Annotated in this window: 52 protein-coding genes (2 of these 52 only partly in view); 35 read left to right on the plus strand and 17 right to left on the minus strand. The window is 66.0% G+C overall.

The window, feature by feature from the left end; translation table 11 throughout:
* Positions 1 to 1,130: the 5' portion of an N-acetylmuramoyl-L-alanine amidase gene (locus O0880_RS02865; protein ID WP_289884921.1), read on the minus strand. Its footprint begins 265 nt before the window's first position; 1,130 of the gene's 1,395 nt are visible here — the first part of the coding sequence; its start codon is at positions 1,128 to 1,130; its stop codon lies off the left edge, out of view.
* Positions 1,094 to 1,582, minus strand: coding sequence for a tRNA (adenosine(37)-N6)-threonylcarbamoyltransferase complex ATPase subunit type 1 TsaE (gene tsaE / locus O0880_RS02870; RefSeq protein ID WP_289884922.1), 489 nt, complete (start codon positions 1,580 to 1,582; stop codon positions 1,094 to 1,096). The genes O0880_RS02865 and tsaE overlap by 37 nt, the downstream gene beginning before the upstream one ends.
* A 78-nt stretch (positions 1,583 to 1,660) precedes the next feature.
* Here tsaE and queG point away from each other — a divergent pair, with 78 nt between their 5' ends.
* A complete protein-coding gene (queG, locus tag O0880_RS02875) occupies positions 1,661 to 2,752 on the plus strand; it encodes a tRNA epoxyqueuosine(34) reductase QueG (RefSeq protein WP_289884923.1) in 1,092 nt (363 codons plus the stop codon).
* A gap of 116 nt (positions 2,753 to 2,868) precedes the next feature.
* On the opposite strand, the gene O0880_RS02880 is transcribed toward queG, so the two are convergent.
* Both O0880_RS02880 and O0880_RS02885 read right to left on the minus strand, forming a co-directional pair.
* Positions 2,869 to 3,246, minus strand: a complete 378-nt coding sequence (locus O0880_RS02880) for a DUF3052 family protein (RefSeq protein WP_289884924.1) — start codon at positions 3,244 to 3,246, stop codon at positions 2,869 to 2,871.
* A gap of 145 nt (positions 3,247 to 3,391) precedes the next feature.
* Positions 3,392 to 3,565, minus strand: a complete 174-nt coding sequence (locus tag O0880_RS02885; protein WP_289884925.1) for a hypothetical protein — start codon at positions 3,563 to 3,565, stop codon at positions 3,392 to 3,394.
* Between O0880_RS02885 and O0880_RS02890 the strand changes: the two genes are divergently transcribed.
* On the plus strand, positions 3,557 to 4,063 hold the full coding sequence (locus O0880_RS02890) for a PadR family transcriptional regulator (protein WP_198043942.1): 507 nt from the start codon (positions 3,557 to 3,559) through the stop codon (positions 4,061 to 4,063). The genes O0880_RS02885 and O0880_RS02890 overlap by 9 nt on opposite strands.
* Before the next feature lie 24 nt (positions 4,064 to 4,087).
* Positions 4,088 to 4,924, plus strand: coding sequence for a siderophore-interacting protein (locus O0880_RS02895; RefSeq protein WP_289884926.1), 837 nt, complete (start codon positions 4,088 to 4,090; stop codon positions 4,922 to 4,924).
* A 114-nt stretch (positions 4,925 to 5,038) separates the two neighbouring features.
* Here the strand turns inward: O0880_RS02895 and O0880_RS02900 are convergent, their stop codons facing one another.
* Positions 5,039 to 5,623 (minus strand): response regulator, encoded by a 585-nt coding sequence (locus O0880_RS02900; protein ID WP_289884927.1) that lies wholly within the window; start codon positions 5,621 to 5,623, stop codon positions 5,039 to 5,041.
* Positions 5,624 to 5,657: 34 nt separating this feature from the next.
* Positions 5,658 to 7,670, minus strand: coding sequence for a PAS domain S-box protein (locus tag O0880_RS02905; RefSeq protein ID WP_289884928.1), 2,013 nt, complete (start codon positions 7,668 to 7,670; stop codon positions 5,658 to 5,660).
* Between the two features lie 130 nt (positions 7,671 to 7,800).
* Between O0880_RS02905 and O0880_RS02910 the strand changes: the two genes are divergently transcribed.
* The 6 genes from O0880_RS02910 (at position 7,801) to O0880_RS02935 (ending at position 12,901) form a co-directional block, all read left to right on the plus strand.
* Complete coding sequence (locus tag O0880_RS02910; RefSeq protein ID WP_071322105.1) at positions 7,801 to 8,799, plus strand: TRAP transporter substrate-binding protein; 999 nt, start codon at positions 7,801 to 7,803, stop codon at positions 8,797 to 8,799.
* A 125-nt stretch (positions 8,800 to 8,924) separates the two neighbouring features.
* On the plus strand, positions 8,925 to 9,497 hold the full coding sequence (locus tag O0880_RS02915; RefSeq protein WP_071322106.1) for a TRAP transporter small permease: 573 nt from the start codon (positions 8,925 to 8,927) through the stop codon (positions 9,495 to 9,497).
* Complete coding sequence (locus O0880_RS02920) at positions 9,494 to 10,774, plus strand: TRAP transporter large permease subunit (RefSeq protein ID WP_071322107.1); 1,281 nt, start codon at positions 9,494 to 9,496, stop codon at positions 10,772 to 10,774. Before O0880_RS02915 ends, O0880_RS02920 begins: the two co-directional genes overlap by 4 nt.
* Before the next feature lie 425 nt (positions 10,775 to 11,199).
* Positions 11,200 to 11,700 (plus strand): methylated-DNA--[protein]-cysteine S-methyltransferase, encoded by a 501-nt coding sequence (locus tag O0880_RS02925; protein WP_289884932.1) that lies wholly within the window; start codon positions 11,200 to 11,202, stop codon positions 11,698 to 11,700.
* Positions 11,700 to 12,614: a site-specific tyrosine recombinase XerD gene (gene xerD, locus O0880_RS02930; protein WP_198043943.1), complete on the plus strand. Its 915-nt coding sequence runs from the start codon at positions 11,700 to 11,702 to the stop codon at positions 12,612 to 12,614. The genes O0880_RS02925 and xerD overlap by 1 nt, the downstream gene beginning before the upstream one ends.
* Positions 12,615 to 12,694: 80 nt before the next feature.
* A complete protein-coding gene (locus tag O0880_RS02935) occupies positions 12,695 to 12,901 on the plus strand; it encodes a hypothetical protein (RefSeq protein ID WP_289884933.1) in 207 nt (68 codons plus the stop codon).
* 69 nt (positions 12,902 to 12,970) lie between these two features.
* Here the strand turns inward: O0880_RS02935 and O0880_RS02940 are convergent, their stop codons facing one another.
* The 3 genes from O0880_RS02940 to O0880_RS02950 are packed head-to-tail and all read right to left on the minus strand — an operon-like array spanning position 12,971 to position 18,462.
* A complete protein-coding gene (locus O0880_RS02940; protein ID WP_289884934.1) occupies positions 12,971 to 14,248 on the minus strand; it encodes a TolC family protein in 1,278 nt (425 codons plus the stop codon).
* A complete protein-coding gene (locus tag O0880_RS02945; protein WP_289884936.1) occupies positions 14,235 to 17,339 on the minus strand; it encodes a CusA/CzcA family heavy metal efflux RND transporter in 3,105 nt (1,034 codons plus the stop codon). Before O0880_RS02945 ends, O0880_RS02940 begins: the two co-directional genes overlap by 14 nt.
* Positions 17,332 to 18,462 (minus strand): efflux RND transporter periplasmic adaptor subunit, encoded by a 1,131-nt coding sequence (locus O0880_RS02950; RefSeq protein ID WP_289884937.1) that lies wholly within the window; start codon positions 18,460 to 18,462, stop codon positions 17,332 to 17,334. The genes O0880_RS02945 and O0880_RS02950 overlap by 8 nt, the downstream gene beginning before the upstream one ends.
* A 260-nt stretch (positions 18,463 to 18,722) precedes the next feature.
* Between O0880_RS02950 and O0880_RS02955 the strand changes: the two genes are divergently transcribed.
* Positions 18,723 to 19,403, plus strand: a complete 681-nt coding sequence (locus O0880_RS02955) for a response regulator transcription factor (protein ID WP_071326223.1) — start codon at positions 18,723 to 18,725, stop codon at positions 19,401 to 19,403.
* A complete protein-coding gene (locus O0880_RS02960) occupies positions 19,396 to 20,793 on the plus strand; it encodes an ATP-binding protein (protein WP_071322113.1) in 1,398 nt (465 codons plus the stop codon). The genes O0880_RS02955 and O0880_RS02960 overlap by 8 nt, the downstream gene beginning before the upstream one ends.
* On the opposite strand, the gene O0880_RS02965 is transcribed toward O0880_RS02960, so the two are convergent.
* From O0880_RS02965 to O0880_RS02980, 4 genes are all read right to left on the minus strand, one after another.
* On the minus strand, positions 20,785 to 21,096 hold the full coding sequence (locus O0880_RS02965) for a hypothetical protein (protein WP_289884940.1): 312 nt from the start codon (positions 21,094 to 21,096) through the stop codon (positions 20,785 to 20,787). The two genes, O0880_RS02960 and O0880_RS02965, sit on opposite strands and share 9 nt — an antisense overlap.
* The gene (locus tag O0880_RS02970) at positions 21,096 to 21,818 is read right to left on the minus strand and encodes an MgtC/SapB family protein (RefSeq protein WP_354669878.1); all 723 of its coding nucleotides are present in this window, start codon (positions 21,816 to 21,818) and stop codon (positions 21,096 to 21,098) included. The genes O0880_RS02965 and O0880_RS02970 overlap by 1 nt, the downstream gene beginning before the upstream one ends.
* A gap of 364 nt (positions 21,819 to 22,182) precedes the next feature.
* Positions 22,183 to 25,317: an efflux RND transporter permease subunit gene (locus O0880_RS02975; protein WP_071322116.1), complete on the minus strand. Its 3,135-nt coding sequence runs from the start codon at positions 25,315 to 25,317 to the stop codon at positions 22,183 to 22,185.
* Positions 25,318 to 25,320: 3 nt separating this feature from the next.
* On the minus strand, positions 25,321 to 26,553 hold the full coding sequence (locus tag O0880_RS02980; RefSeq protein ID WP_289884941.1) for an efflux RND transporter periplasmic adaptor subunit: 1,233 nt from the start codon (positions 26,551 to 26,553) through the stop codon (positions 25,321 to 25,323).
* Positions 26,554 to 26,953: 400 nt separating this feature from the next.
* Between O0880_RS02980 and O0880_RS02985 the strand changes: the two genes are divergently transcribed.
* Entirely contained in the window at positions 26,954 to 29,485 is a 2,532-nt protein-coding gene (locus O0880_RS02985; protein WP_289884942.1) for an EAL domain-containing protein, read from the plus strand.
* Positions 29,486 to 29,493: 8 nt separating this feature from the next.
* Here O0880_RS02985 and O0880_RS02990 read toward each other — a convergent pair whose 3' ends face one another.
* On the minus strand, positions 29,494 to 30,480 hold the full coding sequence (locus O0880_RS02990; protein ID WP_289884943.1) for an endonuclease/exonuclease/phosphatase family protein: 987 nt from the start codon (positions 30,478 to 30,480) through the stop codon (positions 29,494 to 29,496).
* A gap of 37 nt (positions 30,481 to 30,517) precedes the next feature.
* Here O0880_RS02990 and ybaK point away from each other — a divergent pair, with 37 nt between their 5' ends.
* From ybaK to eutC, 21 genes are all read left to right on the plus strand, one after another.
* A complete protein-coding gene (gene ybaK, locus O0880_RS02995; protein ID WP_071322119.1) occupies positions 30,518 to 31,009 on the plus strand; it encodes a Cys-tRNA(Pro) deacylase in 492 nt (163 codons plus the stop codon).
* A gap of 256 nt (positions 31,010 to 31,265) precedes the next feature.
* Positions 31,266 to 31,910: a glycerol-3-phosphate 1-O-acyltransferase PlsY gene (gene plsY, locus O0880_RS03000; protein ID WP_289884944.1), complete on the plus strand. Its 645-nt coding sequence runs from the start codon at positions 31,266 to 31,268 to the stop codon at positions 31,908 to 31,910.
* 90 nt (positions 31,911 to 32,000) lie between these two features.
* Positions 32,001 to 32,666, plus strand: coding sequence for a DsbA family oxidoreductase (locus O0880_RS03005; protein ID WP_289884945.1), 666 nt, complete (start codon positions 32,001 to 32,003; stop codon positions 32,664 to 32,666).
* A 70-nt stretch (positions 32,667 to 32,736) separates the two neighbouring features.
* Positions 32,737 to 33,027, plus strand: coding sequence for a DUF427 domain-containing protein (locus tag O0880_RS03010; protein WP_071322122.1), 291 nt, complete (start codon positions 32,737 to 32,739; stop codon positions 33,025 to 33,027).
* A 41-nt stretch (positions 33,028 to 33,068) separates the two neighbouring features.
* On the plus strand, positions 33,069 to 34,028 hold the full coding sequence (locus O0880_RS03015; RefSeq protein ID WP_289884946.1) for a DUF2157 domain-containing protein: 960 nt from the start codon (positions 33,069 to 33,071) through the stop codon (positions 34,026 to 34,028).
* Positions 34,025 to 35,686 carry a GDYXXLXY domain-containing protein gene (locus O0880_RS03020; protein ID WP_289884947.1) on the plus strand — a complete coding sequence of 554 codons (1,662 nt, stop codon included), beginning with the start codon at positions 34,025 to 34,027 and terminating at the stop codon, positions 35,684 to 35,686. The genes O0880_RS03015 and O0880_RS03020 overlap by 4 nt, the downstream gene beginning before the upstream one ends.
* A gap of 41 nt (positions 35,687 to 35,727) precedes the next feature.
* Positions 35,728 to 36,972: a metal-dependent hydrolase gene (locus O0880_RS03025; RefSeq protein WP_289884949.1), complete on the plus strand. Its 1,245-nt coding sequence runs from the start codon at positions 35,728 to 35,730 to the stop codon at positions 36,970 to 36,972.
* Between the two features lie 108 nt (positions 36,973 to 37,080).
* Positions 37,081 to 38,832, plus strand: a complete 1,752-nt coding sequence (locus O0880_RS03030; protein WP_289884950.1) for a cation:proton antiporter — start codon at positions 37,081 to 37,083, stop codon at positions 38,830 to 38,832.
* Positions 38,833 to 38,913: 81 nt separating this feature from the next.
* Positions 38,914 to 39,822: an ion transporter gene (locus tag O0880_RS03035; protein WP_071322126.1), complete on the plus strand. Its 909-nt coding sequence runs from the start codon at positions 38,914 to 38,916 to the stop codon at positions 39,820 to 39,822.
* A gap of 40 nt (positions 39,823 to 39,862) precedes the next feature.
* Positions 39,863 to 40,843: a 3-oxoacyl-[acyl-carrier-protein] synthase III C-terminal domain-containing protein gene (locus O0880_RS03040; RefSeq protein WP_071322127.1), complete on the plus strand. Its 981-nt coding sequence runs from the start codon at positions 39,863 to 39,865 to the stop codon at positions 40,841 to 40,843.
* A gap of 10 nt (positions 40,844 to 40,853) precedes the next feature.
* Complete coding sequence (locus tag O0880_RS03045; protein ID WP_071322128.1) at positions 40,854 to 41,891, plus strand: NAD(P)-dependent oxidoreductase; 1,038 nt, start codon at positions 40,854 to 40,856, stop codon at positions 41,889 to 41,891.
* Entirely contained in the window at positions 41,884 to 42,714 is an 831-nt protein-coding gene (locus tag O0880_RS03050) for an MBL fold metallo-hydrolase (protein ID WP_289884954.1), read from the plus strand. The genes O0880_RS03045 and O0880_RS03050 overlap by 8 nt, the downstream gene beginning before the upstream one ends.
* Positions 42,714 to 44,018 (plus strand): F390 synthetase-related protein, encoded by a 1,305-nt coding sequence (locus tag O0880_RS03055; RefSeq protein ID WP_289887280.1) that lies wholly within the window; start codon positions 42,714 to 42,716, stop codon positions 44,016 to 44,018. The genes O0880_RS03050 and O0880_RS03055 overlap by 1 nt, the downstream gene beginning before the upstream one ends.
* A gap of 11 nt (positions 44,019 to 44,029) precedes the next feature.
* Complete coding sequence (locus O0880_RS03060) at positions 44,030 to 44,653, plus strand: phosphatase PAP2 family protein (protein ID WP_289884956.1); 624 nt, start codon at positions 44,030 to 44,032, stop codon at positions 44,651 to 44,653.
* Positions 44,650 to 45,765 (plus strand): sterol desaturase family protein, encoded by a 1,116-nt coding sequence (locus O0880_RS03065; protein WP_289884958.1) that lies wholly within the window; start codon positions 44,650 to 44,652, stop codon positions 45,763 to 45,765. The genes O0880_RS03060 and O0880_RS03065 overlap by 4 nt, the downstream gene beginning before the upstream one ends.
* Positions 45,762 to 46,877, plus strand: a complete 1,116-nt coding sequence (locus tag O0880_RS03070) for an acyl-CoA desaturase (protein WP_289884959.1) — start codon at positions 45,762 to 45,764, stop codon at positions 46,875 to 46,877. The genes O0880_RS03065 and O0880_RS03070 overlap by 4 nt, the downstream gene beginning before the upstream one ends.
* Before the next feature lie 67 nt (positions 46,878 to 46,944).
* Positions 46,945 to 47,499, plus strand: coding sequence for a GbsR/MarR family transcriptional regulator (locus O0880_RS03075; protein ID WP_070281486.1), 555 nt, complete (start codon positions 46,945 to 46,947; stop codon positions 47,497 to 47,499).
* Positions 47,496 to 48,140, plus strand: a complete 645-nt coding sequence (locus O0880_RS03080; RefSeq protein WP_289884961.1) for a DUF4166 domain-containing protein — start codon at positions 47,496 to 47,498, stop codon at positions 48,138 to 48,140. The genes O0880_RS03075 and O0880_RS03080 overlap by 4 nt, the downstream gene beginning before the upstream one ends.
* Positions 48,137 to 49,600, plus strand: a complete 1,464-nt coding sequence (locus O0880_RS03085) for a TIGR01777 family oxidoreductase (protein ID WP_289884962.1) — start codon at positions 48,137 to 48,139, stop codon at positions 49,598 to 49,600. The genes O0880_RS03080 and O0880_RS03085 overlap by 4 nt, the downstream gene beginning before the upstream one ends.
* A gap of 42 nt (positions 49,601 to 49,642) precedes the next feature.
* Positions 49,643 to 51,031 carry an ethanolamine ammonia-lyase subunit EutB gene (locus O0880_RS03090; protein ID WP_289884964.1) on the plus strand — a complete coding sequence of 463 codons (1,389 nt, stop codon included), beginning with the start codon at positions 49,643 to 49,645 and terminating at the stop codon, positions 51,029 to 51,031.
* Positions 51,032 to 51,039: 8 nt separating this feature from the next.
* A complete protein-coding gene (gene eutC / locus O0880_RS03095) occupies positions 51,040 to 51,813 on the plus strand; it encodes an ethanolamine ammonia-lyase subunit EutC (RefSeq protein ID WP_289884965.1) in 774 nt (257 codons plus the stop codon).
* Positions 51,814 to 51,822: 9 nt separating this feature from the next.
* Here the strand turns inward: eutC and tsaD are convergent, their stop codons facing one another.
* Positions 51,823 to 52,863, minus strand: a complete 1,041-nt coding sequence (tsaD, locus tag O0880_RS03100; protein WP_071322136.1) for a tRNA (adenosine(37)-N6)-threonylcarbamoyltransferase complex transferase subunit TsaD — start codon at positions 52,861 to 52,863, stop codon at positions 51,823 to 51,825.
* A 209-nt stretch (positions 52,864 to 53,072) separates the two neighbouring features.
* On the opposite strand from tsaD, the gene O0880_RS03105 reads away from it, so the two are divergent.
* Positions 53,073 to 53,480: a nitrite reductase (NAD(P)H) small subunit gene (locus tag O0880_RS03105; RefSeq protein ID WP_289884966.1), complete on the plus strand. Its 408-nt coding sequence runs from the start codon at positions 53,073 to 53,075 to the stop codon at positions 53,478 to 53,480.
* 126 nt (positions 53,481 to 53,606) lie between these two features.
* On the opposite strand, the gene O0880_RS03110 is transcribed toward O0880_RS03105, so the two are convergent.
* A complete protein-coding gene (locus tag O0880_RS03110) occupies positions 53,607 to 54,668 on the minus strand; it encodes a 3-deoxy-7-phosphoheptulonate synthase (RefSeq protein ID WP_070254320.1) in 1,062 nt (353 codons plus the stop codon).
* Between the two features lie 151 nt (positions 54,669 to 54,819).
* Positions 54,820 to 55,497, minus strand: coding sequence for a hypothetical protein (locus tag O0880_RS03115; protein ID WP_289884967.1), 678 nt, complete (start codon positions 55,495 to 55,497; stop codon positions 54,820 to 54,822).
* Positions 55,498 to 55,657: 160 nt separating this feature from the next.
* Here O0880_RS03115 and ybiB point away from each other — a divergent pair, with 160 nt between their 5' ends.
* A protein-coding gene (gene ybiB / locus O0880_RS03120) for a DNA-binding protein YbiB (RefSeq protein WP_289884968.1) crosses the window boundary here: on the plus strand, positions 55,658 to 56,133 show its 5' portion. Its footprint extends 517 nt past the window's final position; only the first 476 of its 993 coding nucleotides appear in the window; the start codon lies at positions 55,658 to 55,660; the stop codon falls past the right edge of the window.

Here is a 56,133-nt window from a genome sequence, read left to right on the forward strand (position 1 = left end):
CTGTCGTTGATCTGCGCCGTCGTCGACAGGTCGAGCAGCACGCTGGCCAGCTGCTTGTCGTGGTTCTTCACGTTGACGCCGCCGATCAAATCGGCCTGGTTTTCCTTGTTGGCCAGCCAGCGCGCCGCCGTCGAGGTGGCGCCTTTTTCCGACAGCACGAAGACGGACGAACCGCGCGCCGTCGGCTGGATGAACGCATCGGCGTGGATCGAGACGAACAGGTCGGCCTGCACCTTGCGCGCCTTTTCCACGCGCATGCCCAGCGGGACGAAGAAATCGGCGTCGCGCGTGAGCATGACGCGCATGTTCGGCTGCAGCTCCAGCTTGGTTTTCAGGCGCTTGGCGATGGCCAGCACGACATCCTTTTCGCGGCTGCCCTTGCTGCCCATGGCACCAGGATCCTCGCCGCCGTGGCCGGGGTCGAGCGCGATGGTAATCATGCGCACCACTTTCTGGCCCGGCAAGGGGCGCGCTTCGGGGCGCTGTTCGGGACGGATATCGGGGACCGGCGGCACGATGGGGGCCACGGGCGCGACGGCGACGGGCGGCTTGCCGCTGTCGGGCAGCGGCAATGCGGGCGGCGGCGTGTGCGTGCCGGCCATCGGCGGCTTGGCCGGATCGCTGGACCAGTCGCCTTTTTCGATCATCTGCGCGATCAGGTCCGGCTCGTGCACGGGGTACAGGTCGAAGATCAGGCGGTGATTGTACGAACCTGCCGGTGGCAGGGTAAACAGCTGCGGCGTGACTTCCTCTTTCAGGTCGAACACCAGGCGCACCACGTTGGGCCGGTTCTGGCCCACGCGCACCTGCTTGATATATGGATCGTTCGACTGGATCTTCGCCACCAGGCCCTTCAGCGTGGGATTGAGCTCCAGGCCTTCGATGTCGACCACCAGGCGTTCCGGGTCCTTGACGATGAAGTGGGTCGCTTTCAGGATGCTGTCGTTTTCCAGCGTGACGCGGGTGTAATCCTCGGCAGGCCAGACGCGCACGGCGAGAATTTGCGCCGCCATCGCCGACATCGGCGCGAAGACGGATAACAGCAGGGTGCCGCCGGCCTTGAGCACCGTACGCCGGGTGATGGGCGAGGATATCAAAGGTTCGGGGCGAATTTGAGACGGTGAAGGCATGACAGACCCAATTCAGAAGACGCTTGCAATTCTACATCACGTCCTGTACCCGCAACGCTCAAATAAACATTCAGGTCCGCCGGCGGCAGGACCGGTTCGGCTTTCTCCGGCCATTCGACGATGCAGATATTGTGGCCATTGAAGTCTTCGCGAAAGCCCGCGTCGAGGAATTCCTCGGCGCTGCCCATGCGGTACAGGTCGAAATGAATGACGTTGACGGCCTGGCCGTCGAGTTGCACCGTGTACGGTTCGGACAGGGTATACGTGGGGCTTTTCACGTGGCCCGTGTGGCCGGCAGCATGCAGCAGCGCGCGCGTGAGGGCCGTCTTGCCGGCGCCCAGGTCGCCGTGCAGGTAGATCGCCAGGCCTGGGGCCAGCGCGCGCGCCAGCGCGGCGCCCAGAGCGGCGGTGCCGGCTTCGTCGTGGAGGTGGGCTTTGAAGTGTTCGGTCATTATCTTCGGTATCGCATAAAATGGAGGCTGCTCCCATTGTAACCGCCCGCGCCGCCGCTGTTTTCCGTAAAGTCCCCTATGTCCGCCACCGTCACCGATCTCGCCGCCCTGGCGCGCACCATCAAGCAATGGGGGCGCGAGCTGGGTTTTGCCGAGGTGCGCATCGCCGATGTGGACCTGTCGCACATGGAAGCGGGGCTGCAGGCCTGGCTCGATGCAGGGTATCACGGCGAAATGGAATACATGGCCAGCCACGGCATGAAGCGTGCGCGCCCGGCCGAACTGGTGCCAGGCACGGTGCGCGCCATCAGCGCCCGCATGAACTACCTGCCGCCGGCGCTGGGCCCCGACTGGCGCGAGCGCGAGGCGGCGCGCGACGCCGATCCCGCGGCGGCCGTGATCTCCGTGTATGCACGCGGCCGCGATTATCACAAGGTGATGCGCTCGCGTCTGCAGCAGCTGGCCGAACGCATCAAGGGCGAAATCGGCGACTTCGGCTACCGCGTCTTCAGCGACTCGGCCCCCGTGATGGAAGTGGAACTGGCGCAAAAGGGCGGGTTGGGCTGGCGCGGCAAGCACACCTTGCTGATCAACCGCCAGGGCGGTTCCTTCTTTTTCCTCGGCGAGATCCTCATCGACGTGCCGCTGCCGGTGGATGCGCCTGAAACGCCGCACTGCGGCCAGTGCTCGGCGTGCATCACGGTGTGCCCGACGCAAGCGATCCTGGGGCCGCACCAGCTCGACGCGCGCCGCTGCATCTCGTACCTGACCATCGAATTGAAGGGCGCCATTCCCGTCGAAATGCGGCCCCTGATCGGCAACAAGGTATATGGCTGCGACGATTGCCAGACCGTCTGCCCGTGGAACAAGTTCGCCCAGCGCGCCGTGGTGCCTGATTTCGACGAGCGCCATAGCCTGGGCAGCGCCGGCATGGTGGAGCTGTTCGCCTGGACGGAAGAAGAATTCAACCGCCGCATGGAAGGCAGCGCCATCCGTCGCATCGGCCATGAACGCTGGCTGCGCAACCTGGCCGTCGGCATGGGCAATGCGGCCGCCAAGGTGCGGGGACAGGCCGACATCGTCGCGGCCCTGCTGTCGCGCCGCGCACACCCGTCGGCCATCGTGCGCGAACACGTCGAATGGGCGCTGGCGCTGCACGGCGTCGTCTGAGCTGCGTTCAAGAACGCCTGACAAAACCGTAGCGGGCGGCAGTGATCTGTGGCTGGGAGGCGCAGCGAGCATCGCAGGCCGCAAGGCGCGACGCGCAGCAGGTTTGCCGAGGTGTGCTAAACCTGCTTCAGGCGCAGCGCCGACCAGTCGGCGTCGATGGCGATCATGGCCACGCTGTCGAGTCCCAGTGCCTGCGCGTAGGCGCGGATGTCGTCGCGCTGGATATCGCTGCCCGCCTTGATTCCCCCTTTGCGGTACGCCAGCCACAGCGCGCCGCCGGGCGCCAGGCGCGCCTGCGCCGCCGGCAGGTGGCGTTCCAGTTCCGCGCGGCTGCGCGCAAACAGCAAGATCCAGTCGGCGTTATCACCCGCCTTGGCCATGCGCTCGGGCGGCAGCTGCGCCAGCAAGGCCGCCTGTTCGCCGCCATCATTGAGCACGGCCAGCGCCTGCGCATTCTTCACATACATCTTTTCCGGGACGGTTTTTTCAGGCATGGCGATGGCTTGTTGGTGGCGGAGAGCCCAGCATAGCAAACGCCGGTACGCCCGCGCCATGAATTTTTCCTTGACTTATCGATATATCGTTATAAAATGACGATACCTACTAACGATATATCTTTAAAGAGAAAACATGAGAAACTCACACCACGCAGAACACGGCCACGGCGGCCATCACCATCATCATGCCCATTGCGGCCAGCACCACCATGGCGAACACCATCGCGGCGAGCATCGTCACGAACATCGCCACGAATACTACCTGCATGGCCGCGGCCCGCGCGGCTTCGACGAGCGCGGCGATGGCATGGGTCATGGCGGCCCCGGTGGCCGGGGCGGGCGCGGCGAACGGGCCGAGCGCGTCTTCGGCCGCGGCGACCTGCCGCTGATCGTGCTGGCGCTGATCGAGATCAGCCCGCGCCACGGCTATGAAATCATCAAGGCCATCGAAGAGCGTTGCGGCGGCGCCTATGCGCCCAGCCCGGGCGCCATCTACCCGACCCTGACCCTGCTCGAAGAACAGGACCACGTCACGTCCAGTGAAAGCGCCAGCGGCAAGAAGCTTTACACCATCACGGACCTGGGCCGCGCCTATATCGAGGAAAACCGCGCCCAGGTGGACGGCATCCTGGCCCGCCTCGACATGTTCGCCCGCATCCAGGCGAAACACGCCTTGCCCGAGCGCGTGCGCCAGGGCATGCACACCCTCAAGCATGCGCTGCTGCTGAACAAGACCAACTGGACGGACGCGGAAGCCGAACGCGTGGCCGCCGTGCTGGAGCAGGCGGCGAATGCCATCGTCGATGGTCAATGAATCCACTTTGACAAGGAACCGAACATGACGAATACCTCATCGGCAACACCCGCACCGCAACGCCTGCGGACCACGGAACGCGTGCGGCACGACTTGAAACTGCGCGTGCTCACCGTCGTGCGCACCGAGCAGCTGACGCCGCACATGCGCCGCATCACCCTGGCCGGCGACGATCTTGACGGCTTTGTCTCGCCCGCGCACGACGACCACGTGAAACTGTTCTTCCCCGCCCCGGGCGAAGCAGCGCCCGTGTTTCCCGTGCTGGGCAATGGCCCGAATCCCGTCCAGTACGCGGAAGGGGCGCGTCCCATCGCCCGCAACTACACGCCGCGCCGCTATGACGCCGCGCGGCGCGAGCTGGAGATCGACTTCGTGCTGCATGGCGACGGCCCCGCAGCCACCTGGGCGGCACAAGCCGTGCCCGGGCAGACCCTGGGCGTGGGCGGACCGCGCGGCTCGATGCTGGTGCCGCTCGATTTCGACTGGTATGTGCTGGTGGGCGACCAGACGGCCTTGCCGGCCATCGCCCGCCGCCTCGAGCAGTTGCCAGCCACGGCGCGCGCGATTGCCGTGATCGAAATCGTCGAAGACGGCGAGCAGATCGCGCTCGACAGCGCCGCGCAGCTGGACGTGCGCTGGGTGCCGCGCAATGGCCGCAGCGGTGCCTTGCTGCTGGCGGAACTGGCGAAAGTGGTCTTGCCGCAGGACGGCGACGGCTACGTGTGGGTGGCGTGCGAGCATGCACAGGTACAGGGCTTGCGCGGGCATTTCATTGAAGCCGGCGTGCCGAAGCAGCATCTGCATGCGGCCAGCTACTGGAAGCATGGGGCGGCGGAGCACCATGAACATCACGACGAGTAACGCTGGTGGTGCTGTCGGGTTACGCGCTGCGCGCTAACCCGACCTACCCGACCTACATTGCAATGTAGGTTGGATTGGCGGCGCGCCAGCGCCGCGTACTCCAACATTGCTGCATTACTTCAACAACCCCGCCAGCTCCACCGCCGTCTTGACCTGCATCTTGTCGAAGATATGCGCGCGGTGGACTTCCACGGTGCGCATGCTGATGCCCAGCTTGTCGGCCACCACCTTGTTCATCTTGCCCGCCAAAATCAGGTCCAGCACTTCGCGTTCGCGCGTCGACAGGGTGGCCAGGCGCGCGTGCACGGCGGCCAGTTCGCCGGCCTGGCGCGAGTTGGCCAGGCCTTGCTGCACGCGGTCCATCAGGTCGTTGTCGTTGAACGGTTTTTCAAAGAAATCGAAGGCGCCGCGTTTCAGGCTGTCGACGGCCATCGGCACGTCGCCGTGGCCGGTGAGGAAAATCACGGGCAGGCGCGCCGTCAGGTCGCGCTTGACCAGCTGGTCGAACAGGGCGATGCCGTTCATGTCGGGCATGCGCACGTCGAGCAGCACGCAGTCGCCGCCGGCGTCGAAGCTGCCATCGAGGCCGTCGAGGAATTGCTGCGCGCTGGCGTAGCTGCGCGCCTCGATGCTGCGCGAGGCGGCCAGCCAGGACAGGGAGTCGCGTACGACTTCTTCGTCATCAATGATATGCAGCATGGTGTCTCCGGCTTTCTGTTATCGTCGTTATCGGTTAGTGCGGCGCGCGCGGCACGGCCGGCACGCTGAATGTAAAGATGGTACCGCCAGCGGGGTTGGCGCTGAAGGTCAGCGCGCCGCCGTGAAATTCGATGGCGGTGCGGCAGATGTTCAGCCCCATGCCCATGCCCTCGGCCTTGGTCGAGAAGAAGGGCGAAAACAGCCGCTCGGCCACGTCCTGCGGGATGCCGTGGCCGTGGTCGATCACGTCCACCGTCACCATGTCCTGCTGCGCGTCGTGGCTGGCCCGCAGGCGCATGATACGCCGTCCCGGCGCCGCATCCTGCATCGCCTCGATGGCGTTGCGCGTCAGGTTCAGCAGCACTTGCTCGATCATCACGGGATCGGCGCGCAGCAGCGGCAGGTCGGCAGGTATCTCTTCCTGGATGGTCACATAGTATTTGCGCGCCTGCAGGTCGATCAGCGCGCGGATGCCGTCGATCAGGGTGCGGATGGCGATATCCTGGCGCTGCGGCTCGCTCTTGCGCACGAAATCGTGCACGCTGCGGATGATCTGGCCGGCCCGCTGCGCCTGTGCGCCCGCGTGCTCCAGCGCCGGTTTCAGGGTGGCCGGGTCAACGGGCGCGCCGCTGTCGATGGCGCGCCGTATCAGGTTCAGCGCGCCCGTGGTGTAGCTGGAGATGGCCGCCAGCGGCTGGTTCAGTTCATGCGCCAGCATCGACGCCAGTTCGCCCATGGTGGCCAGGCGCGAGCTTGTCTGCAGTTTTTCCTGCTGCTGGCGGTTCAGTTCCTCGACGCGCTTGCGGTCCGAGATGTCGAGCACGGAGCCCATCCAGCCGGTCTGCTGGCCGTGCTTGTCCACCAGCGGCGCCTCGAAGATCAGCACCGGCACGCGGGTGCCGTCGGGGCGCTGGAAATAGGTTTCGAACTGCGGCGTGGGATTGCCGGCCAGCGCCTTGACGAAGCGCTGCTGGTATTCTTCCAGCGCCTCGGGCACCCAGTAGGGCATGGGCGGCAAGCGCCCCAGGATTTCCTCGGGCGGATAGCCGACGATCTGGCAAAATGCGGGATTGACATAGGTGACGCGTCCTTCCAGGTCGCGCGCGCGCATGCCCGTCACCAGCGAGTTTTCCATCGCCGTGCGAAACAGCATCTGCTGGCGCAGCGCGCCTTCGGCCATCAGGCGGCGCGAGATATGCCGCCACAGGGCCAGCAAGCTCCATATCAGACCCAGCGAGAGGGCGATGACGGAGCCGACCAGCAAATTGGGCAGCAGCTTGGGCTGGCTTTTCACGCTGTCGGTAAACAGCGTGATGGTGGCGCCCGGCACGTCGAGCGCGCGCTTGTGCGTGTACACGCCGTGGCCGGGACCGGCGGCGGCGCGCCGCGCCAGCACCTTGTCGTCGCGGTCGATCAGCGAAATCTGATTATCCTGGGCAAACCACCATGGCACCATTTCATCGAGCAGGCTGCCGATCTGGTAGGTCGCCACCAGGCTGCCCACGTAGCGCTGGCCATCGAACAGGGGCTGGTGGTAATCCATCAGCATGGCGCCGGGCGGCGCGTCGGGGAAGCCGCTCTGCTGCGAGGGCTGGGCATATTGGCCCCGGTGCAGGCGGCGCGCATTGTCGCCTGCCGTCAGCGAGGCCGGCGAAAAGGCCAGTTCGTGCGGCAGGCTGTTGTCGCTGGTGGCCAGCACCTTGCCGCTGGTGTCGAGCCACAGCACGCGCTGCAGTTCGCGCCCGTTGCGCAGCATCTGCTGCAGCCGTTCATGGACTTTTTCCGCGCCGAGGGCGCCGCTGGCGATGTCGGTGCCCAGGTTGAACAGGCTTTCCTCGTTGCGCGCCAGCTGGAAGCGGATGGTCTGCTCGACCCACAGCGTGTCGGCGATCAGCTGTTCCTGGCGTTCGTTGCTCTCCATCTGGCGTGCCTGCCATGGCAGCCAGAACAGGATGGAGAGGAACAGCAGCAGCAGGATGACGGGCAGCAGCCAGCGCATCGGGCTCGATAGCTTGAAGCGGCGCGCAAGGGTGGGGGGAGTCGGCATGGCTGGCAGGGTAGCGGCTTATCGGGCGCGGGCTATTGTGGTTAACCACAATAGCCGAGGCAGTTTCTTTGGCACAATATCCAAGTAGACAAATAATAAAGTTTTTCAAAAAACCATTCAGGAGACAGAAATGCAGATGAAAACCATGTTCGTCGCGCTGTGCGCGGCCATCGGCGCCACCGCCGGCGTGCACGCCTACGCCCAGGCGCCCATCGTCATCAAGTTCAGCCACGTCGTGGCGACCGATACGCCGAAAGGCCAGGCCGCCGAACGCTTCAAGCAGTTGGCCGAGAAAGCCACGAATGGCAAGGTCAAGGTCGAACTGTACCCGAACAGCCAGCTGTACAAGGACAAGGAAGAACTCGAAGCCCTGCAACTGGGCGCCGTGCAGATGCTGGCGCCCTCGCTGGCCAAGTTCGGCCCGCTGGGCGTGAAGGAATTCGAGGCGTTCGACCTGCCATATATCTTTCCCACCAAGACCGCGCTGTATAACGTCACCGAAGGCGAAATCGGCAAGAGCCTGCTGAAAAAGCTGGAACCCAAGGGTATCACGGGCCTGGCCTACTGGGACAACGGCTTCAAGGTGATGTCGGCCAACAAGCCGCTGCACCACCCGGCCGACTTCAAGGGCCTGAAGATGCGCATCCAGTCGTCGAAGGTGCTCGACGCGCAGATGCGCGCGCTGGGCGCCAATCCGCAGGTGCTGGCCTTCTCGGAAGTGTATCAGGCGCTGCAGACGGGCGTCGTCGACGGCACGGAAAATCCGCCATCGAATATGTACACGCAAAAGATGCATGAAGTGCAAAAGCACGTGACCGTGTCCAACCACGGCTACCTGGGCTATGCCGTCATCGTCAACAAGAAATTCTGGGACGGTTTGCCCCCGGAAATTCGCAGCCAGCTGGAAAAAGCCATGCGCGAGGCTACCACGTTTGAAAAGGCCATCGCCCAGCGTGACAATGACCAGGCCCTCGAGGCCATCAAGAAGGCGGGCAGGACGCAGATCTACACGCTGACGGTGCAGGAGCAGGCCGAGTGGCGCAAGGCGCTGGCGCCCGTGCAAAAAACCATGGAAGCGCGCATCGGCAAGGACTTGATCACGGCCATCAACAAGGAAAGCGCGAAGTAAGCCGCTGGTTTCAGCGTTCTGCGCCGCCTGGCGCAGATGGCAGGGCATCGCCTGCCGTTCCGTCTCACCGGCCCCGGCGCGTCCTGCGCGGGGGCCAGCGCACCCGCACTCTTTGAAAGTCCACCATGAAATTTCTGGATCACCTGGAAGAGTGGCTGATCGCGACCCTGATGGGCGCGGCCACCTTCATCATTTTCGTCGCCGTCGTGCACCGCTACCTGGCGGGCTTGCCCATTCCGGGCGTGCAGGACTTCCTGATTCAAATCAATACCAGCTGGGCCCAGGAGCTGTGCATCTACATGTTCGTCTGGATGGCCAAGTTCGGCGCCGCGTATGGCGTGCGCACGGGCATCCACGTGGGCGTCGACGTGCTGATCAACCGCATGAACCCGCGCTGGCGCGACCGCTTCATCGTCTTCGGCCTGGCCGCCGGCGCCCTGTTTACGGGCGTTGTGGGTACCCTGGGCGCCAGCTTCGTGTGGTCGATCGGCCACACGGACCAGACCTCGGCCGACATGGAGGTGCCGATGTGGCTGGTCTACCTGGCCGTGCCGCTCGGTTCCTACCTGATGTGCTTCCGCTTCCTGCAGGTGATGGTGCATTTCATCAAGACGGGCGCCTTGCCAAAACACGACCACTCGCATGTCGAGGGGCTGGACGAGGAATTGACGGCGGAAGAAAAAGGAGCCAAGGCATGAACGCGCTGATCATTTTTGTATTGCTGCTGGCGCTGATGCTGACCGGCATGCCGATTTCCATCTCGCTGGGCCTGACGGTGCTGACCTTCCTGTTCACCATGACCAGCGTGCCCATCGAATCGGTGGCCCTGAAGATCTTTACCGGCATCGAGAAATTCGAGATCATGGCCATCCCGTTCTTCATCCTGGCGGGCAATTTCCTCACGCATGGCGGGGTGGCGCGGCGCATGATCAACTTCGCCAGCTCCATGGTGGGCCACTGGCATGGCGGCCTGGCGCTGGCCGGCGTGATGGCGTGCGCGCTGTTTGCCGCCGTTTCCGGCTCCAGCCCCGCCACCGTGGTGGCGATCGGCTCCATCATCCTGCCCGCCATGGTCAGGCAGGGTTATCCGCGCGGTTTCGGCGCCGGCGTCATCACCACCTCGGGCGCGCTGGGCATCTTGATACCGCCATCGATCGTGATGGTGATGTATTCCGTCAGCACCAACACGTCCGTGGGCAAGCTGTTCATGGCCGGCGTGATTCCCGGCCTGATGCTGGCCATGCTGCTGGGCCTGACCACCTGGTTCCTGGCGCGCAAGCATAACTATCCGCGCATGCAGAAAGCCAGCTGGAAGGAGCGCTTCGTCACCTTCAAGAAGAGCGCCTGGGGCCTGCTGCTGATCGTCATCGTCATGGGCGGCATCTATTCGGGCGCCTTCACGCCGACGGAAGCGGCGGCCATGGCTGCCGTGTACGCCTTCATCATCGCCGTCTTCGTCTACAAGGACTTGAAGCTCAAGCAGGTGGGCAAGGTCCTGCTCGATTCGGCCGCCATGTCGGCGATGCTGCTCTACATCATCACCAACGCCGTGCTGTTCTCGTTTCTGATGACCAGCGAAAACATCCCGCAGGCGATGGCCGAATGGATCACGGGCAAGGGCCTGGGCGTGATCAGCTTCCTGCTGGTGGTCAACGTGCTGCTGTTGTTGGCCGGCAACGTCATGGAACCGTCGTCGATCGTGCTGATCATGGCGCCGATTCTGTTCCCTGTCGCCATGAAGCTGGGCATCGACCCCGTGCACTTCGGCATCTTGATCGTGGTCAACATGGAGGTGGGCATGTGCCATCCGCCCGTGGGCCTGAACCTGTACGTGGCGTCCGGCATCACGAAGATGGGCATTTCCGAACTGACCGTGGCCGTGATGCCGTGGCTGCTGACGATGCTGGGCTTCCTCGTGCTGATTACCTACGTACCACAAATTTCGCTGTGGCTGCCGAATTTAATTTACAACTAAAATAACTGTCCCCGCCATGGTGCAAAAAAAGTCGATCCGGCCGAATAAATGCGCTATGATGGGCGGCCTTACGGGGAAACATGTATAAGCATATGCGCCCTGGTAGCAAGGCTGCGGCACAGAATTGGTTACAAGGTTGGTGGGGGAGTGGTCTATAAAAACGGTATTGATACCGGGGATATATTGAGGAGACACACGTTTCACAGAAGTTGTTGAGTCATAGCTGTCTGCGGCCACAAGCCGGCACCGGCGGACCCAAACGACCGGGAACGTGAAGCAATATTTGAAGCGCACCGGCTGGTGCGCTTTTTTTTCGTGCCTTGGAAACGTCCGCCGGCACGCCTAAAGTCGGTGCATAATCCCCGTGGCGCTGTCTCCGGCGCCGGCAGGTTGCATATATGCCACACTTGAATAATGATCAGCAGATGAAAAAACAACAGGGCAGTGAGCGCTTCAGCGCCATCGTGGCCGCGCCGTTCGGCGCCATGGGCGTGCGCGTGGAGGGCGGCCAGCTGCGCGAACTGGTTTACCTGCCGCCGCACTTCGACGAGAAAGCGCCGCAGGATGCCGTCTCCGAACTGGCTTGTGTGCAGCTGGCGCGCTATTTCCGTGATCCCGATGCGCCGTTCGACTTGCCACTGGCCGAGCCGGGCAGCGCATTCCAGCAACGAGTCTGGGCGGCGATCGCCGCCATCCCGCGCGGCCAGGTGCGCACCTATGGCGACGTGGCGCGCCTGATCGGCTCGGCGCCGCGCGCCGTCGGCCAGGCTTGCGGCGCCAATTGGTATCCCGTGCTCATCCCCTGCCACAGGGTCACGGCCGCGGGCGGCCTGGGCGGCTTTGCCCACCACGACGATGCCATGGGATTCCACCTGGGCGTGAAGCGCTGGCTGCTGGCGCACGAAGGCGTGGAAGCCTACCGATGATGAACAGCCTGCTGGCGCCCGACAACGCCACCCTGATCGATGAATTCTGCGACAGCCTGTGGCTGGAAGACGGCCTGTCGAAAAATTCGCTGGACGCCTACCGGCGCGACATGCGATTGTTCGCGCGCTGGCTGGAGGTGGCGCGGCCCGGACGCGACGGCCTGTACGACGTGTCCACGACCGATATCGAAGCGTATTTCGCCGCCCGCCACGACGAGAGCAAGGCGACGTCGTCGAACCGGCGCCTGTCCGTGCTCAAGCGCTTTTACCAGCTGGCCCTGCGGCACAGGCATATCGCGGCCGACCCGTGCCTGAAGATGGTGTCGGCCAAGCAGCCCGCGCGTTTCGTGCACACGCTGAGCGAAGCGCAGGTCGAGGCCTTGCTGGCGGCGCCCGACGTCAGCACGCCGCTGGGCCTGCGCGAGCGCACCATGCTCGAGCTCATGTATGCGAGCGGCTTGCGCGTGTCGGAGCTGGTGGACTTGAAATCGGTGGAGCTGAGCCTGAACGACGGCGTGCTGCGCATCACGGGCAAGGGCAGCAAGACGCGGCTGGTGCCGTTCGGCGAGCAGGCGCGGCTGTGGATAGAGCGCTACCTGAAGGAGGCGCGCGGCGTGATTCTCGATGGCCAGATGGACGATGCGCTTTTCGTCACGCGGCGCGGCGGCGCCATGACGCGGCAAATGTTCTGGGTGGTGATCAAGAAACATGCGCTGAGCGCGGGCATCACGGCGCCGCTGTCGCCGCATACCCTGCGCCATGCGTTCGCCACGCACTTGCTGAACCATGGCGCGGACTTGCGCGTCGTGCAATTGCTGCTCGGACACTCCGATATTTCCACCACGCAGATCTACACGCATGTGGCGCGCGAGCGCCTGAAACTGCTGCATGCGCAGCATCATCCCCGTGGCTAAAAACTTGGCGTTTCGCTCAACTGCGTCATAATGTGCCTTATGCGGTTATCTGTAACATCTAAAAACTAAAGAGGTAGTAAATGGCCAAGACAAATTTCCAATACGAAAAACGGCAAAAAGAGCTGGAAAAGAAGAAGAAAGCCGAGGAAAAAGCCAGGCGCAAGCTGGAAGCGAAAAACAATCCGAAGCCGGCCGATGGCGCCGAGGGCGATGAGCCGGAAGCGGACGACGCCGAGGTTGACGCAGATGCGGCCGCCGAAGGCGACGCGCCTTCCCAGCCGCAGTAATTTCCCGTCCCCGCTGACCGGCGCGGCATCATCGCCGCGCCGGTATCCTCGCGTTTTACCTTCCCCTTGCTATAACGCCGGCCGCTGGCCGATGGCCAGTTGCAGCTGCGTGCTGGCGATGGCGGCATCGGCGCGCGCCTGCAGGTAGCCCTGCCAGGCATCGTCGGCCGAGCGTTGCGCCGCCAGCCATTCCAGCAGCGAGGCATTGCCGCTGAAGTAGGACAGGCGCATGCCGTCCACCACCTTTTGCGCGTCCTGCAGCACGCCGTCGCGGTAGCGCGCCAGCCGTTCCTGCGCCGAACGCCATTGCAGCTGCGCCGTGCGCACTTGCGTCTCCGCTGTCAGTTCCGCCTGGCGCAAGGCCAGCATCGCCTGCGTCACGCCCGCTTCCGCCTGCACCACGTCGCCCTTGTCGCGCCGCGACAGCGGGATCGGGATGGCCAGCGAGATGGAGAGCGCGCGCGAGCGGGGCGCGCCATCGACGGCATCGCCATTGCCGTCGATGCCGTCGCGGTAGCCGCGCGCGGCCGAGAGGCCCAGCGTCACCGTCGGGTCGACGGCGCGGTTGGCGCGCACCAGCGCCGCGCCATCGCGCAGATTGTCCAGCGTGGCGCGGGCGATGCGCATGTCGCTGCGGGCGTTGAGCGCCTGCGGCACCAGCGCACTGGCGTCGCCGCCGGCATACGCGGCAAAGTCGCAGGCCAGTTGCGCTTGCGGGAACAGGCTGCCGAACTGGCGCCCCAGCGGCGGCGACAGGTTCAGCATGGCGCTTTGCGCCTCGCTGCGCGCCAGTTCCAGCTCGGCCTGGAACTGGTCGCGTTCCACGCGCGATTGCAGCAGCTCGATGCCGCCCACGTCGCCCGACTTCAGCCTGACGTCATTCGCTGCCACCACCTTCGACAGCGCCGCCATGGTCTGCTCCTTGCGCAGCAGGACGTCGCGCGTGCGGCACGCTTCCGTGAACGCCGTCGCCGCCGTCGCATACAGGGCGTTTCTGAAGCCGGCCACCGTTTCCTCGGCCAGCACGACATTGCTGTACGCGGCTTTCAAGCGCGCGGCGCGCTTGCCGCCCGTCTCGATGGCCATGCTGATGGCTGGCGTCCAGGTGACGGGACGGTGCGGCAGCGCGCGCACGGTCTCGCGCGCGGCGCCCAGCGTGAATTCGGGATCGGGACGCAGGCCGGCAATGCCGATGCCGGCTTTGGCCGAACCGATGCTCTCCTGCTGCGCCTGCAGTTCCAGGCTGCTGCTCTCCACGGCAGTCAGGTAGGTCTCGAAGGTCAGGGGCGTGGCGCCCAGCGCGGGCGAGATCAGCAAGCCCGCGAATATCCAGTTAATGCGTGTCATGGGTCTTTCCTTCCGTTTGCGTCCGGCGCTTTGCTACATACGCCTCGATCAGGTAATACAGGGCCGGCAACAGCAGCAGGGTCAGGGCCGTGGCCGTCACCAGGCCGCCCACCACCACGGTGGCCAGCGGGCGCTGCACGTCGCTGCCCAGGCCCGTGGCCAGCATGGCCGGCGTCAGGCCCAGGGCCGCCACGGTTGCCGTCATCAGCACGGGGCGCATGCGGTCGCGCGCGCCTTCGAGCACGGCCTCGCGCAGGCTTTTTCCTTCCTCGGCGCGCAGGCGGTTGATCTGCGCCAGCATCAGCACGGCATTGAGCACGGCCACGCCGAACAGGGCGATGAAGCCGACGGCGCTCGATACATTCAGCGTCATGCCGCGCAGGTGCAGCGCGGCCAGGCCGCCCAGCATGGCCAGCGGCACGGCCAGCAGCACCAGCGCCGGCTGGCGCAGGTTGCGGAACTGGCCAAACAGCAGCAGGAACATGGCGCCCAGGGTCATCGGCAGGATCAGCGCCAGGCGGCTTTGCGCGCGCTGCAGGTTTTCGAACTGGCCGCCCCACTCGACGCCGATGCGCTGGTGCTCGCCGGCCACGGCCTGCGCCACCAGCGGGCGCGCCTCGGCCAGGAAACCGGCCAGGTCGCGTCCGCGGGCATTCAGGCGCACGATGATGTGGCGCCGTCCCATTTCGCGCACGATCACGCTTTCGCCCGAGGTGGTGCTGATGCTGGCCACCTGCGCCAGCGGCACCCTGGCGCCGTTCGCGGCCGTCAGCATCAGACTGGCGATGGCGTCCGGGCTGGAGCGCACGGCGGGCGGGAAGCGCACGGCGATGTCGTAGCTTTTTTCGCCCACGTAGACCTGGCCGATGGGCGCGCCGCCGATGCCGGTGGAAATCAGGTCGGCCACGTCGGCCGCGTTGATGCCGTAGCGCGCCGCCTTCGCCCTGTCCAGCTCCACCTTCAGGTTGGGCAGCGGCGGCTCCACATCCACCGCCACGTCGGAAGCGCCAGGGACGCCTTTCAATACGTGCGCCACCTTGCCGGCGATGCGGCGCACCTCATCGAGGTCGTTGCCGAAGATTTTCACCGTCAGGTCGCTGTGCGCGCCCGACAATTTATCCTGCACGCCGTCGATCATCGGCTGCATGAAGGCCACCGTGTAGCCGGGCATGCGCGCGAAGCGTTCGTTCATTCTGGCGATCAGCTGCTGCTTGCTCATGCCCGATTTCCAGCTTTTATACGGATGCAGGCCCACGCTCGCTTCGATGTGCGACGGCGTCCAGTAGTCTGTGCCGTCGTCGTTGCGCCCCGTCTGCGTGACGATGGTCGACACTTCCGGGAACTCCAGCGCGGCGCGGCGCAGTTCGCTGGCCATCTCGGAGGCCTTCTCCAGCGTGATGCCGGGCGGCATCTGTACCTGCAGCCACAAGGACCCCTCGTCGAGATAGGGCAGGAAATCGCGTCCGATGCTGCCGCCCAGGATGGCCAGGGCCGCCAGCGATCCCGCGCAGACTGCCGCCACCCAGCGCTTTCTGCCCACCATGCGCTCGAGGAAGCGCGCATACAGCGCCGCCAGCGCTTCCAGCGCGCGGTTGTGGAACATGCGGCGCGGCTTGCGGAAGGCCAGCCAGGCCAGGCCCGGTATCAGCACCAGCGCCACCACCAGCGCGCCCACGAGCGCCGCGCCGACCGCATACGCCATCGGCGAGAACAGCTTGTATTCGATGCGCTGGAAGGCGAACAGGGGCAAATACGCGGCGATGATGACGGCCATGCCGAACAGGATGGGGCGCGCCACCTGCAGGGTGGCTTCGATGGCGTCCTGCAGCGCGAGGGGGCGCTGCTGCTCGCGTTCGCGGCGGCGCAGTATGTTTTCCAGCACCACCACCGAACCGTCGACGAGGATGCCGAAGTCGATGGCGCCCAGCGATAGCAGGTTGGCGGGAATTTTAAAGTGGTGCATGAAGATGAAGGCCATCAGCAGGGCCAGCGGGATCGTCAGCGCGACGATGGCGGCCGCGCGCGGGCTGCCCAGGAACAGCAGCAGCACCAGGGCGACGAGCAGCATGCCCTCGCCCAGCGTGAACCCGACCGTGTGCAGGGTGGCGTCGATCAGCGAGCTGCGGTCCAGGTAGGGCACGACCTTCACGTCCTGCGGCAGCAGATTGCCGTTCAAGTCGTCCACGGCCGCATGGATGCCGGCCAGCGCCTCGGACGGGTTGAAATCCTTCAGCAGCAGGGTGATGCCCTCGATGGTGTCGGGGTTGCCGTCCTTGCCGAGGATGCCACGCCGCTCCACGTTGCCGTAGGCGAGCTTGCCGAGGTCTTTCACCAGCACGGGCACGCCGTTCTTGCTGCTGACGACGACGTTGCCCATGTCGTCGAGCGAGTGCAGCAGGCCCACGCCGCGCACCACGTACGATTGCTGGCCGCGGTCGATGACGCTGCCGCCGCCGCTGATGTTGTTGGCGTTGATGGCATCCTTGACCTGCGCCAGCGAGAAACCGTAGCTGTCGAGTTTTGCGGGATCGAGCTCCAGCATGAATTGCGTGGTCAGTCCGCCGAAATTGCTGACGTCGGCCACGCCGCGCACCTGCTGCAGGCGCGGTATCACGGTCCAGAACTGCAGTTCGGACAGTTCGCGCAGGCTGCGGCTTTTCGATTCCAGCGTGTAGCGATAGATTTCGCCCGTCGGCGAGGTGTAGGGATCGAGCCCCGGCTTGGCGTCGTACGGCAGGTTGACGCTGGCGAGCCGCTCCTGCAGCCGCTCGCGCGTGAAGTAGCCGTCGCTGCCATCCTCGAACACCACCGTGATCAGCGACAGCGCGAACAGGCTGCGCGTGCGCAGCACATGCATGCCGGGCGTGCCGAGCAGGGCGCGCTCGAGCGGTATCGTGATCTGCTGCTCGATTTCCTCCGCGCCCAGGCCCGGCACCTGCGTGACGATCTGCGAGGTGACGTCGGCGATGTCGGGGTAGGCCTCGATGGGCAGCTGTTTCCAGCTGTAGATGCCGTAGGCGGTGACGAACAGCAGCACGAGCCAGACGATGCCGCGCCGCTGGCAGCAGGTGGCGATGAAACGGTCAATCATTGAGCAGCACTCCTTCCTTGACGACGATGCGTTCGCCCGCCTTGAGTCCCGCGACGATTTCCACCTGCTCGCCATGGCTGGCGCCGACCTGCACCACGCGTGGCTCGAAGCGCAGCGGGCCGCGTTCGACCATCACCCGCGTCGACAGCCCGCTTTGCAGCACGGCGGCCGCCGGCACGACGATGGCGCGGCGCGAAGCGCCGGCAAACCCCGCGTGGGCGAACATGCCCGGCTTGAAGGCGCCGCTGCGGTTGTCGATGGAAACGCGGACCTTCACCGTGCGCGTTTCCGCATCGAGCACGGCACCCACATAGGCGACCTTGCCCTCGAAGTGTTTGCCGGGCCAGGCGTCGAGCGTGATGCGGGCCTGCTGTCCCACGGCCACCTGCGCCAGGTCCTTCTCGCTCACGTTGGCCGACAGCCACACGGTGGACAGGTCGGCCACCGTCATGACGGGCGCGTTGATATCGTTCCAGTAGCCGCCCTGGGCGCCGTCCATGGCGATCACGGTGCCGGCAATGGGCGAGCGCAGCACGTAGTCGCGGCGCGAACCGCGCCCGCCGGCGCCGTACTGCGCCAGCTTGTCGGCGCTCGCTTGCGCATCGCTGCCGGCCTGCTCGTAGGTGGCCTGGGCCGATTCGTATTCCTTGCGCGCGGCGATCTGCGCCTCGAACAGCGTTTTCTGGCGCTCCAGTTCCTGGCGCGCCTGCAGCAGGGCGGACCTGGCCTTGCTGTCGTCCGCATAGGCAGCGCTCAGTTCCGCCGAATCGAGCGTGAACAGCGGGTCGCCCGCCTTTACGCTGTCGCCCAGCGCGCGCTGCAGGCGCGTGATGCGCCCGGCCAGGGGCGGCGTGATTTTCACCAGCTTTTCCGGCATCGCTTCGATGCTGCCCGGCGCGTCCGTCTGCGTGGCGATATCCTGTTCCTGCGCGGGGGCGATCTGCAGGCGCTGGCGCAGCGGCGACAGTTTGCCGACTTCGATGCTGCCATCATCGAGGTGGCGCGATGGGGCAGGCGGCGAGGCCGCTGGCGTCGGCCTGGCGCAGCCGGCGAGGGCCGAGCAGCTGAGGGCCACGGCGAGCGCGCAGCAGGCGCCCAGGGCGTTGTGGGTGGTCGTGTTCATCCCGTATTTCCTTGTTGTTGGTGGTGGTAGCGGCATGCGTGGATGCCATGCCCAGGCGGGCGATCAGAGGGGGCGCAGGTGGCGCGGACAGCGTCAAGACGGCAGCGTCACAACAGCGCCGGAAAAGCATAGCAAGGGCGTCCTGAAGAAGCGCCCAAGAATGCCTGAATCATTCTTCAGGTTCGGTGCGCGCGCGGCGTGGCGCGGTAGAATGCCAGCATGAAAAACGTGGCAAAACGTATGCAATGGGAAAGGCCAGCATGAGAATTCTCTTGGTGGAAGACGACCGCAAGGCGGCGCGGCTGCTGGCGCGCGGCTTGCAGGAGGAAGGCTTCGTCGTCGACGTGGCGCACAGCGCGGAAGAGGGCGAGGAGGAAAGCTACGCCGTCGATTACGACGTGATCGTGCTGGACTGGATGTTGCCGGGCAAGCAGGGCATCGATTTCTGCCGCGACTTGCGCGCGCGTGGCATCCAGACGCCGGTGCTGATGCTCACGGCGCGCGACGCCACGGCCGACCGCGTGGCGGGTCTGAACACGGGCGCCGACGATTACCTGACCAAGCCCTTCGAATTCGAGGAACTGCTGGCGCGCATCCGCGCGCTGCTGCGCCGCTCCGACATCAGCCGGCCGCTGGTGCTGGCGCTGGCCGACCTGACGCTCGACCCCGTCAGCCACCAGGCGACGCGGGGCGGCGCGCCGCTGGTACTGACGCCCAAGGAATACGCGATTTTATTGATCCTGCTGCGTCAGGCGGGCGAAGTGGTCAGCCGTGCGCGCCTGGCCGAGCAGATCTGGCAGGCGGACCTGATCGGCATCGATAACCTGATCGACGTCCACGTGCGCAACCTGCGGGGCAAGGTCGATGCGCCGGGTCTGCCGCAATTGATCCACACGGTGCGCGGACGCGGCTTCCGCCTGGCGGAAAACAGCGGTGGCTAGCTTTCGCAAGCGCCTGCTGCTGGTGCACCTGGCCGTCATCCTCGCCATCGTCGCCTGCACCGCGCTGGCCGGCTACTGGGGCCTGTCGCGCGCCGTGCACGGCCAGCTTGACGCGGCCCTGCTGGCGCTGGGCGAGACGGAGATGGCAATGCTGCCGGCCGCGCCGCGCCAGCCCGTCAGCGTGCACGAGGTGGCGCCGGGCCTGGCGCCGCCGTCATTGATGCGGCTCGACCGCCTGGTGCAGATCATCGATGGCGAAGGCCGCGTGCTGGCGCGCAGCCGCAACCTGGAAGCGGCGCGGCTGCCGGCGCCGCCCGCCCTGCTGGCGCGCCTGGCGGCCGGCGAGACCGTTTTTGAAACCTTGCCCAAGTTCGGCGAGGAGCCGCTGCGCATGGTCTCGATGCCCGTGCCCTCGTCCGGCGCGCGCCTGTCGGTGCAGGTGGCCGGTTCGCTCGACGACGCCAATCACGTGCTGGCCTCGGCCACCTTGCTGTTTGGCGCGATGGCGCTGGCGCTGCTGGCCGCCGTGGGACTGGCCGGCGAGATGCTCACGCGCCGCGTGCTGGGCGCCATCGACGACGTGGTGCTGCAGGCGCGCTCCATCGGCGAGGCCAGCCTGCACCAGCGCCTGCCGCATCCGGGCACGCCGGACGAAATCGGCCGCCTGGTCGATACCCTGAACGCCATGCTGGACCGCCTGGAACACGGCTACGATGCGCAACGGCGCTTCACGGCCGACGCCTCGCACGAGTTGCGTTCGCCCCTGTCGCGCCTGCGCACGGAAATCGAAATCACCTTGCGCCGTCCGCGCGAGTCGCCCGAGTATGTCGACGCGCTGGCGTCCTGCCTCGACGAAGTGCAGCGCCTGACGACCCTGGTGGAAGAATTGCTGATGCTCACGCGCCTCGATGCGGGGCAGGAACGCAATGCGGTGGAATCGGTGCACCTCAATCCGCTGCTGCGCGCGGCGGCGCAACGGCTGGAAAAGGCGGCAGCGCAGCGCGGCATCCGCCTCGCGCTCGACGATGGCGCGCCCGTGCACGCGCGCGTGGCGGCCGGCCCCGTCGACCTGGTGCTGGCCAATCTGCTCGACAACGCCGTGAAGTTTTCGCCGCCCGACAGCGTCATTACCCTGCAGGTGTCGCGCGACGGTGGCGACGTGCTGGTCAGCGTGGCCGATGCGGGACCGGGCATCGGCGTGGAAGACTTGCCGCATCTGTTCGAACGCTTTTACCGTGGCGCGCAGGCGCGCGCGGGCGAAGCGCCCGGTTTCGGCCTCGGCCTGGCCCTGTCGCAAGCCATCGTGCATGCGTATGGCGGGCGCATCGAGGCGCAGAACCGCGCCGGCGGCGGCGCCCTGTTTACCATGCGCCTGCCCGCCTCAGGTTGAGGTCGGTACGCCTTCCCAGCGCACCTGCCGCACCTGCGGCCAGGCGCCCGCGCGGTTGACGAAGCGCACCAGCACGGCGCGCTGCACGGCCTGGCACAGCACCATGGCGATCAGCCGCACCATCTGCCTGCCCGCGTCCCAGCTGCGCAGCACCTGCGACGGCGCCAGGCCCGCGCCTTTCAGTTCGGCCAGCAGCAGGCGCACCACGTGGTCGGCCTGCGCCGCGGGGCAGGTGACGGTCAGGCGGTAGGTGGCCACGACAGGCGCGCGCCTGGCAAACCAATGGAAGAATTTTTTCATCATCACACTCCCCGTTCGGCGACAAATTCCGCGTTGTTGACCAGCGCCCAGCGCACGGCCGAGACGCTGCCTTCCAGGCTGACCTGGCTGACGATCTGCTCCAGCAGTCCCAGGCTGGACAGGGGCGTGAGCAGGTCGGCGCGCACTTCGATGCGCCCGGCCTGCGGCGCATCCTCGCTGTGCAAGGATTGCAGCATCAGCGCCGGCATGCCGCTGATCATGCGCAGCATCAGGTTGCGCACCTGGACTTCCTGCTCCGCTTCGCACACGGCCGTGACGCGGTAGATGCTTTCCGTCTCGATGCCGGCCGCGCTGCCGTGCGCGTTGATGCGCTGGGCCAGGTGGCGCAGCACCAGGTTGGCGATCAGCACAAACGCCGTGCCGATGGCCGCTTCGAGGGCAAATCCCAGGCCGCACAGGATGCCGATGGCGGCCGAGCACCACAGCGTCGCGGCCGTGTTCAGGCCGCGCACCGTCATGCCCTCGCGCATGATCACGCCGGCGCCCAGGAAACCGATGCCCGACACCACCTGCGCGGCGATGCGCATGTGGCCCGAGGTATCGCCTTCGAGCACGGAAACCATCACGAACAGCGAGGCGCCGACGGACACCAGCGCATTCGTGCGCAGGCCCGCCATGCGCTGGCGCAGCTGGCGTTCGGCGCCGATCATGGCGCCCAGGGTCAATGCCGCGGCAACGCGCAGCGCAAAGTCAAATACCACCATCAGTTTCTCCCGGCTGGGGAGGAACAGGCGAGTGCACAGGCGAAGTCAATCCGCCCGAAAAGGGGGCAGCAGGCGATAACGGTGGAACGATGAGGAGGGGAGTGGCGGCGAGGGTGACTCGTCGCTGGTAAAACCGCACCTTGCCGAGGGCAGGGCGGGCGGAATGCGCGCGTCTTGCCTAAGGCCGATCGCCGATGGTCAATCGACTACTGTCACTGGAACAAGCACCCACGAGTCACTCCATACAATTGATAACGGGGACAGTCTAGCCAGTGGGGGCGTTTTGGTCAACTGAAGCTCTCTTCAGGAAACCGCCGCGTCGTCCCCGCCAATGCGGGGACGGTGAAGGCGACCGGCGGGAAGATCAGTGGGCGGCGCCGGCGGGCGCCTTGGCGTCGTCGGCATGCGCATCCGTGTGCGCATGCGCGTCGCCGCCGCCGAAGAAGCGCGCGGCGCGCTTGCCCAGGCTGTCGAGGTAGGTGTAGGCGACGGGCACCACCACCAGCGTCAATAGCGTCGAGGTGATGACGCCGCCGATGACGGCGCGCCCCATCGGCGCCTGCGATTCGCCGCCGTCGCCCATGCCGATGGCCATCGGCAGCATGCCGAAGACCATCGCCAGGGTCGTCATCAGGATGGGGCGCAGGCGTACCTGGCCCGCTTCCATCAGCGCGGCGAACTGGCCCAGGCCTTCGCGCTGGCGCTGGTTGGTGAAGTCCACCAGCAGGATCGCATTCTTGGTGACCAGGCCCATCAGCATGATGAAGCCGATCACGGAGAAGATGTTCAGGGTGCTGCCCGTGATCAGGAGGGCCAGCAGCACGCCGATCAGGGAGAGCGGCAGCGACACCATGATGGCGACCGGCTGCAGGAAGCTGCCGAACTGCGACGCCAGCACCAGGTAGATGAAGATCACGGCGATACCCAGCGCCATCATGGCGCCGCCCATGGTTTCGGCCATCTGCTGCGCATTGCCGGCCACGTCGAAACGCACGCCGGGCGGCAGGTCGATCGACTTGATTGCTTTCTGCACGTCGGCGTCGACGTCGCCGGCAGGACGGCCCTGCACGCCGGCATAGATGGCCACGCGGCGCTGCAAGGCCTGGCGCTTCAGCACTTGCGGGCTGGACGACGGCACGAATTCCACCACCTGGCGCAGCGGGATCATCACCGGCTTGCCGTTCGCATCGAGCTTGCTGGACGCCAGCGACAGGTCGGCCAGGTCGGCCACCTTCTGCCGGCCCGACTTGGGCAGCTGCACGTTGACGTCGTAGTTCTGCCCGTCGGACGCCAGCCAGTGGCTGACCGTGTCGCCCGCCACGAATGGGCGCAGGGCGGCGCCGATCTGCTGCACCGACAATCCCAGGTCGCTGGCCAGTTCATTATTGATCTTCACCGTGGTCGACGGATTGGCGCCTTCCTGGCTGTATTCCATGTCGGCCAGACCCTTGATGGTGCGCATCTTGTCCATCAGGCGGTGCGCCACTTCATCGAGCTTGCCTTCGTCCGTGCCGAGGATGGCGATGAAGATGGGGCGGTTGCCGACGGACAGGGTGATGCCGGCGATCGGCGCCAGGCGTTCGCGGATCAGCCTTTCCAGTTCCTGCTGCGAGCGGCGCTTGTGCGTCTTGATGTCCGTCAGCTTCAGGTTGACTTCGGCCGCATTGCGTCCATCGGGCGTGCCGATATTGGCCACCAGGCTGTCGATTTCGGGAAATTCCTTCAGGGCCGCTTCCACCTGGCGCACCTTGGAATCCGTGTATTCGAGGCTGGAGCCGACGGGCGTCTTGAAGCGCAGGTTGACCCAGCCCTGGTCCGTCTCGGGGAACATCTCGCCGCCTATCATCGGCACGAGCATCAGGCTGCCCGCGAACAGGGCCACGGCCGTGGCCAGCGTGGTCTTGCGCCAGCGCAGGGCGATGCCGAGCACCTTGCCATACCAGACGTGCAGGCGGTCGATGCCGGTCTCGATCCAGGCCATGAAGCGGCCCAGCCATGGCGCATACTTGAAGCGGTCCTTGACGGGGTCGCGCCAGACGGACGACAGCATCGGGTCGAGCGTGAAGCTGACGAACAGCGACACCAGCACGGCGACGGCCACGGTGATGCCGAACTGCAGGAAGAAGCGGCCGATGATGCCGTCCATGAAGGCCACCGGCACGAACACGGCGACGATGGCAAACGTGGTGGCCATCACGGCCAGGCCGATTTCATTGGTGCCGTCGTTGGCCGCCTTGTAGTGGCTCTTGCCCATGCCCAGGTGGCGCACGATGTTTTCGCGCACGACGATGGCGTCGTCGATCAGCAGGCCGATGCACAGCGACAGCGCCATCAGCGTCAGGAAGTTCAGGGTGAAGCCGAAGGCCTTCATGGCGATGAAGCTGGCCAGCACGGAGATCGGCAGGGTCAATCCGGTGATGATGGTCGAGCGCCACGAATGCAGGAACAGGAAGACGATCACCATCGTCAGCACGGCGCCTTCGATGATGGTGCGCTTGACGTTATTGAGCTGGCTTTGCACGCGCTCCGATTCGTCGTCCAGCACGCGCAGGGTGATATCGGGCGGCAGCGTCTTTTGCAGGTCGGCCGCCACTTTCAGGATGCCGGTGCCCACTTCCACCACGTTGGCGTCCTGCACCTTGGTGATTTCCATGGTCACGGCCTGCTGGCCGTTCATGCGCGAGATCGACAGTTCTTCCTGCTCGCCGTCGACGACGCTGGCCACCTGGTCCAGGTAGACGGGACCGCTGGCGCGGCGCGCCACGATGATCTTGCCGAATTCGCGCGCATCCTTGATCTTGCCTTCCACGCGCACCAGCTGTTCGGCCGCGCCATGGCTGATGGAGCCGGCCGGCAAATTGGTATTCGTGGCCTGGATGGCGCGGATCACTTCATCGACGCCGATGCCCTGGGCATTGAGTTCGATCGGCTTCATGCTGATGAGGATCTGGCGCGCGCGCAGGCCGCGCAGCTTGACTTGCCCCACGCCGGCCACGCCCTGGAAGCGCTTGCTGATGATCTGCTCCGTCATGGTCGACAGCGAACGCAGGTCATGCCCGGTGGAGGTCAGCACGATGGTGGCGATGGGGCGCTCGTTGTCGCCCTCGGCACGCGCGATGAACGGGTCCTTGGCTTCCTTCGGGAAGCGTGGGCGCACCAGCGCCACCTTGTCGCGCAAGTCCTGCATGGCCTTGTCCATATTCGTCGACAGCTCGAATTCCAGGTAGACGCCGGCGCGTCCTTCCCACGAGTTGGCGCGGATGGTCTTGATGCCGCTGACGGTGTTGACGGCGTCCTCGATGGGGCGCGTGATGTCGTTTTCCACGGCTTCGGGCGAGGCGCCCGGGTAGTTCACTTCAATGGCGGCGAACGGGAACTGCACGCTGGGCATGCTTTCCACGCCCAGGCCGCGGTAGGAAAACACGCCCAGCACCACCAGCGCCACCATGACCATGGTGGCGAAGACGGGGTTCTGTATGCTGACTTTGGTCATCCACATGGCTTAATCCTTCCGCGCCAGCACGGCCGGCTGTGCGGCGGGAGCGGCGGGCGCCCCGGCAAAGGTCACGCCGTGGCCCGGTTTCACGCCATCGAGCCTGGCGACGATGACTTTCGCGCCCGGCACCAGGCCCGACGTCACTTCCGCATAGCCTTCATCTTCGTTGCGCAGGCCCAGGGTGACGGGTTGGGCGACCACCTTGTTGTTGACCAGCGCATACACGACCGGGCCCTGCTTTTCATTGCGCACGGCCGCCAGCGGCACCAGCGGCGCCACGGATGAGCGTTCGGTGACGATGCTGCCCTTGGCGAACATGCCGCCGCGCAGCGCGCCATCGCCATTGTCGACGGCGATGTAGACGAGCATGGCGCGCGAGCCGCTCTCGGTGGTGGGGTTGATGCGCGTGACCTTGCCGGCGAAGTCGCGCGCGCCGAAGCCGTCGACCTTGAAGTGCACGTCCTGGCCCAGTTTGATGCGCGGGATTTCCGCGCTGGGCACGGGCGCTTCCAGGGTCAGCTGCGCCAGGTTGACGATGGTGTAGACGGGCATGTCGGGCGAGACCTTTTCGCCGGCCTGCACGTGGCGCTTGCTGACGATGCCGGCCATGGGCGCGCGGATCACCGTGTCGGCCAGCGCGATGCGGGCGATGTCGACCATGGCGGCGTTGGATTTGACGCCGGCGCGCGCCAGGTCGACGGAATTCTGTGTCGTGTCGTAAGCCGTCTGCGAAATGTATTTCTGCTTGAGCAGGGCCTGGCTATTGTTTTCGTTCTTGGCTGCCATCGACAGGCGCGCCTGCGCCTCGTCGAGCATGGCTTGCTGCTGCGTCAGGCGGGCGCGCTGGTCGGCCGCGTCCAGGCGCACGAGAATTTGCCCGGCGGCCACGCTCTGGCCCTCCTGCAAGGTGGTTTCGTGGATCACGCCGGAGACCTTGGCCTTGATGGTGGCTTGCGTCAGCGGCGCCAGCGAACCCGACAGGGGCAAGCTCACGGCGAGCGCGCGCGCATCGATGGCGGCCACGTCGCCCTGCGCCAGTTCGTGCACGGGCGTCTTGTCCTGTTGTTTTTTCTTGCTCGCCTGCAACTCGGCCACCTTGGCCGCTTGTTGTCTCGTTTGCATCACGGTCCAGCCGCCGCCGGCCAGGCCCAGCACGACCAGGATCAGCACGGGGGTGCGCCAGCGGCGACGACGCGGGGCTGCAAGGGGGGAGGCCGGTGGCAAAGTCTCGTTTTTCATGGTGTTTTCGTATGGAGGCGGCGCAAGGGTCGGGCGCCAGGTCTCGTTGCGGCCGGCCTGCGGCGGGCCGGGGGAATTCGGGTAGCGTATCGCCGTGGCGGCCGCAGGCAGCACGCCTGCCGCTGCGGTCGTTCACGGCGATACGCATGTTGCTACTTTATGAAGATACAAGTGCGCCCGCCATCGCCGTGCGACAGATTGCACAAAAACGGGGATGAAATGCAGAAAACGGGCGCCAGAGGCACCGGGCGCGGCGGCGGCGCCGGCAGCGGCATGCCACGATGCTTGAGCATCCTCAATGAGCCGATTCGCCGGCGCGCAAGAATGGCCATGATGGTTGTGCCACCGGACAGGCCAGGGTGCCCGCCGGTTGCGGCACGGCCGCGCAACGGGGGGCCTGATGTCTGAACGGATTGTCGGAGCCGTCCCGTCGCCGGGCCGTTTGCTGGCCGCTGCCGCACCGGACACGGGAGCGGCCGGCAAGGCGCTGGACTTGCTGTCCATCGCCGTTGCCGCCGTCGAGCAGGCGCCCGGCATGGCCGTGCGCGGCATCGACCGCGATGGCATCGTGTGCTACTGGAGCGCGGGCGCGGCGCGCCTGTATGGAGTGCCGGCCGAGCTGGCCCTGGGCCAGCCGTGGAGCAGCGTGGCCACGGCCATGCCGGAAGGCGCCGGCCAGGACGCCGATGGCCATGCGGAACTGGACGCCGTCTGGCATAGCGGCAAGGCGCGCACGGCCCGCCTGTGGCGTCTCGGTAGCAACGGGGTGGCGCCGCGCTGCATCTGTTCCACCGCGTTTCCCGTCATCGTGGCCGGGCGCGTGCGGCAAGTGGTGTGCATCGATGTCGACATCACGGCCAGCGGCCAGGATGGCGCGGGGCAGGGCGCGCTGTTGCTGATGGGGGATAATTTCCGCCAGTTGTACGACAAGTCGGCCGACGCCATCGTGCTGCTGCGCGACGAGCATATCGCCGAAGCCAACCCGGCCGCCATCGCCCTGTTTCAATGCGAGGAGCGGCCACGCCTGCTGGGACGGCGTCTCAGCGATTTCTCGCCCTTGCGCCAGCCCGATGGCGCCTTGTCGTCCCTGCGCGGCACGCAACTGGCGGCGCAGGCCCATGCCCACGGCAACTGGCGCTATGACTGGCAGTATCAAACTTGCCTGGGGGAATTGTTCTGGGGCGAAGTGCTGCTTACTTCCGTCACGCTCGACCATACCTATCTGTTCTATGCCGTGATCCGCGATATTTCTTCCCGCAAACTGGCCGAGCGGGCCCTGTACCTGTCGGCGCAGGTGGTCGAGCACGCACGGGAAGCAATCGTCGTGATGGACCCGCAGCAACGCGTTGTCAGCATGAATCCCGCGTACAGCGAGATCAGCGGCTTCAGCCTGGACGACATGCTGGGCAAGCCGTTTGCCATGCACCGCGCCGAACCGGATGAACTGGCGTTCTTTGCCCACGTGTGGGAAGAGGTCGATACGAATGGCTATTGGCAGGGCGACATCCTGGCCCAGCGCAAGGAGGGGCAGCGCTACCCGGCCTGGCTGTCGCTGACGGCCATCCGCGATACGCAGGGGCAGCTCAGCAACTACATGGCCATCCTCAGCGACATCAGCGAGCGCAAGAAAACCGAGGAGCACACGCGCCACCTGGCCGAACACGATTTCCTCACCGACCTGCCGAACCGGGTGCTGCTGCTGGACCGGCTGTCGCTGGCGCTGGCGGCCGCGCGGCGCAAGCTGAGCATGCTGGCCATCCTGTACCTGGACCTCGACCACTTCAAGCACATCAACGACAGCATGGGCCATCACGTGGGCGACCTGCTGCTCAAGGAGGTGGCGCGGCGCCTCGTGCGCTGCGTGCGCGGCGTCGACACGGTCAGCCGCCATGGCGGCGACGAGTTCGTCATCATCCTGGCCGAGGTGGGCGGCATCGACCAGGCGGCGCACGTGGCGGCCAGCCTGCTGCAAGCCGTGACCCAGGTCTACCAGTTGGGCGAGTATGAGTTGCAGGTGTCGGTGTCGATCGGCGTGGCCATCTTTCCCAGCGATGGCGACAGCATCGACACGCTGGTGCACAACGCCGATATCGCCATGTACCACGCCAAGGAAAGCGGACGCAATAATTTCCAGTTTTTTAATGCGGAAATGAATGCGCAAATCCTCGAGCGGGCCAGCCTCGAACAGGGCTTGCGCGCGGCGCTGGGCAGCGACGAGTTTGCGCTGGAATTCCAGCCCGCCCTCGATGTCGCCGGCGGCCAGATCGTTGGGGCGGAAGCCCTGTTGCGCTGGCGCCACCCGCAGCTGGGCGTGCTGCCGCCCGAGCGCTTTCTCGCCGTGGCCGAGGAATGCGGATTGATGGTGTCGATCGGCAACTGGGTGCTGCGCCACGCCTGCCTGCGCGCGCGGGCCTGGCACGACGCGGGCCAGGCGTGGCGCGTCTCCGTGAATCTGTCGGCGGCGCAATGCCTGCACAATAATTTAGTGCACAGCGTACAGGAAGCGCTGGCGGCGTCGGGCTTGCCGGCCGCCTGCCTGGAACTGGAAGTGACGGAGTCGCTGCTGATGAAGGGCGGCGCGCGTCTGGCCGGCGTGCTGGCGCAGCTGCGCGCGCTGGGCGTGCGGCTGGCCATCGACGACTTCGGCACCGGCTATTCGCGCCTGGCCAATCTGCGCCATTACCCGGTGGACAAGCTGAAGATCGATCCCTCGTTCCTGCCCGGCGCGGACGGCGCGGCTGGCGAGTCCGATACCGCCGTGGCCGCCACCATCATCGCCATGGCGCGCGAACTGCAGCTGACGGTGATCGCGGAAGGCGTGGAAACGGCGCAGCAGCTGGCCTACCTGCGGGCGCAGGGTTGCCAGCAGTACCAGGGACGCCATGCCGGCGCGCAAGTCGCTGGCAGCGCGCTGGCGGCGCTGTTGCATTAGTTATTGCATCAGTGAATGTTTCCCAGCAGCTTGATGCGCGCCACGACCTGGCCATGGTCGGACGCGGGCGGCAAGCCCAGCAGCAAATGGTCGTTCAGGTAGATCACGTCGAGCACGGCGCCGATGGCGCGCGGCGAGGCGGGGTGGAAGTGTTCGGAGACGAGGATGTGGTCGATCGTCATGTAGGCGCTGTCGTGGATATTCGTGTAGCCCACGTGGCGCAGGTAATCCTGGCGCAGCTGGATGGCGTTGCAGTCGTACAGGCGTGCGCGCATCTCGGGCAGGTGGCCGGCCGCTTCGCACGGCGCGCCGGCACCCATGACGATGGCCGTGGTGACGGCATTGGCGATGTCGTTGAAGTCGCCCAGCACGATGCGCGGACGGCCGCTTTGGCCCAGTTCGCTCACCAGCACGCGCAGGGCCACGGCTTCCGCGCCGCGCCGCTGCAGCGAACGCAGGTTGGCCAGCGCATACGCCAGCGCGTCGCCGGCGTCGTCTGGGCGGTAGTCGGGCCGGCGCGATTTCAGATGCACGACGACCACGTCGGTCAGTTGTCCTCCAGGCAAGACGAGCTGCACATGCAGGGGCGCGCGGGCAAAGCGGCACGGGTCCGCATCCGCGCCCTGGCCATCGGCCGGCAAGGTGACGCCGGCGGGAAAGTTCGCATAGGCAACACCGGGGCCGGCCAGCGGCAGCCGCGAGACGAGCGCCACCGTGGGCAGCATGCGGCCGCTGGCATCCACCGCATCGTAGCCGGCCAGCACCGCTTCGCGATAGTGGCGCGTGCGCGACAGCACGTCGCGCAGGGCCGCCTGCGAGAAGATTTCCTGGAAACCGATCACGTCGGCATCGAGCAGGTCGATCTGCCGCGCCGTCCACTGCGCCTTGGCCTCGTATTGGGCCGGGCTCAACGGTTCCAGGTTGTCATACAATTTCTCCCCGGCAGGGGCAAGGTTGCAGACATTGAATGTGGCAAAGCGGATTTCTTCCTGCATAATTAGCACTCCTCACTGAACGATCAGCGTATCACGCATGGCTAAAAAAGAGCATATTTCCGAAACCCAGGCGACGCAGATGCTGCGCAAGCATCAAGTTTCCTTCGATGAACACCCGTATCCGTATGAAGAGCACGGCGGCACCAGCGTCTCGGCGCGCGAGCTGAACGTGCCCGAGCATGCGGTGATCAAGACCCTCGTGATGCAGGACGAGGCGGCGCGGCCGATGATCGTGCTCATGCATGGGGATTGCAAGGTGTCGACCAAGAACCTGGCGCGTGGCATCGGCTGCAAGTCCGTCGAGCCGTGCAAGCCCGAAGTGGCGCAGCGCCATTCCGGCTACCTGATCGGCGGCACTTCGCCGTTCGGCACCAAGAAGGCCATGCCCGTGTACGTGGAGCAATCCATCCTGGCGCTCGAGCGTATCTATATCAATGGCGGGCGGCGCGGTTTCCTCGTCTCGCTGGCGCCGCAGGTATTGCTCGACTTGCTCCAGGCCAAGCCGGTGCAGTGCGCCCTGGCAGACTAAGAGCCTATCCCAGCAGATGAATATCTCCCCTGCTGCTGCCCCTCAGAAGCGGGGACTGCGTTGATCGTCGTCGCCTGGCTCGCCACGCGTCCTCCTCACGCCTGGTCCGCGCTCCTGATACGCTGCCAGCAGAAGACGCTCGCTACGGGATAGACTCCAAGAAAACCGGGCGCCGCCCTGTCCTTGGGCTGGGCGCTGGTGTATATTCTGCTGCGCCAGCCTTATGCTGCTGTGAAAAATACAACAAAGGGAAGAAATGAATCCAGTAATCACAACCGTGGCAATGACAGTGGCCGCTTACTTGCTCGGCTCGATATCGTTTGCCGTGGTGATGAGCAAGGTCTACGGCATTGCCGATCCGCGTACCTATGGCTCGAAGAATCCGGGCGCCACCAACGTGCTGCGCAGCGGCAACAAGGGCGCCGCCGTCATGACCTTGCTGGGCGATGGCGCCAAGGGCTGGCTGGCCGTCTTCCTGGCCGACCATTTTGCCGGTGCGCTGGGCGTGGGCGACACGGCCGTGGCGCTGGTGGCCATCGCCGTCTTCCTCGGCCACCTGTGGCCCGTCTTCTTCCGTTTCGTCGGCGGCAAGGGCGTGGCCACGGCCCTTGGCGTGTTGCTGGGCATTCATCCATGGCTGGGCCTGGCCACCCTGGCCACCTGGCTGATCATCGCCTATGCCTTCCGCTATTCCTCGCTGGCGGCGCTGGTGGCGGCCCTGTTCGCGCCGTTCTACTACGGCTTGCTGTTCGGCGTCGATCCCATCCTGCTGGCCGTCGTCGTCATGAGCGTGCTGCTGGCCTACCGCCATAGCCAGAATATTGCCAACTTGCTCGCTGGCAAGGAAAGCAAGATCGGCGGCAAGAAGGACGCGGCCAAGGCCGCTGGCAAGAAGAAGTAAGCGCTTGATTTCCGGCGGCCCGCACGCATATGCTGTGCTTGCGGCGCCGCGCGGTGCGGCCGCCCCCGACTCGCGCAAAGGCTGCCCACCATGAGTTCCACCTCCGCCACACCCACTCCCATCCGTATCGACTTCGTCTCCGACGTCTCCTGTCCCTGGTGCGTGATCGGCCTGAAATCGCTGGAGCAAGCCTTGGGCAATCTGCAGGACAGCGTCCAGGCCGAGATTCACTTCCAGCCCTTCGAGCTGAATGCCAGCATGCCGGCCGAAGGCGAGGATATCGGCGAACACATCGCCCGCAAATACGGTTCCACCGAGGAACAGATGGCGCAATCGCGCGAAGCCATCCGCGCGCGCGGCGAGCAGCTGGGCTTTACCTTTGCCATGGACAAGCGCGGCCGCATCTACAACACCTTCGATGCGCACCGCCTGCTGCACTGGGCCGCACTGCAAGGGCGCCAGAAGGAACTCAAGATGGCGCTGTTCGATGCGTATTTCACGCAGGGCCAGAATCCGTCCTCGCACGCGGTGCTGCTGACAGTGGCCGGCGACGCGGGACTGGACACGGCGAAAGCGGCCGAGGTGCTGGCATCGAACGCCTACGCGGACGAGGTGCGCGCGCAGGAACAGTTCTATCAGCAAAACGGCATCAACTCCGTGCCGGCCGTCATCATCAACGAGCGCCACCTGATTTCCGGCGGCCAGCCGCCCGAAGTGTTCGAGCAAGCCTTGCGCCAGATCATCGCCAGCGCCTGATCCGGAGGCCAATGGCGCGCGCCATGGCGGTCGATTTCGGCTACACTCCGCTGAGAAGGGGGATAGTCAAATGCCAACAGCCAGCTGGAATGGCGCCGTCATCGCGCAAACTGCCGATGCGCAGGTGCAAGTCGTTGAAAACAATGTGTATTTTCCCTTGTCGTCGGTGAGGCAGGACTACCTGCGCCCGAGCAGCCACACGACGGTCTGCCCGTGGAAGGGCACGGCCAGCTATTACGACGTCGTCGTCGATGGCGCCGTCAATGCCAACGCGGCCTGGTACTACCCCCAGCCCAAGGACGCCGCCCGGCAGATTGCCGGCCACGTGGCCTTCTGGCGCGGCATAAGCGTCGAGCGCTGACCCTTCCCTCCCCATATTGAACCCCCACCAGAAAGCAGACGATGGATTTACGCCTCGCCGTGTACCAGCTCGCCTCGGGCCATGCGCTCGATGCCCAACAAACCCGGCAGTTGCAGGACGTGGCCGGTTTCCAGCGCGAACCCGCGCGCCTGGCGTACTGGCTGCCGCGCGGCGTGGCCGTGCTGGGCGCCGCGCTGCTGGGCATGGGCCTGATCTTCTGGGTCGCCGCCAACTGGGAAGAGCTGGGCAGGACGGGCCGCTTTGCCCTGCTGCAAGGCGTGTTTGCCGCCGCCTGCGTGGCCGCGTTTGCCGTGCCGAAGGCGCGCGTGCCGCTGCTGCTGGTGGCCATGCTGGCCATCGGCGGCCTGTTCGCCTACTTTGGCCAGACCTACCAGACGGGCGCCGATCCGTGGCAACTGTTTGCCGTGTGGGCCGCGCTGGCGCTGCCGCTGTGCCTGGTGGCGCGCAGCGACGTGCTGTGGACGCCGTGGATGCTGATCGTGTCGACGGCGGCGACCCTGTGGATACAGGCGCATACGCGCCACAGCTGGAGCGTCGAGTCGGCCGACCTGCCTGTCTTTGTCGGCGGCTGGCTGGCCGTGCTGCTGGCCTGCGCCTTCGTTTCGCCCCTGCTGGCGCGCTGGACGGGCGCCGCTTCCTGGGCCCTGCGCCTGGGCCTGGTGCTGCTCACCATCCTCATCACGGGCTCGGCCGTCACTGCCCTGTTCGGCAACACCATCGAGTCGCCGTACTGGGCAGGGCTGGGTTTGCTGGCCGTCGCCGCCATCCTGTTGTCGATGAGTAAATTTTCCGACGTATTCGGCCTCAGCGCCGTCACGCTCGGCATCAACACCCTGCTGGTGGGTGGCCTCGCGCACTGGCTGTTCAACGGCAATGGCGGCGAAGTGGGCAGCCTGGTCATCCTGGGCCTGGTGGCCGCCGTCATGCTGGCGCTGAGCGTGCAAGGCATCCTGTGGCGCGCGCGCAAGGAGGCGGCATGAGCAGCCTGAACAGCAAGCGCGCCGATGCGCTCGATACCCTGATCGCCGACGCCACGCGCGCCGGCCTGTTGCCGCCCGGCGCCACGCGGCCCGTGCAGGACGTGCGGCCGTGGCCGCTGGTGCTGATGACGGCGTTCGGCGCCTGGCTGGCCGCCATCCCCCTGATCGCGGCGCTCGGCGTGGGCCTGGAAAGCGTGGTGCGCCACGGTCCCGGCGCGTATGTCGTGGCCGCCATCGTGCTGGTGGTGGCCGTGCTGCTGATCCGCACGCGCGGCGTGGCCCTGTTTGTCGAGCAGCTGGCCGTGCCGTGCCTGCTGGTGGGCGGCGGCTTGCTCGGCTATGCGCTGTTCCGCGACTATTCGACGCAGACGGCGTCCTTGCTGCTGTGCCTGGCTTGCCTGCTGGTGGCCGCCGCCCTGCCGCGCGACTGGCTGCGCGTGCTGCTGGGCGTGGTCGCCTGCGGCTTGCTGGGACTGGGCGTCGTCGACAGTCAGCGCGACTGGATTTTCGAGAATGACCCGACGCAGCTGTATCTGGCCTGGATGCTGGCCCTGGCACTATGGCTGGGCGTGCACTGGCTGCAGAAACAGGCGTTCAACGATGGCCGCGGCGCGCCCATCGCCGCCTTCCTGGAGTCGCTGTCGACGGGGTGGGTATTGGCAATCTTGCTGGGCCTGGTCTTCTGGTCCGGCATGACCTTCATGCTGGGCGGTGCCTTGGGCAGCGGCTTTGCCAGCGACGTGGCGCGCGAAGTGGGCAGCCACCAGGCCGGCGCCTGGTATGCGCGGGCCTTGAACGGCGTCTCGCTCGTGCTGGCCATGGCGGCGGCCGCGTGGATGGGCTGGCGCTGGCCGGCGCTGCGCCAGTTGCCGGCCATCGGCGTGGCGCTGGTGCTGATCGTGCTGGCGTGGTTCATGCCGGCCCTGGGCCCCGTCTTGCTGATCCTCGCGTATTGCCTGGCCAGCGGGCGCACGCGCGTGGCCGTGGCGGCGGGCCTGGCGGCCGCGTGGGTCATCGGCAGTTTTTATTACCAGCTGGCCTGGCCGCTGGCCAGCAAGGCGGCGCTGCTGGCCATGGCCGGCGCCATCCTGTGCGCGCTGTCGTGGCTGGCCACGCGCGGCAAGGTGCTGCACCTGGTGGAAAGCAAGCCGGCGGCCGTCGTCGCCAAAGGCCGCGCCGTGCGCCTGGGCACCTTGGCGGGCCTGCTGCTGGTGCTGCTGGTGGTCAATGGCGGCATCTGGCAAAAAGAGCAGCTGATTGCCAAGGGTGACGCCATTTTCGTGGCGCTGGAACCGGTCGACCCCCGCTCGCTGATGCAGGGCGACTACATGCGCCTCAATTTCGTCAACCTCGGTGTCCTATCCACGCTGGCCAGCGTGGAAAGGGCGCCGGGGCGACCGCTCGTGGTGGCCCGGCGCGATGCACGCGGCGTGGCCGAACTGCTGCGTCCCTACACCCAGGAGGCGCTGGCGCCCGACGAATTCCTGCTCGAGCTGACGCCGAAAGGCGGGCGCTGGGTGCTGGTCAGCGATGCCTGGTTTTTCAAGGAAGGCGAGGCGGCGCGCTGGGAAAAGGCCCGTTTTGGCGAGTTCCGCGTCATGCCCGATGGCCGTGCCTTGCTGGTCGGCATGCGCGGGCCGGAGCTGGAAAAGCTGTAGCGCAAGCGCACGCCGGGGCGGGCGTCCTGTAAAATTGCCCGATGGATAATATTACGCATTCGGTCATCGGCCTCGGGGTCGGCGAACTGGTACACCGCAGCCTGCCGCCCGAGCCGCAGGTCCCCGCACAGCGCACCCGGCGCGCGCTGTTTCTCTTTACGGCCTGGTTTGCCAGCAATGCGCCGGACCTGGACCTGGTGCTCACCAGATTGCTGCCGCGCCCGTTCGGCTACATGTTGCACCACCGGGGGCATACGCATACCTTGCTGCTGGCCTTGCCGCAGGCGCTGCTGCTGCTGGCCCTGCTGTGGCTGCTGTGGCCCGGCGCGCGCCGCCTGCTGAAGGACAGCGTGCCCGCGCGCGTGGGCCTGGCCGCCTGCCTGTTGCTGGGCTTTTGCCTGCACATGGGCATGGACTTCCTCAATTCCTACGGCTTGCACCCGTTTTATCCGTTCGACAGCCGCTGGCTGTATGGCGACATGGTCTTCATTGTCGAGCCCATGTTCTGGGTCTTGCTGGGCGTGCCCGTGATCATGTCCTTGCACTACGGCATCGTCAAAAGCGTGCTGCTGGCGGGGCTGACGGCGGCCCTGTGCTTCTTCACCCATAAAACCTATCTGGCACCCGCCTCGCTGGCCGTCTTGCTGGGGCTGGGCGTGATCCTGGCCGTGCTGCAGGCGCGCGCCGGCGAGCGGGGGCGCGGCCCTCTGCTGCTGGCGTTCGCGCTGGCCGCCACTTTCATCGGCACGCAGGGCGTGGCCTCGGCCATCGGCCGCGCCCGCGTCGAGGCGGCCGTGCAGCGGCTGGACCCGGGCACGCGCGTGTGGGATGTGGCGATGACCGCCTTCCCCAGCAACCCGCTGTGCTGGATCTATGTTTCACTCGACAGCAAGACGGACGTGTACACCTTGCGGCGCGGCACGTTGAGCTTGCTGCCCGCCTCGCTGGCGCCCGCCGCCTGCCCGGCCGGCCTGGTCGAGACGGGCAAACGGGGCCAGCAGCTGGCGCCCGGCATCGCCGTGGCGGCGCAGGCGACGGGCAGCCTGGCGGCCTTGCGCGCCTTGCAGGAGGAAAATTGCTATGTCGATGCCTGGTTCCGCTTTGCCCGCATGCCCAGGTTGAATGCGGACAAGCTGACGGACGTGCGCTTCAATCCCGGCATGCTGCCCAATTTCACCACGGTCGAGCTGCAGCAGTTCCGTGGCCGGCCATGTCCCGCCTACGTGCCGGGCTGGGACCGCCCGCGCGCCGACATGCTGGAGACGCCGAAAGCGGCGCGCCGATAGTGGATATGTTGCCTTATGGCAAAAAATATCGCGTGCATGCATTCCCTGCCGTGGCGGTGCATGCGACAATTATCAATTCAGCATGCATGTCATTGAGTTAGGATTATTTTGGAAGAGCAGCACGCACTACCGTATTTACGAGAAACCCTGCTGTTTCTCGCCCTGGCCGGGATTTTTATTCCGTTATTGCAACGCCTGAAAGTCAACCAGGTGCTCGGTTTCCTGGCCGTCGGTGCCCTGTTCGGCCCGTTCGGCTTCGGCCTGTGGGCGGCCGAGTTCACGTGGCTGACGTATTTTTCGTTCGTCCGCGCCGAACAGGTGAGCGGCCTGGCCGAGCTGGGCGTGATGTTCCTGATGTTCATGATCGGCCTCGAGCTGTCGACGGAACGGCTGTGGGCGCTGCGGCGCTGGGTGTTTGGCGCGGGCGTGGGGCAGGTCGCCGTCAGCGCCTGCCTGATCGGCGGCGTCGCGTATTATTTCGGCCTGTCGCTGGAAGCGTCGATCGTGCTGGGGCTGGTGCTGTCGCTGTCGTCGACGGCCGTCGTGATGCAGTTGCTCACGGACCAGCGTTCCCTGCAGACGCCGGCCGGCCAGGCGGGCTTTTCCATCCTGATGTTCCAGGATTTGATGGTGGTGCCGCTGTTCATCCTCATCGACGTGTTCGCCAGCGGGCGCAGCGACGACCTGGCGTACCTGCTCAGCTTTGCGGCCGTGAAATCGGCCGGCGCCATCCTGCTGATCTACCTGCTCGGACGCCGGGTGATCCGCCCGCTGTTCCAGTTTTTCGTGAAGAAACGCCAGCCCGACGTCTTCATGGCCTTGACCTTGCTCAGTACGCTTGGCATCGCGGGCCTGACCTACCTGGCGGGCCTGTCGATGGCGCTGGGCGCCCTGCTGGCCGGTCTGCTGCTGGCGGAAACGGAATTCCGCCATGAGGTGGAAGTAACGATCGAGCCGTTCAAGGGCTTGTTGATGGGCCTGTTCTTCATGTCGGTGGGCATGCAGATCGACGTGCGCGAAATCCTCAAGTCGCCGATCTTGATTCCCTTGGCCGTGCTGAGCCTGTTTTTCCTGAAGACCCTCGTCATCGGCGTGATTTTCCGCCTGGGCGGCTTTCACTGGGGGCGCGCCGTGGAAACGGGCGTGCTGCTGGGGCAGGGCGGCGAGTTCGCCTTCATCGTCGTCGCGTATGCGCTCGGTACCAAGCTGATCGGACCGCAGGTGGCGCAGTTCGTCATGCTGGTGGTGGGCCTGAGCCTGTTCGCCACGCCGGCGCTGGCGAAGGCGGCGCGCGCGTTCGGCAACTGGTGGGAAAAGCGCCACCACCACCAGCTGGCCGACCTGGCCCAAGGGGCGCTGCCGCCGCAGGGCAGCACCGTCATCATCGCCGGTTTCGGCAGGGTGGGGCAGTTGCTGGCCAAGGTGCTGACGGAACAGGATATCGCCTATGTCGCCATCGAAAACGATGCGCGGCTGGTGACGACCCTGCATCCGCGCGGCTTTCCCGTGTATTTCGGCGATGCGTCGCGCGCGGAATTGCTGCAAAAGGTGAATGCGGACCGGGCCGCGGCCGTCGTGCTGACCATGGACCATGCGGCGTCCGTGCTGCACGCCGTCAAATCGATCCGCCGCGAGTATCCGCTGCTGCCCGTGTATGCGCGCGCCCGCGACGAAGCCCATGCGGTGGCCCTGATGCATGCGGGCGCCACCCTCGTCGTGCCCGAGGCGCTGGAAGCGGCGTTGCAGCTGACGGCCACCGTGCTGCACACGGCGGGCTTGAGCGAGGCGCGCGCGGCGGACATCGTGCAGGCCGAGCGTGAGCGGCGCAATGCCGTGTTGCTGGCGAAGAAGCTGTCATAGTGAAACCTGTAGCGCAAGCGTGCGTGTCGCCGTGCTTTGTAAATTATCTATACAATAATAGTATATGAGCATACTACCGACATGAAAGCCGCGCCCAGGAGCGGAGCGGCACCGTTGACGCCGCAGCAAGTTGCCGCGCAGGAAACGCAGCAGAAATACGGCAAGCCCGAGCGGGGCTGGCGCGAGAAGGTGTACACCGTCATCTTCGAGGCGGAAACGCGCACGGGCCGCGCCTTCGACCTGCTGCTGATCGGCGCCATCCTGATGAGCGTGACGGTGGTCGTGCTCAGCAGTGTCGCTTCTGTGGCCGAGCGCTACGGCACCTGGCTGACGGCGCTCGAATGGTTTTTCACTTTTTTATTTACGGCCGAATATTTCGCCCGCCTGTCGTGCCTGCAGCATCCGGTGCGCTATGCCAAGAGTTTCTTCGGCATTATCGACTTGCTGGCCATCGTGCCGACCTACATCGGCTTGCTGCTGCCGGGCGCGCACGTGCTGATCGACGTGCGCATCCTGCGCCTGCTGCGCATGTTCCGTATCCTCAAGCTCACTTCCTATGTGCATGAATACACGGTGCTGGGGCGCGCCCTGCTGGCCAGCCGGCGCAAGATCCTCATCTTCCTGTCGTTCGTGATGATGGTGGTATTTCTGCTGGGCACTGTGATGTATGTCGTGGAAGGGCCAGATAACGGTTTCAGCAGTATCCCGACGTCGATATACTGGGCCATCAGCACCATGACCACCGTGGGCTTCGGCGATATCACGCCGAAGACCGACATCGGGCGCACCATCGCCTCGTTGATGATGCTGCTGGGCTGGGGCATCCTGGCAGTGCCTACCGGCATTATCAGCGCCGAAATGACGGTACAGCGCAGCTCCAAGCTGGTCACCACGCGTACCTGCCCCACGTGCCTGAAAGAAGGGCTCGATGACGACGCCAATTTCTGCAAGAACTGCGGCGTCGATTTGCCGCCATTGATACTCGATTAAGCTCGCTAACCCTATTCACTTTACTTTTTTTAAGGCTGACATGATTCCAGTTCGCCTGATCGCGACGGGCAAAGCCGTCCCGTCGCATAGCGTGACTTCCGATAGCCTGGACTTGAAACTGGGCCACCCGCCCGGCTATACCCTGCGCAAGAGCGGCGTGCTGTCGCGCTTTGTGGCCGCGCCCGATGAATCGCAAAGCCAGCTGGGCGCCGCCGCCCTGCTCGACGCGCTGAAGAACGCCAGCCTGCGCCCGGCCGACATCGACTTGCTGATCTGCGCCTGCGGCGTGCCCGAGCAGGCATTGCCGAACACGGCCTGCTTCATCGCGGAACATGCCGGCTTGCCGCCAGGCACGCAAAGCTTCGACGTCAACGCCAGCTGCCTCAGTTTCATGGCCGCCTTCCGCGTGGCCGCGTCCATGCTGGCCGGCGGCGCCTACCGGCGCATCGCCATCGTCTCGTCCGACCTGGCGTCGCGCGGCGTCGACTGGAGCGAGCCGGAAGCGTCGATGATCTTTGGCGACGGCGCGGCCGCCGTCATCGTCGAACGGGGCGATGGCAGCGCCGGCATCCGCGCCTACAAGATGGGCACGTATCCGGAAGGGCGGCGCTACTGCGAAATCCGCGGCGGCGGCACCGAGCGCAATCCGCGCAACGGCTGCGAGCCGGGCGACTACCTGTTCCGCATGGATGGCAAGGCCGTGTTCCGCCTGGCCGTCAAGGTGATGCCGGATTTCCTGACGGCATTAATGGCCGAGTCGGGCGCGGGACTGGAACGGGTCGACGTGGTCGTGCCGCACCAGGCCAGCCCGCTGGGACTCGCGCATGCGGCGCGCATCCTCGACGTTCCCGATGCTAAAATCATCAAGATCTTTGAAACGCATGGCAACCAGGTTGCCGCATCGCTGCCCACGGCCCTGCACGAGGCGGTGATGACGGGGCGGGCCGTGGCAGGCCAGCGTTTGCTGATGATGGGCACGGCCGCCGGCCTGACCATCGGCGGCATGATCGTCGATTTATAAGGGTGGCGCGATGAGGCGGATTCTGGTCACGGGGGCGACGGGCGGCTTGGGGCGCAATGCCGTGCGCACCTTGCTGGCGCAGGGCGTGGAAGTGCGCGCCACAGGCCGCAACGTGGCCGTGGGGCGCGAACTGGAACGCATGGGCGCGCAATTCGTGGCGCTGGACCTGGCGCAGGCCACGCCGCGCCAGGTCGATGAACTGGTGCGCGGCATGGACACCGTCTGGCACTGTGCCGCGCTGTCCTCGCCGTGGGGCGCCGAGCGCGATTTCATCGCCGCCAACGTGACGGCCACGGGCCAGCTGCTGCGCGCGGCCGCCAGCCTGCACGTGGCGCGTTTCGTGCACATCTCCACGCCGGCCATCTATTTCGATTACCGCAACCGCTACGAGGTGCCGGAAACCTTCCGTCCCGATGCCTTTGTCAACGCCTATGCGCGCAGCAAGGCGATGGCGGAAAAGCTGGTGCAGGATTGCGTCGACCGCCATCGCGGCATGACCTGCGTGATCCTGCGCCCGCGCGCCATCTTCGGCCCGCACGACCAGGTGCTGATCCCGCGCCTGGCGCGCGTGCTGCGGGAGCGCGGCGGCAAGCTGCCGCTGCCCAACGGCGGCGCGGCCACCATCGACGTCACCTATGTCGACAATGTCGTCCATGCGATGTGGCTGGCCACCGTGCACAAGACCATCGCGTCGGGCGCCGCCTTCAACATCACGAATGGCGAGCCGGCGCGCCTGTGCGACATCCTGCACAGCCTGTTCCGCGATCAACTGCAGCAGCCGTTCCAGATCGTCAGCATGCCGTACCGTGTGCTGGCGCTGCTGGCTCGCCTGATGCAGTTCGCCTCGCGCTTTACGCGCCGCGAGCCGGCCCTTACGCCCTACAGCATCGGCGCGCTCAGCTTCGACATGACGCTCGATAATGCCAAGGCGCGCAAGGTGCTCGGTTACCGTCCCATCGTCAGCCTGCAGGAAGGCATCGCCCTGACGGCGCAGTGGATGCGCCAGGAAGCGGCGGCGCACAAGGTGGGCAAGGAGCGCAATGGCTAGCATCACCGCGTTTCGCGTCGGCCACTGCACGCATCCTTCGTGCATGGTCTTGAAAGGCAGCGGGCTGGCCAGCCGCTGCTTTCCCTCGCGCGCCTACCTGATCGAAACACGCGCGGGCCTGTACCTGTGGGACACGGGCTACGCCGAACACTTCCGCGCCGCCACGTCCAAGGGTGTGTACCGCATGTACGCGTGGGTGACGCCGATTTCCTTCGACGGGAATGAATCGTTGCAGGGCCAGTTGCGCGCGCATGGCGTGTCGCCCGGCGACATCCACACCCTGCTGCTGTCGCACTTCCACGCCGACCATATCGCCGGCCTGCGCGACTTTCCCGGCGCGCGGCTGATGGCCTCGAAACCGGGCTGGGACGCCGTGCGCGGCCTGTCCGGCGTGGCCGCCGTGCGCCAGGCCTTCGTGCCCGAACTGCTGCCAGACGATATTGCCGACCGCCTGGATTTCGTCGAAAGCGTGCCCGAAACGGCCTTGCCGGCGGCCCTGCTGCCATTCACGCACGGGCGCGACGTCAGCGGTACGGGCGAAATCTACATCGTCGACCTGCCCGGCCACGCCATCGGCCATCTCGGCGCCTTCGTGCTGCAGGATGGGGGCTGGACCCTGCTGGCGTCGGACGCGGCCTGGGTGCCGGAAAGCTTCCAGCAGCTGCGCGGGCCGTCCGAACTGTCGTTCCTCATCCAGCACAAGCGCGTGCCGTACTACGCCACCCTGAACCGCCTGCACCAGCTGCACCAGTCGGGCCAGGCGCAGATCCGCATCACGCACGAAGACACGGTCGACTATATCGCTGTGGCGGGTCGCCCGTGATGCGCATCGTCTGGCTGCTGCTGTCGTACTGGCGCACGCGCCGCCTGCGTTTCGCCGGCCGCGCGCAGCTCGACGCCTACCAGCAGCGGCAACTGGCGCGTTTCATCGACGTGCTGTGCGCGCGCAGCCGCTACTTTGCGCCGTATCGCCATCTGCCGCTGGCGCAGTGGCCGACGATGAACAAGGCGCTGATGCTCGAGCATTTCGATGCGATGAACACAGAAGGCATCACCCTGGCGCAGGCGATGGAAGCCGCCATGGCGGCCGAGCATAGCCGCGACTTCACGCCGGCCGTGGGCGACATCACCGTGGGCCTGTCGTCCGGCACCTCGTCGCGGCGCGCCGTGTTTACCGTCAGCCCCCGCGAAAAGGCGCAATGGGCGGGCGTGATGCTGGCCAAGGCACTGCCCGACGGCCTGTTTTCCGGCGAACGGGTGGCGCTGTTCCTGCGCGCGAACAGCAATCTGTACACGGCCGTGCGCTCGCCGTGGCTGACCTTTGCCTTCTACGATTTGTTCGAACCGTTCGACAGCCTGTGCGCGCAGCTGGCGCAGTATCAACCCTCCGTCATCGTCGCGCCGGCGCAGGTGCTGCGCCAGCTGGCGCTGCGCGTCATCGACGGCAGCCTGGCGCTGGCGCCGAAAAAAGTCATCTCCGTGGCCGAAGTGCTGGAAGCCCAGGACCGGGCGCTGATCGTGCAGGCGTTTGGCGCCGTGCATGAAATCTACCAGGCCACGGAGGGTTTCCTTGCCAGCAGCTGCGAGCATGGCGTGCTGCACCTGAACGAAGAATACGTGCATATCGAGCCGCAGTGGCTCGATGCCGAAGCAGGCGAACAGCAGCGCCGCTTCGTGCCCGTGATCACGGACTTTACGCGCATGACGCAGCCCATCGTGCGCTACCGCCTGGACGACATCCTGATCGCGCGCGCCACGCCATGCCCGTGCGGCAGGGCCACGCGCGCCATCGCCGGCATCGAGGGGCGCTGCGACGACTTGCTGGCGCTGCCATCGGCGCGCGGCGGCGCACCCGTCGCCGTCTTTGCCGACGTATTGACGCGGGCCTTTGCGCAAGCCTTGCCGCCCGATGCCGATTACCGCCTGGTGCAGCACGGCGAAGCGGCCCTGCAACTGCATGCGGCACTGGACGATGCCGGCCTGGCCGCGCTGCGCGCGCACCTGGCGGCGGTGCTGCGCGGCCTGGGCGTGGCCATCGACCGCCTGGCCTGGACGGTGAGCGGCGAACTGCCTCCCTTTGACCCCACCATGAAACGGCGCCGCATCCGGCGCCTTGCCACCGCATGAACCATTCTTCCATGACCTTGACTTCCCGCCTGCTGCATTTGCTGGCCGGCTGGGGCAGCGTCGGCCTCGTGTATTTTTCCAGCGACCTGCTGCAGGGGCAGGGGATGCTGCTGCCCGAAACGGCCATCGACCGCGCCATTGCCTACAACGACGCCGCCATCTGGCTGTACCTGTCCTTCTTCATCCTGATCCCCTACGCCTACCTGGCGGCCGAAGCGGCCCGCGTGCGCTGGCTGGCGCGCGCCATGGCGCTGTCCGCCATCATGTGCGGCGCGGTGTTCCTGCTGTATCCGACCACGCTGGCGTACCCGCCCGTGGGCGAGGGCAGCGCTTGGAGCACGCAGGCGCTGCGCATGCTGCAGTCGTTTGACTCCGCGCAAAACTGCCTGCCGTCGCTGCATGGCGCCCTGACCCTGCTGTGCGTGTGGGCCTTGTGCGACCGGCGCCACCTGCTTCGTTCCGTGCTGGCCGTGGTGCTGGGCGTGGCCATCTGCTACGCCATCATCGCACTGCGCCGGCACGTCAGCATCGACCTGGCCGCCGGCCTGGCCGTGGGTATCGCCGGCGGCATGCTGGCCAAAATGCAGGTATCCTTGGCTGCTCGCCGCGCCGTTTCCATCAAAACCGCACCATGATGAATCCCTTTGCCCTCTCCTTTCTTGTCATGCTGGCCTTCGTGCTGGCCGAACTGCTGATACTCAAATGGGTGCGCAAGACTCCCGTGCCGTGGAAGGACGTGATCTTCAACCTCAATTCCGGTCACATTTTGATGTGGATGTTCCGCGGCGTGGAAGTGGCGGCGTTCGCCCTGCTGCTGCGCCATGCGAACCTGCACATCGTCGACCAGTGGCCCGTGGCGGCGCAATGGATCTTCGCTTTTTTTGCCTGGGACCTGTGCTTTTACTGGATGCACCGCCTGCACCATAAAATCCCGCTGCTGTGGGCCGTGCACGTGGTGCACCACCAGGGCGAGCATTTCAACCTGTCGCTGGGGGTGCGCAATTCCTGGTACTCGTCGCTGACGAATTTCCCCTTCATCGCCATCCTGGCCGTGCTGGGCGTGCCGCTGGAAATCTTCCTCGTCGTCTCGTCCCTGCATTACACGGTGCAGTTCTACAACCACAATGCGCTGGTGAACAAGTCCGGCATCCTGGACAAATTCATGGTCACGCCCTCGCACCACCGCGTGCACCACGGCACGGACAAGCGCTACATCAACCGCAATTTCGGCGGCACCCTGCTGCTGTGGGACAGGCTGTTCGGCAGCTTCCAGCCGGAACTCGAGGGCGTGGAGATGCGTTACGGCGTGAAGGGCATGACGCCCACGCACAACCCGCTGCTGGCCAGCAACGGCAAGCTGTTTTCCTGGCTGCGCGCGCGCTTTCCCCACTGGCAGTCGCGCGGCGCCTTCCACGTGCCCGAGCTGTTCATCGGCGTCGGCGGCGTGATCCTGTTTGGCCTGGTGATCTATTACGTCAACCACGAGGCGGCGCTGGCCGGCGCGCAGCAGGCCATCCTGTTTGCGCTGATCTTCGGCGGCACGCTGGCCCTGGGCGGCCTGTCGGACGCGCGCCGCTGGGGCGCCATTGCCTGGGTGGCCATCGCCGTGGCCATGCCGCTGCTGTTCCTCGGCTGGTATGGCGCGCGCGATGTGTGGGGCATGGTGTTCCTGGCCGCGCTGCTGGCGCATGGCCTTGACGGCGCGCGCCGCCTGTGGTGGCCGGCAGCGGCGGAGACGCGCGCGTGACGGCTACCTTGCCGCCGCTGCGCTTCAAGCCCGCGCGCGACTCCGCCTTCCGCCGCGAATTGCGCGCCCGCGCCGACGCCTATCTTGCCAGCGAGGGGCGGCACCGCTTCGGCGACCTGCGCATGCACGCGAAAGCGATCTTCCTGGCCGCGTTGACGGTGAGTTTGTATGTGCTGGCGCTGAACGCCGGCAGCACAGGGCCGTTTGTCGCCAGCTATGTGGCATGCCTGGTCGCGGCCATGGCGCTGGCCATGAATACCCTGCACGATGCGGCCCACAGCGCCGTCTTCCGCCGGGGATTCCTGAACCGCGTGCTGATCCGCCTGGTGGGCTTGCCCGTGGGCGTGGACACGGATTTCTGGACCATCCGCCACGTGCACTTCCATCACACGTATGCCAACGTGGAAGGCTATGACCTCGACACGGAACCGAACCCCTTCCTGCGCCAGACGCCGTACCAGCGCTGGTCGCCGCAGTACCGCTATCAATACCTGTACTGGCCCGTGGTGGCGGCCCTGTCGCTGCCATATTTGAACTGGTATGGCGACTGGCTGGATCGCTTCGGCAAGACGCCCGTGGCCGCGCACAGCCGCCTGCAGGGCTGGCGCGGCTGGCTCTCCTTCCTGGGCTGGAAGCTGGGCCACGTGGCCCTGGTGCTGGCGCTGCCCATGTGGCTGCTGCAGCCGCAGGGCATCGGCTGGGGCGTGGTGCTGGGCGCGTACCTGCTGGGGCAGATGATCGCTTCGTGCGCGCTGGTGGCGCTGATCCTCGGCACGCACTGGGCCGAAGTGGAATTCTTCCAGCCGGGCCCCGACGGCACCCTGCCGCACGACTGGTACCAGCACACGTTTTATACGGCGTGTGACTGGACGCCCCGGCCGCGCGCGCTGCGCTGGCTCGGCGACTGGCTCGGCGGCCTGAATTTGCACCTGACGCACCACTTGTTCCCCACCTGGCACCACCGCCACTACCCGGCGCTGGCGCGCATTCTCGCCGAACTGGCGCCGCGCCACGGTCTCGTGTACCGCGAACTCGGTTATGGCCAACTGCACGCTTCGCAGCAGGCGTTCCTGCGCGCCATGGGCCGGCCGCCCGCCGGCCGGGCAGTATAACGAATCGCCCTTGACTCGGTTTCCGTTCCGTCTTACATTTCTGTAACGACAGAAATGAGAGAAAATTATGGAACTAAGTCCAACCACGCAAAAGTATATTTTGCACTGGGGCGAGATGGGCACGCGTTGGGGCGTCAACCGCACGGTGGCGCAAATCCACGCGCTGCTGTTCCTGGCGAATGAGCCGCTGACGGCGGAAGACATCGCGGCCAGCCTGAACGTGGCCCGTTCGAACGTCAGCAACAGCCTGAAGGAATTGCAAAGCTGGGGCCTGGCGCGCATCACGCACGTGATGGGGGACCGGCGCGACCATTTCGTGGCATTGCAGGATGTGTGGGAAATCTTCAGGGTCATCATGGAAGAGCGCAAGCGGCGCGAGATCGACCCTACCCTGACGGTGCTGCGCGAATGCGCGATCGAGGGCGAGCACGATGCGGCGATACCGCCGGCGACGCTCGAACGCATGGGCGAAGTGCTGGCCTTCCTGGAAATGCTCAGCAGCACCTACAGCGACTATAAAAACCTGCCGCCGGCGACCCTGCAGCGCATGCTGTCGATGGGCGGCAAGGTGGCCAAGTTCCTCAGCCCGGAAGACAAACCAGGCAAGCGTGGAAAATCATGAGCGGCCCGTCCGAAGGAGAGCTGTTCCGGAAGGTGATGGGCGCGCAGTGGCTGACCCTGCACCCGGACATCCGCCGCCGCTTCGAGAAAAATCCCGCGCCGGGCCAGCCCCTGTACTACCGCGGTGAACTCAGCGAGCTTACCAGCTCGCGCCTGGGCAAGCTTCTGGGATGGCTGACGCGGCCCTTCATCGACGGCGCCCTGATCCCGCATGACGATCACGACTTCCCCGTCGATATCGAAGTCTATTCGCGCCCCGGCTGCCCGTTCATCTACAAGCAGCGCACCTACCGCCTGCACGGCCGCGCGCCGATCCGCTTCACATCCTACATGGCTGAAAGCGCCAAAGGCGACGTGCTCGAATACGTGGGCATGGGCCTGGGCATGAAGCTGCTGCTTCACGTCGAGGACGGCAACCTGCATTTCACCAGCGATGGCTATTTCTGGGACCTGTTCGGCTGGCGCCTGCCGCTGCCTGGCGTGCTCACGCCCGGCAAGACGTATCTGTGCCACCGCAACGACACGCCGCAGCAATTCAATATCCGCATCGAGATCCGCCACGCGCTGTTCGGCACCACGTTTACCCAGGTGGGCGTGTTCCGCGAATCCAGCGCGCCCGCCTCACACAAGGAGACACCATGAATACGCATCTGCTGGCCCTGCAACTGATGGCGGCGCAAGGCTGCCTGGGGGCCTTCGACACCATCTACCACCATGAAATCACGGAGGCGCTGCCGCAAAAGGCGTCCGCAAGGCTGGAACTGACCATCCATGCGACGCGCGCCCTGATCTACAGCCTGCTGTTCGTGGGCCTGGCGGCCTGGGAATGGCATGGCGCCTGGGCCTGGGTGCTGGTCATCGTGTTTGGCGTGGAAATCGTGCTGACCCTGTGGGATTTCGTCGTCGAAGACCAGACCCGCCTCTTGCCCGCCACGGAGCGGGTCACGCACACGGTGCTGGCGATTAACGCGGGCGCCTTCATCGCGCTGCTGGCCTTGAACAGCAGCGCGTGGGCCAGCTTGCCCACGGCCCTCGTGTGGCAGCCGTACGGCTGGCTCAGCGTCTTCCTCGCTCTGTGCGGCGTCGGCGTGGGCCTGTCCGGCCTGCGCGACGCATACGCCGTCTGGCAACTGGGCCGGCGCAAGGTGCAGGAGACGGCGGAACAGGAAGAGCCCCTGAGCTTTGCCGCCGCGCCGCAGTCCGTGCTGGTGACGGGTGCCACGGGATTCATCGGCCAGCAGCTGGTGGCTGCCCTGCTGGCCGACGGCCACGCCGTGACGGTGCTGACGCGCCAGCCGAAGCAGGCTGCGTGGACCTTCGATGGCCGGGTGCGCTGCATCCGCACGCTGGACGAGCTGCAGGACGCGCAGCGCATCGACATGGTGGTCAACCTGGCCGGCGCGCGCATCGTCGGGCGGCGCTGGACGGAGGCGCGCAAGGCGGCCCTGCGCCGCAGCCGCGTGGCGCTGACGCAGGAGCTGGTGGCGTGGATCGCCCGCGCGCAGCACAAGCCGCGCGTGCTGCTGTCGGCGTCGGCCATCGGCTATTACGGCGTGCAGGCGCAGGGCGATGCCAGCGAGCTCGATGAAGGCCGCGCGCCGCAAGCCATCTTCATGTCGCAGCTGTGTCAGGAGTGGGAAGCGGCCGCGCGCCAGGCGGAGAAATTTGGCGTGCAGGTGGGCTGCATGCGCTTTGGCCTCGTCTTCGGCCACCAGGGTTCGCTGCCGCAGATGCTGCTGCCGATCCGCTTCGGCGTGGGCGGCCCGCTGGGCAGCGGCAGGCAGTGGATCTCGTGGGTGCATGTGCGCGACGTGGTGCGCGCCATCGCCCACCTGGCGCGCCGCAGCGAACAAGGCGCGGTGAGCGGCGCCTACAACGTTTGCGCGCCCGAGGCCATCGAGCAGCGCCGTTTCGCCGCAGTGGCGGGCGCCGTGCTGCACCGACCCAGCTTCATGCCGACGCCGGCGTGGCTGATGCGCGCATTGCTGGGCGAGCAGGCCGACTTGCTGGTCGAAGGCCAAAGGGTCGCCCCGCGCCGCCTGGCGGAGGACGGCTTTGCCTTCCGCTACCCCACCGTGGAAGGCGCGCTGCGCAGCCTGTAGCGGCGCAATCAGTTGGCGTAAAATCGGGGCATTGGAGGAACTATGCCCCGTTTCAGCCATACGATAGACAGCCATGCCTATGCCTTCGCCAGCCTCAAGGAGCTGCTGGCGAAGGCCACGCCGCCGCGTTCGGGCGATGTGCTGGCGGGCGTGGCGGCCGCCAGCGCGCGCGAGCGGGTGGCGGCGCAGCTGGCGCTGGCGGACGTGCCCTTATTGACCTTCCTCAATGAAGCGCTGGTGCCGTATGAGGACGATGAAGTCACGCGCCTGATCATCGACAGCCATGACCGTGCCGCCTTTGCCCCGATTGCCCATTTGTGCGTGGGCGACTTCCGCGACTGGCTGCTGGACGACGCGACGGATACGGCGCTGCTGGCGCAGGTGGCCGCCGGCGTCACGCCCGAGATGGCGGCGGCCGTCTCAAAAATCATGCGCCTGCAGGACCTGGTGCTGGTGGCCCGCAAGTGCCGGGTCGTCACATCGTTCCGCAACACCCTGGGCCTGGCGGGCCGCCTGTCCACGCGGCTGCAGCCCAACCACCCGACGGACGACGCCACGGGCATCGCCGCCTCCATCCTCGATGGCCTGCTGCTGGGCAGCGGCGACGCCGTGATCGGCATCAATCCCGCCACCGACAATGTGGCGCAAGTGGTGTCGCTGCTGCAGCTGCTCGACGCCGTCATCGACCAGTACCAGATCCCCACGCAGTCGTGCGTGCTCACGCATGTCACCAACACCCTCGAGGCGATACGCCGCGGTGCGCCCGTCGACCTGGTGTTCCAGTCGGTGGCGGGCACGCAGGCGGCCAACCGCAGTTTCGGCATCGACCTGGCGCTGCTGGCCGAGGGCAGGGCGGCGGCCCTGTCGCTGGGACGCGGTACCGCGGGCCAGAACGTCATGTATTTCGAGACGGGGCAGGGCAGCGCCCTGTCGGCCGGCGCCCACCACGGCATGGACCAGCAGACTTGCGAGGCGCGCGCGCATGCGGTGGCGCGCGCGTTCCAGCCGCTGCTGGTCAATTCCGTGGTGGGCTTCATCGGTCCCGAATACCTGTACGACGGCAAGCAGATCCTGCGCGCGGGGCTGGAAGACCATTTCTGCGCCAAGCTGCTGGGACTGCCCATGGGCTGCGACGTGTGCTATACCAACCACGCGCAAGCGGACCAGGACGACATGGACGCCTTGCTGACCATGCTGGGCGTGGCCGGCTGCAATTTCATCATGGGCGTGCCGGGCGCGGACGACATCATGCTCGGCTACCAGAGCACCTCGTTCCACGACGCCCTGTATGCGCGCCGCGTGCTGGGCCTGCGTCCCGCGCCCGAATTTGAGGCCTGGCTGGCGCGCATGCGGATCACGGATGCGCAGGGAAATCTGAGCGCGGCGCTGCCGTCCGCTTTCCAGGCGGCCCTGCTGCGCCTGGACGACTAGGAGGGAGCATGGATGAAACCAGGCCTTGGCAAGCGCTGCGCGCGCATACGGCGGCACGCATCGCGCTGGGGCGCCGCGGCGTGAGCGTGCCGACCGGCGCGCAGCTGGCGTTTCAGCTGGCCCACGCGCAGGCGCGCGACGCCCTGCACCTGGAACTCGATGGCGATGCGCTGGCGCGCGCGCTGCTGGAGCAGGGCCTGTCCAGCGTGCAGCTGCACAGCGCGGCCGCCACGCGCGCCGTCTACCTGCAACGTCCCGACCTGGGACGCCGGCTCGACGACGTTTCACGCGCGCGGCTGGCCGCCTGTGCCACGGGAGTCGACCTGGCGCTGGTGGCAGCCGATGGCCTGTCGGCGCTGGCCGTGCAGCGCCACGCGGCGCCGTTCCTGGCCGCCTTGCGCGAGCGGCTGGCGCTGGAGGCGTGGACGCTGTCGCCGCTGCACATCGTGGCGCAGGGGCGGGTGGCCATCGGCGATGAAATAGGGGAGTTGTTGCAGGCGCGTGCCGTGCTGGTGCTGATCGGCGAGCGGCCTGGCCTCAGTTCCCCGGACAGCCTGGGCCTGTACCTGACGTGGGCGCCGAAGGTGGGCTTGCTGAACGAGCGCCGCAACTGCATCTCGAACGTGCGGCCGCAAGGGCTGGCGTATGCGCAGGCCGCGTACCGCTTGCATTATTTGCTGTCGCAGGCATTTGCCAGGCAGCTGTCGGGCGTGGCATTGAAGGATGAAACGGTGGCGGAGGGCGCGGCCCCGGCGGGCACGCGCAATTTCCTGCTGAAGTGAGCGGCGGGGTCAGATCTCGCGGATCTCGTCCAGCGGCCAGCGCGGGCGCACATTGAACGAGTAATCGTGCTTGGCGGCGTCGGGATTGATCTGCAGGCGCATGGCGCCGGCAAAGGCGATCATGGCGCCGTTATCGGTACAGAATTCCAGCTCCGGGTAATACACCTTGAAGCGCTTCTTGGCGGCGGCCGCGTTGAGCGAGGCGCGCAGCTGCGCGTTGGCGCCCACGCCGCCGGCGATCACCAGGCGCTTCAAGCCCGTGTGCTTGAGGGCCGACACGCATTTGGCCGTCAGCACCTCGACGATCGCATCGACGAAGCCGCGCGCGATATTCGCCTTGTCCTGTTCGCAGATGTTGGCGATGACCTTTTCTTCATGGTTCTTGACCACGGTCAGTACGGCCGTTTTCAGGCCGGAGAAGCTGAAATTGAAATCCTTCGAGTGCATCATCGGGCGCGGCAGCTTGTAGGCCAGCGGGTCGCCGAATTCGGCCAGGCGCGAAATGGCGGGACCGCCCGGATAACCGAGGCCCAGCAGCTTGGCCGACTTGTCGAACGCCTCGCCGGCCGCATCGTCGAGCGTTTCGCCCAGCATCGTGTACTGACCCACGCCATCGACGCGCATCAGCTGCGTGTGGCCGCCCGAGACCAGCAGTGCGATGAACGGGAATTGCGGCGGTTCCGACGCCAGCAGCGGCGACAGCAGATGGCCTTCCAGGTGGTGGATGCCGAGCACCGGCTTGTTGATGGCGAGGCCCAGGCTGCAGGCGACGGACGAGCCGACCAGCAGCGCGCCGGCCAGGCCCGGGCCCTGCGTGTAGGCGATGGCGTCGATCTCGGGCAGGGTGACGCCGGCCTTGGTCAGCGTCTCTTCCAGCAGCGGGATGGCGCGGCGGATATGGTCGCGCGATGCCAGTTCCGGCACCACGCCGCCATACTGCTCGTGCATGGCTACTTGCGAGTAGAGGGCGTGCGACAGCAGGCCGCGTTGCGTGTCGTACAAGGCCAGGCCGGTTTCGTCACAGGAGGATTCGACGCCAAGAACAATCATGAAGGTGCTAAATAGGGGGAGTAATCCGCCATTGTAAAGGAAAGCCAGGCATTCCACCGTGCGGCCGGCGCACCATTTCGGCGGCAGTGTGCACTTGCGCAGTGCGGCGCGCGCCGGTTTTGACGGGGATGTCGGCCACTCTGCGCCCTGGCCGGCACTGGCACCGCTCTTGCTTAGGCAAGCTGGTACATTTTTCGCGGGAGCTGACGATGCCAGAACAATGGAAAATGATTTGCCGCCTGAAGGACATGCCTTTGGCGGGCGCGCGCATGGTGCAGCGGGGGCTGGCGTGGCAGGATTTGCCGGGCGTGGCGCTGTTCCGCGCGACTGACGACACGGTATATGCCTTGCTCGACATGGTGCCTGGCCTGGGCGGGCCGCTGGCGCACGGGGTGCTGATGGAGAAAAACCTGCTGGGACCGAAAAACAGCTGGATCATCGAGCTCGATTCGGGCCGCCTGGTGGCGCCCGTGCAGGGCATGGCGCGCCTGTACGCCGTGCGCATCATGGACGGGCGCATCTACCTGGACCTCAACGAACTGAATATCCCGGCCAGCAAGGCCGAGCAGGCGCTGGCCGGTTCGTTCGCCGTGCTGCCGCATGTGCAGATGGCTTGATATGCCTCTTGGCGGTGTCGGCTTACGCGCTGCGCGCTCAGCCGACCTACGCATTGACGCGCCCGTCGGGTAGGTCGGATTAGGCCCACAGGGCCGTAATCCGACAACATTGTTAGCCGTAATATTTTATGCCGGGCGATTGACGAGGTGCGCATGCGCGTCGCGCAGCATGGTGGCCGTCGTGTCCCAGTCGATGCAGCCGTCGGTGACGGAGCAGCCGTAGGTCAGTTGCGACAGGTCTTGCGGGATCTTCTGGTTGCCGCCGACGATGTTCGATTCGATCATCACGCCCACCAGCGAGCGGTTGCCCTGGCGGATCTGGTTGACGACGTCGGCCATCACCAGCGGTTGCAGTTCCGGCTTCTTGTAGCTGTTCGCGTGCGAGCAGTCGACCACCAGGTTGGCCGGCAGCTTGGCCTTGGCCAAGGCCTGTTCGGCGATGGCGATCGACACCGAATCGTAGTTCGGGCGGCCGTCGCCGCCGCGCAGCACCACGTGGCCATACGCGTTGCCGCGCGTGCGCACGATGGCCACATTGCCTTCGCCGTTAATGCCGAGGAAGGAGTGCGGGTGCGCCGACGACAGGATGGCGTTGACGGCGATGCTGATGTCGCCATCGGTGCCGTTCTTGAAACCGACGGGTGTCGACAGGCCGGACGACATTTCGCGGTGCGTCTGCGATTCCGTGGTGCGCGCGCCGATGGCGGTCCAGGCGATCAGATCGCCCAGGTATTGCGGCGAGATCGGGTCCAGCGCTTCGGTGGCGGTGGGCAGGCCCAGTTCGCACACATCGAGCAGGAACTGGCGCGCCTTTTCCATGCCTTCGTTGACCTTGAACGAGTCGTCCATGTACGGGTCGTTGATATAGCCCTTCCAGCCCGTGGTGGTACGCGGCTTTTCGAAATACACGCGCATCACCAGCAGCATCGTGTCCTTGACTTCCTCTTGCAGCGCCTTCAGACGGCGCGCGTAATCGAGGCCGGCGACCGGGTCGTGGATGGAGCAGGGACCGACGACGACGAACAGGCGCTGGTCCTTGCGGTCGATGATGTTGCGCAGCGCTTCGCGGCCGCGGCTGACGGTGTCGAAGGCGCTTTCCGACAGCGGCAGCTTGGCGTGCAGTTCGGCCGGTGTCGGCATGGGCGCGAAGGAGGTGACGTTGATATTTTCGATGTCTGGCGTATTCATGATTCTGGCTAGGCTTTCGCTATTGCGTTCTTTAAGAGGCAATAGTGTAGCGGAAATGCGGCCTGGCGGCGGGGATGGGGCTAAAACGGGAATGGCTCAGTTGTTTTTATGACAGGGCCGGCACGCCGTCGGCCCTGCCTGGTCCGGACGTTTACTGGCCGCCGGCCTGGCTGTCGGCAAAGGTGTAGCGGGCGATGCGCTGGTAATTGCCGGCCAGCTCGGGCGGCTTGGGCAGGCCGGGGTGGCGCCGCACATGGGCGAGGATGGCGCTTTCATGCTGGCGTATCTGCGCGTCCAGGCAGGCGATCTGCTGGCGCACGAGGGCGTGCAGCGCATGCTGGCCGGCTTGCAGGTGCGCATCGAGGCGCGCCGATTCTTGCTTGCGCACGGCGACGATGGCATGCAGGCGGCGCAGCCACAGGCGCAGTTCCACGTAGGCGGGCGAAGGCGGCGTCCACAGCGCCGGGCGCGTATCGGCGCAATAGCGGGCCAGCACGGCGGCGCCGCCCGCCGCATTGCCGGGCAAGCCATGGCCGCGCACATATGCTTCCAGCTGGGCAGGCTGGGCATCGCAGACCAGCATGCCCATGCCTGCCAGCACGCGGGCCGGGACCTCGCTGTACGGCGCATCGAGGCGCATGCAGACGCGCAAGCCCATGGCGTTCACGTCGTTCTTTTGCAGCCAGCTGCGCAGCCAGCGGTAGCCGGCCAGGTCGTTTTCCAGCACCTTGCATAGCGTTTCATCGCCCGAGATCAGCACGGCCTTGAGCAGCAGCTTGCTCGTTTCGATGCCGGCAAAGGCGGTTTCCTGTTTGATCGCGTGTTCCATGATGACTCCTCCCGTGCATGCTTATACGCAGCGCGCGCGCGGGCGGATTCATTGCCGATGAAAATTCTTGGGAGAAATATTTATCGCTGGACTGTTGCATCTGCGCATAGTTGGCCGCGCAGGCTGGCAGCATGGCGAGCAATCCGTGTAAGCTGGCGCCATGACTACTGTTTCCATACCCCATACCGACGTGGCCGGCGAGCCATTTCCCGCTGCACGTTTCATCAAGGAAATAGGGCGCGGCAAGAACGGCGCGCGCAGCATGACGCGCATGGATGCCCGCGCCCTGTACCGCGCCATGCTCGAGGGCCGCGTCTCGGACCTGGAGCTGGGCGGCATTTTGTTGTCGATGCGCATCAAGGGCGAGTCCGTGGACGAGATCGCCGGTTTCCTCGACGCGGCCGAAGCCTCGTTCGCGCCGCTGGCCGCGCCGGCCGGCGAGTTCGCCCCGATCGTCATTCCCAGCTACAACGGCGCGCGCAAGATGGCCAACCTGACGGCCCTGCTGGCGCTGCTGCTGGCGCGCGCCGGGGCACCCGTGCTCGTGCACGGCGTCACCAGCGACCCGGGCCGCATCACGACGGCCGAGGTGCTGGCCGACCTGGGCGTGCCCGCCTCGGCCGACCATGCGCAAGC

This window comes from Janthinobacterium sp. SUN118, assembly GCF_030397695.1.
Classification (GTDB): domain Bacteria; phylum Pseudomonadota; class Gammaproteobacteria; order Burkholderiales; family Burkholderiaceae_D; genus Janthinobacterium.

What these genes read in the sequence shown, in the direction of transcription:
- O0880_RS03060 (WP_289884956.1), top strand. Translation starts at nt 44,030, where the DNA reads ATGACCTTGACTTCCCGCCTGCTGCATTTGCTGGCCGGCTGGGGCAGC.
- O0880_RS02965 (WP_289884940.1), bottom strand. Translation starts at nt 21,096, where the DNA reads ATGATGAAAAAATTCTTCCATTGGTTTGCCAGGCGCGCGCCTGTCGTG.
- O0880_RS03055 (WP_289887280.1), top strand. Translation starts at nt 42,714, where the DNA reads ATGCGCATCGTCTGGCTGCTGCTGTCGTACTGGCGCACGCGCCGCCTG.
- ybaK (WP_071322119.1), top strand. Translation starts at nt 30,518, where the DNA reads ATGGCTAAAAAAGAGCATATTTCCGAAACCCAGGCGACGCAGATGCTG.
- O0880_RS02915 (WP_071322106.1), top strand. Translation starts at nt 8,925, where the DNA reads ATGAAATTTCTGGATCACCTGGAAGAGTGGCTGATCGCGACCCTGATG.
- O0880_RS02940 (WP_289884934.1), bottom strand. Translation starts at nt 14,248, where the DNA reads ATGACACGCATTAACTGGATATTCGCGGGCTTGCTGATCTCGCCCGCG.
- tsaD (WP_071322136.1), bottom strand. Translation starts at nt 52,863, where the DNA reads ATGATTGTTCTTGGCGTCGAATCCTCCTGTGACGAAACCGGCCTGGCC.
- O0880_RS03065 (WP_289884958.1), top strand. Translation starts at nt 44,650, where the DNA reads ATGATGAATCCCTTTGCCCTCTCCTTTCTTGTCATGCTGGCCTTCGTG.
- O0880_RS03080 (WP_289884961.1), top strand. Translation starts at nt 47,496, where the DNA reads ATGAGCGGCCCGTCCGAAGGAGAGCTGTTCCGGAAGGTGATGGGCGCG.
- tsaE (WP_289884922.1), bottom strand. Translation starts at nt 1,582, where the DNA reads ATGACCGAACACTTCAAAGCCCACCTCCACGACGAAGCCGGCACCGCC.
- O0880_RS03085 (WP_289884962.1), top strand. Translation starts at nt 48,137, where the DNA reads ATGAATACGCATCTGCTGGCCCTGCAACTGATGGCGGCGCAAGGCTGC.
- O0880_RS02900 (WP_289884927.1), bottom strand. Translation starts at nt 5,623, where the DNA reads ATGCTGCATATCATTGATGACGAAGAAGTCGTACGCGACTCCCTGTCC.
- O0880_RS03045 (WP_071322128.1), top strand. Translation starts at nt 40,854, where the DNA reads ATGAGGCGGATTCTGGTCACGGGGGCGACGGGCGGCTTGGGGCGCAAT.
- O0880_RS02975 (WP_071322116.1), bottom strand. Translation starts at nt 25,317, where the DNA reads ATGTGGATGACCAAAGTCAGCATACAGAACCCCGTCTTCGCCACCATG.
- O0880_RS03075 (WP_070281486.1), top strand. Translation starts at nt 46,945, where the DNA reads ATGGAACTAAGTCCAACCACGCAAAAGTATATTTTGCACTGGGGCGAG.
- O0880_RS03010 (WP_071322122.1), top strand. Translation starts at nt 32,737, where the DNA reads ATGCCAACAGCCAGCTGGAATGGCGCCGTCATCGCGCAAACTGCCGAT.
- O0880_RS02885 (WP_289884925.1), bottom strand. Translation starts at nt 3,565, where the DNA reads ATGACCCATGCCATCGCCGCGCTCGTCGAAGCCGCGCGGGCCGCGGCC.
- O0880_RS02905 (WP_289884928.1), bottom strand. Translation starts at nt 7,670, where the DNA reads ATGCCGACTCCCCCCACCCTTGCGCGCCGCTTCAAGCTATCGAGCCCG.
- plsY (WP_289884944.1), top strand. Translation starts at nt 31,266, where the DNA reads ATGAATCCAGTAATCACAACCGTGGCAATGACAGTGGCCGCTTACTTG.
- O0880_RS03040 (WP_071322127.1), top strand. Translation starts at nt 39,863, where the DNA reads ATGATTCCAGTTCGCCTGATCGCGACGGGCAAAGCCGTCCCGTCGCAT.
- O0880_RS02890 (WP_198043942.1), top strand. Translation starts at nt 3,557, where the DNA reads ATGGGTCATGGCGGCCCCGGTGGCCGGGGCGGGCGCGGCGAACGGGCC.
- O0880_RS02985 (WP_289884942.1), top strand. Translation starts at nt 26,954, where the DNA reads ATGTCTGAACGGATTGTCGGAGCCGTCCCGTCGCCGGGCCGTTTGCTG.
- O0880_RS03035 (WP_071322126.1), top strand. Translation starts at nt 38,914, where the DNA reads ATGAAAGCCGCGCCCAGGAGCGGAGCGGCACCGTTGACGCCGCAGCAA.
- O0880_RS02920 (WP_071322107.1), top strand. Translation starts at nt 9,494, where the DNA reads ATGAACGCGCTGATCATTTTTGTATTGCTGCTGGCGCTGATGCTGACC.
- O0880_RS03110 (WP_070254320.1), bottom strand. Translation starts at nt 54,668, where the DNA reads ATGAATACGCCAGACATCGAAAATATCAACGTCACCTCCTTCGCGCCC.
- queG (WP_289884923.1), top strand. Translation starts at nt 1,661, where the DNA reads ATGTCCGCCACCGTCACCGATCTCGCCGCCCTGGCGCGCACCATCAAG.
- O0880_RS02950 (WP_289884937.1), bottom strand. Translation starts at nt 18,462, where the DNA reads ATGAACACGACCACCCACAACGCCCTGGGCGCCTGCTGCGCGCTCGCC.
- eutC (WP_289884965.1), top strand. Translation starts at nt 51,040, where the DNA reads ATGGATGAAACCAGGCCTTGGCAAGCGCTGCGCGCGCATACGGCGGCA.
- O0880_RS03025 (WP_289884949.1), top strand. Translation starts at nt 35,728, where the DNA reads ATGGATAATATTACGCATTCGGTCATCGGCCTCGGGGTCGGCGAACTG.
- O0880_RS02990 (WP_289884943.1), bottom strand. Translation starts at nt 30,480, where the DNA reads ATGCAGGAAGAAATCCGCTTTGCCACATTCAATGTCTGCAACCTTGCC.
- O0880_RS02910 (WP_071322105.1), top strand. Translation starts at nt 7,801, where the DNA reads ATGCAGATGAAAACCATGTTCGTCGCGCTGTGCGCGGCCATCGGCGCC.
- O0880_RS03115 (WP_289884967.1), bottom strand. Translation starts at nt 55,497, where the DNA reads ATGGAACACGCGATCAAACAGGAAACCGCCTTTGCCGGCATCGAAACG.
- xerD (WP_198043943.1), top strand. Translation starts at nt 11,700, where the DNA reads ATGAACAGCCTGCTGGCGCCCGACAACGCCACCCTGATCGATGAATTC.
- O0880_RS02925 (WP_289884932.1), top strand. Translation starts at nt 11,200, where the DNA reads ATGAAAAAACAACAGGGCAGTGAGCGCTTCAGCGCCATCGTGGCCGCG.
- O0880_RS02880 (WP_289884924.1), bottom strand. Translation starts at nt 3,246, where the DNA reads ATGCCTGAAAAAACCGTCCCGGAAAAGATGTATGTGAAGAATGCGCAG.
- O0880_RS03090 (WP_289884964.1), top strand. Translation starts at nt 49,643, where the DNA reads ATGCCCCGTTTCAGCCATACGATAGACAGCCATGCCTATGCCTTCGCC.
- O0880_RS02935 (WP_289884933.1), top strand. Translation starts at nt 12,695, where the DNA reads ATGGCCAAGACAAATTTCCAATACGAAAAACGGCAAAAAGAGCTGGAA.
- O0880_RS02895 (WP_289884926.1), top strand. Translation starts at nt 4,088, where the DNA reads ATGACGAATACCTCATCGGCAACACCCGCACCGCAACGCCTGCGGACC.
- O0880_RS02955 (WP_071326223.1), top strand. Translation starts at nt 18,723, where the DNA reads ATGAGAATTCTCTTGGTGGAAGACGACCGCAAGGCGGCGCGGCTGCTG.
- O0880_RS03005 (WP_289884945.1), top strand. Translation starts at nt 32,001, where the DNA reads ATGAGTTCCACCTCCGCCACACCCACTCCCATCCGTATCGACTTCGTC.
- O0880_RS03050 (WP_289884954.1), top strand. Translation starts at nt 41,884, where the DNA reads ATGGCTAGCATCACCGCGTTTCGCGTCGGCCACTGCACGCATCCTTCG.
- O0880_RS02945 (WP_289884936.1), bottom strand. Translation starts at nt 17,339, where the DNA reads ATGATTGACCGTTTCATCGCCACCTGCTGCCAGCGGCGCGGCATCGTC.
- O0880_RS03105 (WP_289884966.1), top strand. Translation starts at nt 53,073, where the DNA reads ATGCCAGAACAATGGAAAATGATTTGCCGCCTGAAGGACATGCCTTTG.
- O0880_RS03015 (WP_289884946.1), top strand. Translation starts at nt 33,069, where the DNA reads ATGGATTTACGCCTCGCCGTGTACCAGCTCGCCTCGGGCCATGCGCTC.
- O0880_RS02970 (WP_354669878.1), bottom strand. Translation starts at nt 21,818, where the DNA reads ATGGTGGTATTTGACTTTGCGCTGCGCGTTGCCGCGGCATTGACCCTG.
- O0880_RS02980 (WP_289884941.1), bottom strand. Translation starts at nt 26,553, where the DNA reads ATGAAAAACGAGACTTTGCCACCGGCCTCCCCCCTTGCAGCCCCGCGT.
- O0880_RS03020 (WP_289884947.1), top strand. Translation starts at nt 34,025, where the DNA reads ATGAGCAGCCTGAACAGCAAGCGCGCCGATGCGCTCGATACCCTGATC.